52 protein-coding genes and 1 riboswitch are annotated in these 53,314 nt (G+C 55.3%); of the genes, 5 read left to right on the top strand and 47 right to left on the bottom strand.

Annotated elements, in window-relative coordinates; genetic code table 11:
* Positions 1–432 precede the first annotated feature (432 nt).
* Complete coding sequence (locus HOP44_RS22340) at positions 433–975, bottom strand: hypothetical protein (protein ID WP_172257541.1); 543 nt, start codon at positions 973–975, stop codon at positions 433–435.
* 102 nt (positions 976–1,077) lie between these two features.
* On the opposite strand from HOP44_RS22340, the gene HOP44_RS22335 reads away from it, so the two are divergent.
* Complete coding sequence (locus HOP44_RS22335; RefSeq protein ID WP_246370028.1) at positions 1,078–1,677, top strand: TetR/AcrR family transcriptional regulator; 600 nt, start codon at positions 1,078–1,080, stop codon at positions 1,675–1,677.
* A gap of 83 nt (positions 1,678–1,760) precedes the next feature.
* On the opposite strand, the gene lysS is transcribed toward HOP44_RS22335, so the two are convergent.
* From lysS to cysK, 10 genes are all read right to left on the bottom strand, one after another.
* A complete protein-coding gene (gene lysS / locus HOP44_RS22330; protein WP_172199191.1) occupies positions 1,761–3,272 on the bottom strand; it encodes a lysine--tRNA ligase in 1,512 nt (503 codons plus the stop codon).
* A 251-nt stretch (positions 3,273–3,523) separates the two neighbouring features.
* On the bottom strand, positions 3,524–4,000 hold the full coding sequence (gene greA / locus HOP44_RS22325; RefSeq protein ID WP_172257537.1) for a transcription elongation factor GreA: 477 nt from the start codon (positions 3,998–4,000) through the stop codon (positions 3,524–3,526).
* 485 nt (positions 4,001–4,485) lie between these two features.
* Positions 4,486–5,478 (bottom strand): tRNA dihydrouridine synthase DusB, encoded by a 993-nt coding sequence (gene dusB / locus HOP44_RS22320; protein WP_172257535.1) that lies wholly within the window; start codon positions 5,476–5,478, stop codon positions 4,486–4,488.
* Between the two features lie 185 nt (positions 5,479–5,663).
* Positions 5,664–6,200, bottom strand: a complete 537-nt coding sequence (folK, locus tag HOP44_RS22315; protein WP_172257533.1) for a 2-amino-4-hydroxy-6-hydroxymethyldihydropteridine diphosphokinase — start codon at positions 6,198–6,200, stop codon at positions 5,664–5,666.
* The gene (gene folB, locus HOP44_RS22310) at positions 6,197–6,571 is read right to left on the bottom strand and encodes a dihydroneopterin aldolase (protein ID WP_172257531.1); all 375 of its coding nucleotides are present in this window, start codon (positions 6,569–6,571) and stop codon (positions 6,197–6,199) included. Before folB ends, folK begins: the two co-directional genes overlap by 4 nt.
* 92 nt (positions 6,572–6,663) lie before the next feature.
* Complete coding sequence (folP, locus tag HOP44_RS22305) at positions 6,664–7,530, bottom strand: dihydropteroate synthase (protein ID WP_425501911.1); 867 nt, start codon at positions 7,528–7,530, stop codon at positions 6,664–6,666.
* 2 nt (positions 7,531–7,532) lie between these two features.
* Entirely contained in the window at positions 7,533–8,423 is an 891-nt protein-coding gene (locus HOP44_RS22300; protein ID WP_343060015.1) for an aminotransferase class IV, read from the bottom strand.
* A complete protein-coding gene (locus HOP44_RS22295; protein ID WP_172257529.1) occupies positions 8,420–9,007 on the bottom strand; it encodes an anthranilate synthase component II in 588 nt (195 codons plus the stop codon). The genes HOP44_RS22300 and HOP44_RS22295 overlap by 4 nt, the downstream gene beginning before the upstream one ends.
* Positions 9,004–10,632: an anthranilate synthase component I family protein gene (locus HOP44_RS22290; RefSeq protein WP_172257549.1), complete on the bottom strand. Its 1,629-nt coding sequence runs from the start codon at positions 10,630–10,632 to the stop codon at positions 9,004–9,006. Before HOP44_RS22290 ends, HOP44_RS22295 begins: the two co-directional genes overlap by 4 nt.
* Positions 10,633–10,904: 272 nt before the next feature.
* Positions 10,905–11,843, bottom strand: a complete 939-nt coding sequence (gene cysK / locus HOP44_RS22285; RefSeq protein WP_172257527.1) for a cysteine synthase A — start codon at positions 11,841–11,843, stop codon at positions 10,905–10,907.
* A 299-nt stretch (positions 11,844–12,142) separates the two neighbouring features.
* On the opposite strand from cysK, the gene HOP44_RS22280 reads away from it, so the two are divergent.
* On the top strand, positions 12,143–12,292 hold the full coding sequence (locus HOP44_RS22280; RefSeq protein WP_172199212.1) for a hypothetical protein: 150 nt from the start codon (positions 12,143–12,145) through the stop codon (positions 12,290–12,292).
* A gap of 144 nt (positions 12,293–12,436) precedes the next feature.
* Here HOP44_RS22280 and hslO read toward each other — a convergent pair whose 3' ends face one another.
* The 15 genes from hslO to pth all read right to left on the bottom strand — a co-directional run bounded on the left by hslO (position 12,437) and on the right by pth (position 30,796).
* Entirely contained in the window at positions 12,437–13,360 is a 924-nt protein-coding gene (hslO, locus tag HOP44_RS22275) for an Hsp33 family molecular chaperone HslO (RefSeq protein WP_172257525.1), read from the bottom strand.
* A 54-nt stretch (positions 13,361–13,414) separates the two neighbouring features.
* Positions 13,415–14,191 (bottom strand): type III pantothenate kinase, encoded by a 777-nt coding sequence (locus HOP44_RS22270; RefSeq protein WP_172257523.1) that lies wholly within the window; start codon positions 14,189–14,191, stop codon positions 13,415–13,417.
* 125 nt (positions 14,192–14,316) lie between these two features.
* The gene (gene ftsH / locus HOP44_RS22265; RefSeq protein ID WP_172257521.1) at positions 14,317–16,341 is read right to left on the bottom strand and encodes an ATP-dependent zinc metalloprotease FtsH; all 2,025 of its coding nucleotides are present in this window, start codon (positions 16,339–16,341) and stop codon (positions 14,317–14,319) included.
* A gap of 168 nt (positions 16,342–16,509) precedes the next feature.
* Positions 16,510–17,049: a hypoxanthine phosphoribosyltransferase gene (hpt, locus tag HOP44_RS22260; RefSeq protein WP_172199224.1), complete on the bottom strand. Its 540-nt coding sequence runs from the start codon at positions 17,047–17,049 to the stop codon at positions 16,510–16,512.
* Positions 17,050–17,120: 71 nt separating this feature from the next.
* Complete coding sequence (tilS, locus tag HOP44_RS22255; RefSeq protein WP_343060014.1) at positions 17,121–18,551, bottom strand: tRNA lysidine(34) synthetase TilS; 1,431 nt, start codon at positions 18,549–18,551, stop codon at positions 17,121–17,123.
* Between the two features lie 55 nt (positions 18,552–18,606).
* Positions 18,607–19,530, bottom strand: a complete 924-nt coding sequence (locus HOP44_RS22250) for a protein kinase domain-containing protein (RefSeq protein WP_172257508.1) — start codon at positions 19,528–19,530, stop codon at positions 18,607–18,609.
* Positions 19,531–19,771: 241 nt separating this feature from the next.
* Positions 19,772–20,329, bottom strand: a complete 558-nt coding sequence (locus HOP44_RS22245) for a S1 domain-containing RNA-binding protein (RefSeq protein ID WP_172257506.1) — start codon at positions 20,327–20,329, stop codon at positions 19,772–19,774.
* A 126-nt stretch (positions 20,330–20,455) separates the two neighbouring features.
* Positions 20,456–20,848 carry an FtsB family cell division protein gene (locus tag HOP44_RS22240; protein WP_172257504.1) on the bottom strand — a complete coding sequence of 131 codons (393 nt, stop codon included), beginning with the start codon at positions 20,846–20,848 and terminating at the stop codon, positions 20,456–20,458.
* Positions 20,849–21,165: 317 nt separating this feature from the next.
* Complete coding sequence (locus HOP44_RS22235) at positions 21,166–21,444, bottom strand: RNA-binding S4 domain-containing protein (RefSeq protein WP_172199239.1); 279 nt, start codon at positions 21,442–21,444, stop codon at positions 21,166–21,168.
* A gap of 2 nt (positions 21,445–21,446) precedes the next feature.
* The gene (locus HOP44_RS22230; RefSeq protein WP_172199242.1) at positions 21,447–21,719 is read right to left on the bottom strand and encodes an HU family DNA-binding protein; all 273 of its coding nucleotides are present in this window, start codon (positions 21,717–21,719) and stop codon (positions 21,447–21,449) included.
* A gap of 253 nt (positions 21,720–21,972) precedes the next feature.
* Positions 21,973–23,451, bottom strand: coding sequence for a bifunctional methyltransferase/pyrophosphohydrolase YabN (gene yabN, locus HOP44_RS22225; protein ID WP_172257502.1), 1,479 nt, complete (start codon positions 23,449–23,451; stop codon positions 21,973–21,975).
* Positions 23,452–23,598: 147 nt separating this feature from the next.
* Entirely contained in the window at positions 23,599–25,284 is a 1,686-nt protein-coding gene (locus HOP44_RS22220; protein WP_343060013.1) for a putative polysaccharide biosynthesis protein, read from the bottom strand.
* A gap of 130 nt (positions 25,285–25,414) precedes the next feature.
* On the bottom strand, positions 25,415–26,632 hold the full coding sequence (locus HOP44_RS22215) for a peptidylprolyl isomerase (protein ID WP_172257500.1): 1,218 nt from the start codon (positions 26,630–26,632) through the stop codon (positions 25,415–25,417).
* Positions 26,613–30,146 carry a transcription-repair coupling factor gene (gene mfd / locus HOP44_RS22210; protein WP_172257498.1) on the bottom strand — a complete coding sequence of 1,178 codons (3,534 nt, stop codon included), beginning with the start codon at positions 30,144–30,146 and terminating at the stop codon, positions 26,613–26,615. The genes HOP44_RS22215 and mfd overlap by 20 nt, the downstream gene beginning before the upstream one ends.
* An 89-nt stretch (positions 30,147–30,235) precedes the next feature.
* A complete protein-coding gene (pth, locus tag HOP44_RS22205; RefSeq protein WP_172257496.1) occupies positions 30,236–30,796 on the bottom strand; it encodes an aminoacyl-tRNA hydrolase in 561 nt (186 codons plus the stop codon).
* Positions 30,797–30,950: 154 nt separating this feature from the next.
* Here pth and HOP44_RS22200 point away from each other — a divergent pair, with 154 nt between their 5' ends.
* A complete protein-coding gene (locus HOP44_RS22200) occupies positions 30,951–31,151 on the top strand; it encodes a hypothetical protein (protein ID WP_172257494.1) in 201 nt (66 codons plus the stop codon).
* A 113-nt stretch (positions 31,152–31,264) separates the two neighbouring features.
* Here HOP44_RS22200 and HOP44_RS22195 read toward each other — a convergent pair whose 3' ends face one another.
* The 11 genes from HOP44_RS22195 to HOP44_RS22145 form a co-directional block, all read right to left on the bottom strand.
* Positions 31,265–32,215 carry a ribose-phosphate diphosphokinase gene (locus HOP44_RS22195; RefSeq protein ID WP_172199263.1) on the bottom strand — a complete coding sequence of 317 codons (951 nt, stop codon included), beginning with the start codon at positions 32,213–32,215 and terminating at the stop codon, positions 31,265–31,267.
* 193 nt (positions 32,216–32,408) lie between these two features.
* Complete coding sequence (glmU, locus tag HOP44_RS22190) at positions 32,409–33,800, bottom strand: bifunctional UDP-N-acetylglucosamine diphosphorylase/glucosamine-1-phosphate N-acetyltransferase GlmU (RefSeq protein ID WP_172257545.1); 1,392 nt, start codon at positions 33,798–33,800, stop codon at positions 32,409–32,411.
* Between the two features lie 262 nt (positions 33,801–34,062).
* Complete coding sequence (gene spoVG, locus HOP44_RS22185) at positions 34,063–34,359, bottom strand: septation regulator SpoVG (RefSeq protein WP_172257475.1); 297 nt, start codon at positions 34,357–34,359, stop codon at positions 34,063–34,065.
* A gap of 313 nt (positions 34,360–34,672) precedes the next feature.
* Positions 34,673–35,500 (bottom strand): pur operon repressor, encoded by an 828-nt coding sequence (gene purR / locus HOP44_RS22180; RefSeq protein ID WP_172257473.1) that lies wholly within the window; start codon positions 35,498–35,500, stop codon positions 34,673–34,675.
* Between the two features lie 149 nt (positions 35,501–35,649).
* Entirely contained in the window at positions 35,650–36,504 is an 855-nt protein-coding gene (gene ispE, locus HOP44_RS22175; protein ID WP_172257471.1) for a 4-(cytidine 5'-diphospho)-2-C-methyl-D-erythritol kinase, read from the bottom strand.
* 179 nt (positions 36,505–36,683) lie between these two features.
* Positions 36,684–36,962, bottom strand: a complete 279-nt coding sequence (locus HOP44_RS22170; RefSeq protein WP_150235547.1) for a Veg family protein — start codon at positions 36,960–36,962, stop codon at positions 36,684–36,686.
* Between the two features lie 141 nt (positions 36,963–37,103).
* Positions 37,104–37,988: a 16S rRNA (adenine(1518)-N(6)/adenine(1519)-N(6))-dimethyltransferase RsmA gene (gene rsmA, locus HOP44_RS22165; RefSeq protein ID WP_172257469.1), complete on the bottom strand. Its 885-nt coding sequence runs from the start codon at positions 37,986–37,988 to the stop codon at positions 37,104–37,106.
* Positions 37,989–37,992: 4 nt separating this feature from the next.
* Positions 37,993–38,538 (bottom strand): ribonuclease M5, encoded by a 546-nt coding sequence (gene rnmV, locus HOP44_RS22160; protein WP_172257467.1) that lies wholly within the window; start codon positions 38,536–38,538, stop codon positions 37,993–37,995.
* A 139-nt stretch (positions 38,539–38,677) separates the two neighbouring features.
* Entirely contained in the window at positions 38,678–40,129 is a 1,452-nt protein-coding gene (locus tag HOP44_RS22155; RefSeq protein WP_172257465.1) for a ubiquitin-like domain-containing protein, read from the bottom strand.
* A 390-nt stretch (positions 40,130–40,519) separates the two neighbouring features.
* A riboswitch (cyclic di-AMP (ydaO/yuaA leader) is annotated at positions 40,520–40,757 on the bottom strand.
* Between the two features lie 189 nt (positions 40,758–40,946).
* Complete coding sequence (locus tag HOP44_RS22150; RefSeq protein WP_172257455.1) at positions 40,947–41,726, bottom strand: TatD family hydrolase; 780 nt, start codon at positions 41,724–41,726, stop codon at positions 40,947–40,949.
* Between the two features lie 130 nt (positions 41,727–41,856).
* Positions 41,857–43,158, bottom strand: a complete 1,302-nt coding sequence (locus HOP44_RS22145; RefSeq protein WP_172257453.1) for an HD domain-containing protein — start codon at positions 43,156–43,158, stop codon at positions 41,857–41,859.
* 373 nt (positions 43,159–43,531) lie between these two features.
* On the opposite strand from HOP44_RS22145, the gene HOP44_RS22140 reads away from it, so the two are divergent.
* Positions 43,532–43,786, top strand: a complete 255-nt coding sequence (locus tag HOP44_RS22140) for an AbrB/MazE/SpoVT family DNA-binding domain-containing protein (protein WP_172199290.1) — start codon at positions 43,532–43,534, stop codon at positions 43,784–43,786.
* A 125-nt stretch (positions 43,787–43,911) separates the two neighbouring features.
* Here HOP44_RS22140 and rsmI read toward each other — a convergent pair whose 3' ends face one another.
* The 9 genes from rsmI to HOP44_RS22095 all read right to left on the bottom strand — a co-directional run bounded on the left by rsmI (position 43,912) and on the right by HOP44_RS22095 (position 51,699).
* The gene (gene rsmI, locus HOP44_RS22135) at positions 43,912–44,793 is read right to left on the bottom strand and encodes a 16S rRNA (cytidine(1402)-2'-O)-methyltransferase (protein ID WP_172257543.1); all 882 of its coding nucleotides are present in this window, start codon (positions 44,791–44,793) and stop codon (positions 43,912–43,914) included.
* Between the two features lie 67 nt (positions 44,794–44,860).
* Positions 44,861–45,622, bottom strand: a complete 762-nt coding sequence (locus tag HOP44_RS22130; protein WP_172257451.1) for a tRNA1(Val) (adenine(37)-N6)-methyltransferase — start codon at positions 45,620–45,622, stop codon at positions 44,861–44,863.
* A gap of 70 nt (positions 45,623–45,692) precedes the next feature.
* Positions 45,693–46,073, bottom strand: coding sequence for an initiation-control protein YabA (locus tag HOP44_RS22125; protein WP_172199296.1), 381 nt, complete (start codon positions 46,071–46,073; stop codon positions 45,693–45,695).
* Between the two features lie 32 nt (positions 46,074–46,105).
* The gene (locus tag HOP44_RS22120; RefSeq protein WP_172257449.1) at positions 46,106–46,906 is read right to left on the bottom strand and encodes a PSP1 domain-containing protein; all 801 of its coding nucleotides are present in this window, start codon (positions 46,904–46,906) and stop codon (positions 46,106–46,108) included.
* A gap of 167 nt (positions 46,907–47,073) precedes the next feature.
* Positions 47,074–48,054 carry a DNA polymerase III subunit delta' gene (holB, locus tag HOP44_RS22115; protein ID WP_172199302.1) on the bottom strand — a complete coding sequence of 327 codons (981 nt, stop codon included), beginning with the start codon at positions 48,052–48,054 and terminating at the stop codon, positions 47,074–47,076.
* A 186-nt stretch (positions 48,055–48,240) separates the two neighbouring features.
* Positions 48,241–48,684 (bottom strand): YaaR family protein, encoded by a 444-nt coding sequence (locus tag HOP44_RS22110; protein ID WP_172257447.1) that lies wholly within the window; start codon positions 48,682–48,684, stop codon positions 48,241–48,243.
* Positions 48,685–48,858: 174 nt separating this feature from the next.
* Positions 48,859–49,188, bottom strand: coding sequence for a cyclic-di-AMP receptor (locus HOP44_RS22105; protein WP_172257445.1), 330 nt, complete (start codon positions 49,186–49,188; stop codon positions 48,859–48,861).
* A gap of 144 nt (positions 49,189–49,332) precedes the next feature.
* Positions 49,333–49,974: a dTMP kinase gene (tmk, locus tag HOP44_RS22100; protein WP_172257443.1), complete on the bottom strand. Its 642-nt coding sequence runs from the start codon at positions 49,972–49,974 to the stop codon at positions 49,333–49,335.
* A 156-nt stretch (positions 49,975–50,130) separates the two neighbouring features.
* Positions 50,131–51,699 carry an aminotransferase class I/II-fold pyridoxal phosphate-dependent enzyme gene (locus HOP44_RS22095; RefSeq protein ID WP_172257441.1) on the bottom strand — a complete coding sequence of 523 codons (1,569 nt, stop codon included), beginning with the start codon at positions 51,697–51,699 and terminating at the stop codon, positions 50,131–50,133.
* A gap of 197 nt (positions 51,700–51,896) precedes the next feature.
* Here HOP44_RS22095 and HOP44_RS22090 point away from each other — a divergent pair, with 197 nt between their 5' ends.
* Complete coding sequence (locus tag HOP44_RS22090) at positions 51,897–52,427, top strand: hypothetical protein (protein ID WP_172257439.1); 531 nt, start codon at positions 51,897–51,899, stop codon at positions 52,425–52,427.
* A gap of 107 nt (positions 52,428–52,534) precedes the next feature.
* Here HOP44_RS22090 and HOP44_RS22085 read toward each other — a convergent pair whose 3' ends face one another.
* Entirely contained in the window at positions 52,535–52,933 is a 399-nt protein-coding gene (locus HOP44_RS22085) for a hypothetical protein (protein WP_172257437.1), read from the bottom strand.
* Positions 52,934–53,314 lie beyond the last annotated feature (381 nt).

The raw sequence follows: 53,314 nt of genomic DNA, 5'->3' as shown, positions 1-53,314 counted from the left end.
AAACTCTCCATTAAGGTGGCGACCGAAGTCGCCGTTTAAAAGAAAGCACCATGTGCTCGTTAAAACGTGGCGATTCTTGATTGCTCAAGAACCTTTATTCTCACGACGATCTTCATCGTCGCGACTCACTTACTGTTCAGTTTTCAAGGAACAAACTCGTTGTTTTTGTTTCCGCCGTTTGTGTTTCTCTCGCAGCAGCAACTCTTATATATTAGCATGTTCGTTTTCGTTTTGCAAGTCTTTTTTTGAAATCTTTTTGTCAGCTTCTTGCGAAGCGTCTTGTCCGATTCCGGTTGGGACTCGCTCACTTGTTCGAACCGCACGGTCACTCTCTCAAGGCCGTTCCTAGAATATATCATGCTGGGCTTAAGAAGGCAAGCACTTTTTTCAAAAAGAAAAAACCGTTGTGCTTGCCTTCTGTCCGATAAGAAATCACACTTTCTTGCTCTCCGGTCTTGGCCAAGCCGTATAGCTGAAACTGATAAGAAAATCGATGCCCAATATGATAGCCCAACGTATGATCCACAGCTGCAGCGCTTCGGATTTTTCCGCATCGTTGATCAGCAGGATCATTCCTACCAACAAGGCGCACCCTACTACCCAGGCAAGAAGATGCCGATACCAGCCTTGTCTCTCCCTCGCGGCATGGGCAGGACCTCTTTTGGGTTTGGCTTCCGGCTTGGGGCCGTTCGCAAAGCGATAAGCAAACCGTTCATCCGCCCATTGGATCATTCGGTGTCCGAAAGCCACGGTTCCTCCGAGGTAAACGGCTGCCAATCCATGCACGAACCCCGCTTCGGCTCCCTGCCGAATATCGATAATCGTTGCGGCAAGCAGAATAAGATCCACAATGGGTGCCAGCAGAAGCAGCAGAGCGCCCGCCTTCTTTTGCTTAAATAGGTAACGGGTAATTAATCCGCCCAGAACAAACACCCAGAATCCGATCTCGCATCCGATAATCAACCATCCAATCATTGTCTTCCCTCCTTTTTCAACCTGTCGATTCCTTCAAATTCATTATAACACAAGTGTATTAAAAAGTGAATCCTTGACGTTTGCTTGTGTTATAATTGGAACATGCCAAAAATCGTCGATCATGAACAACAAAAAATCAAAGTCGCTGAAGCGGCATGGAGAGTCATTCGCCGATCGGGTATCGAAAATGCTTCGGTGCGAAACATTGCCCAGGAAGCGGGCGTGTCGCCGGGATCGATGCGCCATTACTTCTCCACGCAGGCCGAACTCTTTTCCTTTTCCATGAATCTGGTGTCCGAAAGGGTAGCCAAAAGAATCTCGGCGTACTCTTTCGATCGGCCTGTGCCGGAAGTAGCCCGGGACGTCCTGCGCGAGCTGGTTCCTTTCCATGAAGAGAGCCGTTCCGAAATGGAGGTCTGGCTTGCTTTTGTATCGAAGACAATGTCCGAGCCTTTGCTTCGGGATCATGCCGATCGGGTCTATGAGGAGATGCGGCGTACCATGACGGTGATCATGCAGGCGCTCGTCGATTACGAATTCGCCCCGCGGCACCTAAACGTCGAAGAAGAAGCCTTGAAGCTGCTGTCATTCGTCGACGGGGTTGCACTGCACGGATTATTGTACCCCGAGCGGATGCCTCCTCCTTTAATGGAGAAGATGTTGGATCAGTATCTCGATTCTTTATGCAAGAAAAGCGATTAAATCCGTAAAGGAGGCAAAAAAAAGGAGAAAGCGCCTGGGCGCTTTCTCCTTTTTGGTATAGACCTTGATGCCGAATCTGTCGACTACAGGTTCCGCATGTGCGGGAACAGAAGGACGTCGCGAATCGACGGAGCATCGGTCAGCAGCATGATCAGACGATCGATGCCGATTCCGAGGCCGCCGGTAGGCGGCATGCCGTACTCCAGCGCGCGGATGAAATCTTCATCCATCTCATGCGCTTCGTCGTTCCCGTGTTCCTTCTCGACCAGCTGCGCTTCGAAACGCTGACGCTGATCGATCGGATCGTTCAGTTCGCTAAATGCGTTTGCGTGCTCGCGCGCCACGACGAACAGTTCGAAACGGTCGGTAAAGCGCGGATCTTCGTCGTTCTTTTTCGCCAGCGGCGAAATTTCGAGCGGGTGTCCCGTAACGAAGGTTGGCTGAATCAGTGTTTCTTCGACGAACTGCTCGAAGAACGCATTGAGGATATGGCCGAACTTCATGTGCTTTTCAACCGGCACCTTGTGTTCTTTGGCCAGCGCATGCGCTTCTTCGTCCGTCATATGCACGCCGAAGTCTACACCGGTTACTTCCTTGACCGCATCGACCATCGATACCCGGCGCCACTGCGGCTTGAGGTCGATCTCCTGGCCCTGGTACTGGATCGTTGTCGTACCGAGCACTTCCTGGGCGATATGCGCGATCATATTTTCTACCAGGCTCATGATATCTTTGTAGTCGGCGTAAGCTTCGTACAGCTCGATCATCGTGAATTCCGGATTGTGACGGGTCGACGTGCCTTCGTTGCGGTAGACGCGTCCGATTTCGTACACTTTTTCCAGACCGCCCACGATCAGACGCTTCAGGTGCAGCTCGATCGCGATCCGCATGTACAGTTCCATGTCAAGCGCGTTATGGTGCGTAATAAACGGACGTGCGGCCGCGCCGCCTGCGATGGAATGCAGGGTTGGCGTCTCCACTTCGAGATAGCCGAGCGAATCCAGATAACGGCGCATCGACTGGATAATCCGCGAACGCAAAATAAACGTCTGCTGCACTTCCGGGTTGACGATCATATCGACGTAACGCTGACGGTAGCGCAGTTCCACGTCTTTGAGTCCGTGGTATTTATCCGGCAGCGGCTGCAGCGACTTGGTCAGAACGGTCAGTTCCGATACTTTGACCGTCGTCTCGCCCGTCTTCGTCTTGAATACCGTTCCGCGGATGCCGACGATATCGCCGAGATCGAGGATCGAGAACGCGCCGTACTGCTCTTCGGGCACGCTGTCTTTACGTACATATAATTGAATACGGCCGGTCAGGTCCTGGATATGGGCGAAACTGGCTTTGCCCATTGCACGCTTGGCCATGATACGGCCGGCCAGACGCACTTCGATCGCTTTTTCTTCCAGCTCGTCTTTGTCTAAGGTATCGTATTTGGCTATGATGCCAGCCGCCGTCTCGTCGCGTTCGAACTTGGCGCCGAACGGATCGATGCCGAGCTCTTTCAGTTCCCCCAGTTTCTCGCGGCGTACCTTAAGCAGTTCGCTCAATTCGACTTCCTGGTTTTCCTGGTTTGTGTTTTCTTCAGACACTTGTGTTTCAGCTCCTGTCCTTAGCGGCGGCCCGCATTGAGAAGACTCTGCCGACCTCGCTTATCGTCAACCTATATTATCGTTCCAAATCGTCTCGTTCGTCAACCGCGAAAGCCGTACGGCAGACAGCCAAATCCAAGCTCGGCGCAAAAGGGTACAAAAAAGGCTCCCGCGTACGCTTGGACAAATGCCAAAACGGTCACAGGGAGCCCTGGATGCCGAATCCGCGCAAAGGCTTCTCCGGAATCGGATTATTTTTTGATGTCGATAATCTCGTATTGAAATACGCCCGCAGGAACGCTGACGTCGACGGTCGCTCCTTTGCTGTTGCCAAGCAGAGCCATACCCACCGGACTTTCATTGGAAATGCGGTTCTCGAGCGGATTGGATTCCGCGGAACCGACAATCGTATATTCCATCTCGTCTCCGAATTCCAGATCTTTGACCAGCACGGTCGATCCTACCGTTACGACATCCGTTCCGATATCGTCGCTGTTGATGATTCGGGCGTTGCGCAGCATTTTTTCCAGTGTGATCACGCGTCCTTCGATGAAAGCCTGTTCGTTCTTGGCATCTTCATACTCGGAGTTTTCACTGATATCCCCGTAGCCGATCGCAACTTTGATCCGTTCCGCAACCTCGCGGCGCTTTACGGATTTCAGGTTTTCCAACTCTTCTTCCAGCTTCTTCAGCCCGTCCTGGGTGAGAATGACCTCTTTATCGCTCATCTGTACCGATTCTCCTGTCATGTGAATAGTAGATTTTCGCACTCTCACATCCGGTTAATTACGAAATCCCTGTAAAGACGGCGACGGCAAAATAGAAACGATCACGCCCGTAAAGCAATAGACGTGTTCCGCTTCTCGCTTAAGAAATATAGTGACGGGCAGCCAGGGCCAAAGCCGTTATATCTCCAGGAACGTCGGTGCCTGCTACGTCGACCGCGCAATCAAACCCGGTCGGTCAACGTGCGGAATACCGTTCGCGTCTATCAAGTGCCGTATCCAGGCAAAGCGTGCATATTCCGCATTTTGGAATTTATGTTGCTGAGGCGAATTTTATACTGACAAATTATATGGGAACAACTACGAAAAGTCAATGCGCTTCCTTGCCCAATTGTAAACGTTTTATTTCGACGGAAAAGAAGCGAAGATCCTGTCCCTTTTCATCGAATCTACGCTCATTTTGACTAAAAATGTTCCACGGGGATCAATCAGGCCTGGGCGGCAGCAAGCTGAGGCAGATTGGCCAAGTATCCTTCAAGGATTCCTACCATCTGATCGCGGGTCGTACCTTCCATAATCGTGTCCTTGATACTCGCGGAACCTTTCAATCCTTTGAGGTACCACGACAGATGCTTGCGCATTTCCCGTACGGCGACGCTCTCGCCCTTGAGCGCGATTAGACGGTCCATATGGAGAACGGCAATACGCACTTTGTCTTCCGGCGGCGGATCGGTCAGCAGCTCGCCCGTCTCCAGGTAATGAATGGTGCTGTACAGCATCCACGGATTGCCAAGCGCGCCCCGGCCGATCATGACCCCGTCGCAGCCCGTCGTATCCAGCATGCGTTTGGCGTCTTCCGGCGTCAGGACGTCCCCGTTGCCGATAACCGGTATGCCAACCGACTCTTTGGCCAGCTTGATCCAGCTCCAGTCCGCGCTGCCGGTATAGAGCTGCTCGCGCGTGCGGCCGTGAACGCTGATGGCGCTGGCACCGGCCGCTTCGGCCGCTTTGGCGTTCTGCTCGATAAAAATATGCTCGCTGTCCCAGCCGATACGCATTTTGACCGTAACCGGCTTCTGCACGGCGGCGGTGACGGCGGTGACCATCTCGTAAATTTTCTCGGGATTGAGCAGCCAGCGGGCGCCGGCATCGCATTTGGTTACTTTGGGAACCGGGCAGCCCATATTGATATCGATGATATCGGCATTCGTCTCCTGGTCGACAACCTTGGCCGCTTCAACGAGAGACGCGCGATCGCCGCCGAAAATTTGCAGGCTGAGCGGTTTTTCGCGTTCGTCGACAAACAGCATTTCGCGGGTCCGTTTGTTGCCGTTGAGAATCGCTTTGTCGCTGACCATCTCCGCGCAGACGAGTCCCGTGCCGAATTCTTTGGCGATCAGGCGGAAAGCGGGGTTGCAAACGCCGGCCATCGGGGCCAGCACGACACGGTTTTTCAGTTCGATATCGCCTATCTTCAGCATTGCGAATCACCTCATGGATAACAAAAATAGAAAACGTCAATCGGAAAAAGGTAAAAGACACCGGAAGCGGCAGGCAGAACGGCAAATTCGAGGACAAGCATCCTTATGCCGGAAACGTCAAAGGCCGATAAACGGCTTCGCCCGCCGCTCTGCCGCAGGAAGGCGGCAAAACGGCGGGAAGCGGGTCAGGGAAACAGCGGTCCGCCGAAATGGACGATACCCGATGCTGCGCCCAGTTCGATCAACGAACGGTCGATCAGTGTGCGCAGACCCGAAGGTTCGTCCTCCGGCACGATATCGTCCAGCGGAACCAATACGAAGAAGCGTTCATGCATCCGCGGATGCGGCAGCGTAAGGTCGGTACTTTCGACGGCCAGGCCATTCATCCAGAGCAGATCCAGATCGGCGGTACGCGGTCCAAAGCGGATATCGCGTACGCGGCCCAGCCGGTCTTCAACGGTCTGCATGACTTCCAGCAGCCGGTGGGGAGACATCGAAGTCCCCAGAGCGGCGGCCATATTCAGAAAAGCCGGCTGGTCGGCATAACCGACCGGGTCGGTCTCGTAGACATCGGAGACGCGCAGCACATCGATCTCCGGGTGTTCGCTCAACATCCGAAGCGCTTCGCTCAGCGTTTCTTCGCGGCGGCCAAGATTGGCCCCCAAAGCAATATAAGCCTCCGATTGCTCAGAGGTAGGATTTTGGATAGGATCGTTCTTCATCGCGTGTCTCTCTTTCGGCTCCGGCGAATCTCCACGGTTACGCCTTCAAAATGAATATCGAACGGAGGATGCGGTTTGGTTACCTTTACGGTCGCCGCTTCCACCCTAGTATACGTACGAAGCACCTCGGATGCAATACGTTCCGCGAGCGCTTCGATCAATTTGACGGACTCTCCTTCAACCACGCCTTTGACCGTCTCGTGTACTTCGGCATAATTGACGGCTTGTTCCAGATCATCGGTCAATCCGGCGGCGGACAAGTCCATTTCCAGTTCCAGCCCGACATAAAAGCGCTGCCCGAGCCGGCGTTCTTCCTCGAACACGCCGTGGCGTCCGTAATATTCCATGCGGGAGATAATCATTTTGTCCATGAGAAGTTCCGCCTTCCGTAAAAAAGATACACGCTGCGGAACCGGAAGGCTCGAAAATGCGCGCTTCCGGTTCCGCAGCGTGTTCAGCGTCATTAAGTTCTGGCTTCGTAAGAGCGTCCCGACTCCGCATACAGCATGGCATCGCACATGGCGACCGTCCGTTTGATCGAAGCCACATCGTGCACGCGAACAATCTGGCAGCCTTCCGCAATACCGAACGCAACCGTGGCCGCCGTCCCTTCGATGACATCGGTTACCGGAAGGTCGAGTACTTCGCGAATGAACCTTTTTCGGGAAGTGCCCAGAAGAACCGGAAAACCCAGTTCAACCAATCGTCCGAGCTGGGTCATGATGCGCAGATTTTCTTCGCCGTTCTTGGCGAAGCCGATGCCGGGGTCAAGAATGATATTCTCGTCCAGCACTCCAGCCGCGCGGGCGATTTGAACGCTTTCCATCAAGTCCGCGGCTACATCGGCAAACAGATCCGTGTAGTTGGGCTCCGGGCGATTATGCGTCAGGATGATCGGACAGCCCGATTCCGCGGCGACCTGGGCCATTCGCGTATCGGCTTTGGCTCCCCATACATCGTTGATGATATGTACGCCGGCGGCCAGCGACTGCCGGGCAACTTCGGCTTTGTAAGTATCCACCGAGAGCGGAACACGGGGCAGCTCCCGGCGCAGCGCTTCGATCACGGGAAGAATACGCGAAAGCTCTTCATCCAGAGAAACCGGATCGGCTCCGGGGCGCGTCGATTCTCCTCCGATATCGATCAGGTCCGCTCCGGCCAGCACCATCTCGCGGGCATGGCGTACGGCGGCTTGTACATCGACATAACTTCCCCCATCGGAGAAAGAATCAGGCGTTGTATTCAAAATCCCCATAATTCGGGTAGCGCGGCCCAGGTCCAGACGAGCGTCGTTCCAGGCATAGTGCCGGATATGAAGGATAGGCTTCATGTTCAGTTCTCCGTTTCTTTCGTGTAATGTCGATAAGCCTTCATAAGCCGTTCCGTCAGCGGGCCCGGAAGTCCACGGCCCACCCTCTTCTCTGTCCCGTCCGGCAGCCTAAGGCTGCGCACCGGAACGATGCCCTGCACGGATCCCGTCAAAAAGATTTCTTCGGCCCGGTCCAACTGGTCGATTCCGTAAAAGCCTTCTTCTGCGCACATGCCGAGCTTCTCTGTCAACTCCAGTACGAAGGCACGCGTGATACCGGGCAGAATCCCGGTATCGATAGACGGCGTACAGAGCTTTCCTTCCGCGGCAAAAAACAGATTGGAAACAATGCCTTCTGCGGCGTGACCTTCCCGGGTGAGCATCAACCCTTCGGCCCCTTGGGCGCCGGGAATCTCCGCCAGTTCGCGGCGGCCGAGCAGACTGTTCATATAATGGAGCGATTTCAACCGTTCCGCCCCTTCGGGCGTGTTGCGGCGTGTACGCAGCACCTGCAGCACCCGTCCCTCCGTATACCATTCGGCCGGCGGTTCCGGCAGCGCTTTGACGTAAATGATCCGGTTCGGCCGTTCATAGAACCGTGACGTCGGCAGTCCGATTCCGTCTTCGCCGGCAATCAGCGTCAAGCGAACATAAGCGTCCGCAAGACGATTCGCCGCCAACAAGGAAGCGATCTCTTCCCGCAGCCTCAACGGCTTGATTTCCCATCGTATGCCCAGTTCCGTGCAGCCGCGGCGCATTCTCTCCAGATGGCGTTCAAGCAGAAACGGTTCGCCGCCATAGGTACGGAAAGTCTCGAACACTCCCATCCCGTACATCAAACCGTGATCCAACACGGATACCGAAGCGTTTGCCGCTTCGACGACAGCGCCATTCAAGCCCACGTAGCCGCTCACGGATTCACTCCGACTTGAAGGGTCCGGCCGAGAAAACGGGCCAGCATCCGATGTCCATGCTCGGTCACGATGGACTCCGGATGAAACTGTACGCCTTCAACCGGATACTCCCGGTGCCGCAGTCCCATAATCTCTCCTTCGGCTGTCCATGCGGTGACTTCCAGGCAGTCGGGCAGGCTGCTTCGCTCGACGATAAGCGAATGATAGCGCGCTGCCGTCAGAGGGGAAGGCAGCCCTTCGAACACGGAGGCTCCGTGATGCAGCACCGGCGAAGTCTTGCCGTGCATCAAACGTTCCGCCCGGATAACCCGTCCGCCGAAAGCCTGACCGATCGCCTGATGGCCCAGACAGACTCCCAATATCGGAATCTCCCGCTTGAATTGTCGAATGACTTCAAGCGTAATGCCCGCTTCATCCGGTGTACACGGTCCCGGAGACAGCAGAATATGATCCGGTGCCAGTGTCCGGATGCCTGCGGGATCGATCTCGTCATTGCGGCGAACCACAACCTTCTCGCCGAGTTCCCCCAGATACTGTACCAGGTTATAGGTAAACGAATCGTAGTTGTCGATGACCAGGATCAATGGGATTCCCCTCTCCCCGCTCCGGCGGCCGCACGTTCGGCACACCATACGGCGCGGCCTACGGATCTAGCTTTGTTATGACATTCCCGATATTCCCGGTACGGGTCGGAATCGATCACGATTCCCGCTCCGGCCTGCATATGGCCTGTCCCGCCCTGAACGACGAGAGTCCGAATAATAATATTTAATTCCATATTCCCGCCATAGTCAATCCAGCCCATGGAGCCGGTATACGGCCCGCGGCGGACCGGTTCCAGTTCTTCGACGATCTGCATGGTGCGCACTTTGGGTGCGCCGGTAATCGTACCGCCGGGAAAAACGCCGGCAATCACATCGTAAGGCGTTCTGCCCGGGGCCAAATCCGCTTCGACCTGCGAGACCAGATGCATGACATGCGCATACCGCTCGATGGTCATCAGTTCCGGCACATGTACGGACCCGTAAGCGGCGACCCGGCCCAGATCGTTTCGCTGCAGATCGACGAGCATGATATGCTCGGCCCGCTCTTTGTCGCTTCCGGCCAGTTCCTCGGCCATACGCCGATCTTCTTCTTCGGTAGCGCCGCGCCGGCGTGTTCCGGCGATCGGCCTAGCCGCAAGCCGGCCGTCTTCCAGCCGAACCAGAAGCTCGGGCGAGCCCGATACCAGCTGGAAATCCGGGAAGCGCAGAAAGCCCATATACGGGGAAGGGTTCACAAGCCGCATCCACTCATAGACCTGTTCGGGAGAAGCCTCAATTTTCCGCTGTTTGCGCAGCGAAAGATTGACCTGGAACACGTCTCCGCTGCGAATATATTCCTGAATACGCAGTACCGCGTCCTCGAAAGCCTCCTGGCCAAACCCTGTATCGAATCCGTCCACGTCGCTTCGCCCATCCATATGCCGCTCCGCTTCCGCAGCAATCGCGCTTCGCTGCTCCGGACTCCAAGGAAGCCGTTCGTTTTCGAAGATACGCCAGCGTGCCAGCATTTGTTCCGCATCCCGGGCAGCCTGTCCATAGGCGGTTTCGAGATCATACGCCGCCTCTTCGGCTGTGCGTACAGCCTCCCCGCTCCCGGCGACCTCTTCGGCCGGAACGGACACCGAGACGCAGACCGTCTGCTCTTCGTGATCCACGGTCCACAGCTGCCGCAGTCTCATAAATGCGTAATCCGGCAGTCCTTCCTGCGCCAGGTCGTCGTCCGCCAAGACCGGCAGACGTTCCAGAGAACGCGCTACGTCGTAAGCCAGAAACCCGACCGCGCCTCCGCAGAACTTCGGTGCCCGGGACACCTGCGGAGCACGATGCGGAGCCATCCAGTCCCGGATGACTTCAAGCGGATCGCCCCCGACTCTTCGTGCTGCGCCGTCGGACTCCCCTCGCGGTTCTCCGCCGGACTTTTTCTCCGGTCGATATTCGGTTACGGAAGCTTCCGATCCCCGTCCCCGAAGAACCGATTCCGCTTCGAGTCCAAGAAACGTATACCGCCCTTCTTTTCCGCTTTCCAATACAAAAGCATACGGCGAAGCTTCGCTCCAGGCTTTCAGCCATGATTCCGGCCGCTTCTCCAGCTTGGCGCGCAGCAGATAGGGAAAACGGGTATACCCTTGCTCTGCCCATTCTGCCCACTGCGCAAGGGTTGTCATGATCTCTCTCAAACGCTCTGCCCTCCCCCGAATTGCATCCCACGATCGAATTCGATTTTTGTCCATTATACGACGAAGGCACAAGGCTCCGATAGCCGCAAAACAAAACAACCTATGTTTTATCGTTATTCGAACCTCACCGTGCAGCCGGTCTATCCGGAGCGCAGCAAAATGAAGGGTCTTACGCAGAAAGTCCCCGACCGGTGCGAATGCACGGACAGGGACTTTTCATTCACAAAAACCAAACCTTCGGCGAAATCCGCAGTTTGGGTTTACGCTTCGAAATTGTACAGCGGCGTGCTGAGGTAACGTTCGCCGTTGCTCGGTACGATCACCACGACTCTTTTGCCTGCGCCCAGTTCTTTGGCCACTTTGAGTGCGGCGAAGATTGCGGCGCCCGAAGAAATACCGGACAAAATGCCTTCTTCTTTGGCAACCTTTCGAGCCGTCTCGAACGCCTCGTCATTTTCCACGTGAAGAATCTCGTCGTAGATCTTCTGGTTGAGAATATCCGGCACGAAGTTGGCTCCGATCCCCTGAATCTTGTGCGGACCCGGCTTGCCGCCGGCAAGAATCGGAGAAGCCGCAGGCTCGACCGCATAAATCTTCACTTCGGGGAAGTTCGTCTTCAGCACTTCTCCGGCTCCCGAGATCGTACCGCCCGTTCCGATTCCGGCGATAAAGGCATCCAGCGTTCCGCCGATCGACTGAATCGCTTCCACAATCTCCGGTCCTGTCGTCTCGCGGTGAATTTTCACGTTCGCTTCATTCTTGAACTGCTCGGCCATAAAGTAATCCGGGTTGGTCTGCAGCAGCTCTTCGGCTTTGCGTACGGCGCCGTTCATGCCTTCCGCTCCCGGTGTCAGTACCAGTTCAGCCCCATAAGCGCGCAGCAGGTTGCGGCGTTCCAAGCTCATCGTTTCCGGCATGACGATAACGGACTTGTATCCTTTTGCCGCCGCTACCATGGCCAATCCGATTCCGGTATTGCCGCTTGTCGCTTCAATGATCGTACCGCCCGGTTTCAGGCGTCCGTCGGCTTCGGCCGCTTCGACCATACTGATGGCGATCCGGTCCTTGACGCTTGCGCCCGGGTTCTGGTATTCCAGTTTCACATAAATTTCCGCGCTGCCTTCCGGTACGATGCGATTCAGGCGGACAAGCGGCGTATCTCCGATCAGATCCGTAATACTGTTAACGACTTTGGCCATGGTAAATCCTCCTTCGGAAGTGGGTAAACTGATAAACGATTTGTAGAGAAAAGGCTTCGCCGTCTCATGCCGGAGCTGCGACGTCGCCCGCTTAATCCGAGTGAAAAAGTAGGCTTTTAACTTCCTTTATCTTAGCAAATAGCCGTACAAGCTGTCAACGAACACTGCGCATGTCGATTTAACGGCTTTGGACAGCTGCCGACCGGAATCGTCAGACTGACGTTTCGCCTTTGGATCAAGGGGTAATTTGTGATAAGTGCAATCCAAATCAACGATCCGTACACAAGGAGGATGACAACATGAAACGGAAAAACACACTGCTTGGTGTCGCTGTCGGTCTGGGAGCCGCTTACCTGCTCCGCAATAAGGATTCCAGAAGCAAATTGATGAACCAGCTCCAATCGATGGGCCGCAAAGAAGACAAAATCAGCAGCAGCACGGTCATCTGACGGAGAAACGGGTTTCTCCCTACATCATCCTAACCGATCCGAACGAAAACCCATCAAAAAGCCGCTTCCCTCAGGGGAAGCGGCTTTTTTTGAGCCTTTTTGCGGCTTTTGGGCTCTGCGGACAGATCTGCCTATCTTCCAAAATTAACGCTTGGTTTGTTCCAAGATCTGCTGCAGGTCTTCTTTCTCGAACTGATAAGCCTCGTTGCAGAAATGGCAGACCACTTCGGCTACTCCCTGCTCTTCGATAATGGCTCGGATCTCTTCCGAACCCAGGCTGATCAGTGTACGTTCAACGCGCTCCCGCGTGCATTCGCAGTGGAAATCGATATTCAGCGACTCCTGGATCTGCACATCCGGCAGTACCCATTTGATGACTTCTTCCGGCGACAGGCCCTGATCGATCAACGCGGATACCGGCGGAAGCGACGAGATCGCACCTTCGATCGCATCGATTTCTTCGTCGGACAGACCCGGCAGCAGCTGCACGATCAGTCCGCCCGCACTAAGCACATGGCCTTCAGGCGCAACCAACACTCCGATTCCGACCGCGGAAGGCGTCTGTTCGGAAGCTGCAAAATAATACGTAAAGTCTTCGCCCAGCTCGCCCGATACGATCGGTACGCTGCCCCGGTAAGGTTCTTTGAGCCCGAGATCTTTGATGACATAGAGGAAACCTTCGGTTCCGACAGCGCCGGCCACATCAAGTTTGCCCATGGCATTGCTCGGCAGGTGGACGTGCGGATGATCGACATAGCCCCGCACTTCGCCTCTGGCATTGGCATCGGCCACGATCTGACCGAGCGGACCGTTTCCTTTTACCTGAATCGTCAGCTTTTCTTCGCCTTTCAACATGGCGCCCATCATGGCAGCCGTCGTCAGTGTGCGTCCCAATGCCGCCGTTGCCGTAGGGAACGTATCGTGGCGCCGGCGCAGCTCCTCCACCAGGTTGGTGCTGCGTACCGCAAAAGCCCGTACTTTGCCTCCCAGTGCGGTTCCCCGAACCAGATAATCGCGTTTTTCCGAAGGTTCGGAACCGTCGTTATTCATGGGATTCAAATTTTCCATTCGTCGTCTCCTCCGTTTCGGCTGCTCCAACGCAGCCTGTATGTGATGTAATTGTTAAGACTTTGCCAAAACGTTGCGTTCATAGATCAGTCTCAGTCCTTCAAGCGTCAGCATCGGATTTACTTCCCGAACGGCCTCCGTCTCGGCACAAATCAGCGGAGCCAATCCTCCGGTTGCCACAATCTTGGGTTCCGCATCCATTTCCTGCCGGATCCGTTTGATAATGCCGTCGACCTGTCCCGCATACCCGTAAATGATTCCGGACTGCATCGCATGTACGGTATTTCTTCCGATCACTTTTTTGGGTTTTTCCAGCTCGATTCTCGGAAGTTTCGAAGCCTGCTGGTAGAGCGCCTCGGTCGAGATGCCGATACCGGGCACAATCGCGCCGCCCAAGTAATTGCCCTGCGCGTCGATGCAGTCGAAGGTAGTTGCCGTGCCGAAATCGACGACCACCACAGGACCGCCGTACAGTTCGACAGCGGCCACGGCGTTGACGATACGGTCCGCCCCGATCTCCCGCGGATTTTCGTAGCGCAGATTCAGTCCGGTTTTGATACCGGGCCCCACAACCAACGGCGTTCTTTTGAGATAAATCCGGCACATCTGCTCGATCACTCCGACGATGGGCGGAACGACGGAGGAAATCATCACGCCTTCGATCTTGTCCGCATCCACTCCGGACAGCTGGAACAGATTATAAATCATTACCCCGTATTCATCGCTTGTCGCCTGCCTGCTGGTACTGATCCGGAAATGGTGCAGCAGTTCGCGGCCTTCATACATACCGAGCCCGATATTGGTATTGCCGATATCCACTACAAGAATCACGCGGTTCTTATCCTCCTTTGGGGTCGCACAAATCCGGCTGCCTACATACGAAAAGACCGGAAAACGAGGATTCGTTTTCCGGTCTCGCTTGTATCGAACTTAGCTTGAGAAGAGGGGGTCCCGGATCAGGACTCGGTTGTTCCGCCGCCGGAATCGCCGCGTTTGTTCATCGGATCATTTGGAATATCGCCGGTTTTGCCCAGACCCACAGGATCGGACTCGTCCAGACGAACATTCGTATCTCCAATGCTGTCAAACGTCGGTTCTGCCTTAGGTTCGGAGACTTCCGTACGAACTGCAGTTTCTCCATCTCCTTCGAGTGTGCCGGTCTCGATCAGATTGCGGATCTGATCCAGTTCCAGTGTCTCGACTTCGAGCAGCGTATTTGCGATCAAGTGGACTTCTTTGGCATGATCGGTCAGCACTTGACGCGCTCTTTCGTACGACTCGTTGATGAAGCGCTGCATTTCCTGATCGATCTCATGCGCTACGGCGTCGCTGTAATTCGGCTCGTGTCCCAGGTCGCGGCCCAGGAAGACTTGTCCCTGTCCCGTGCCGAACTGCATCGGACCGAGCTTCTCGCTCATGCCGTATTCCATAATCATGCTGCGCACGATACCGGTCGCCTGCTGGAAGTCGCTGTATGCGCCCGTACCGATCTCGCCGATAAACAGTTCCTCGGATACGCGTCCGCCCAGAAGGCCGGTTACGCGGTCGAGCAGTTCCTGCTTGGTGACGAGCATGCGGTCTTCCTTCGGCATCATGATCACGTATCCGCCCGCGCGACCGCGCGGAATGATCGTAACCTTATGCACCGTATCGGCGTGTTCGAGGAAGTAACCCACGATGGTGTGGCCCGCTTCGTGGTAAGCCACGATGCGTTTCTCTCGATCGCTGATCACACGGCTCTTCTTCTCGGTACCGACGATGACGCGGTCGATCGCTTCGTCGATTTCTTTCATCGAGATATCTTTGCGGTCGCGGCGAGCCGCGATCAGAGCCGCTTCGTTCAGCAGGTTCTGAAGATCCGCACCCGAGAAGCCCGTCGTGCGCTTCGCGATCTTGTCGAGCTGCACGTCTTTGGTGAGCGGCTTGTTGCGTGCATGAACGTGCAGTACCGCTTCGCGTCCTTTGACGTCCGGACGATCGACCATGATCTGACGGTCGAAACGACCCGGACGCAGCAGGGCAGGGTCAAGGATGTCCGCACGGTTTGTAGCCGCGATAATGATGATGCCTTCGTTTTCGCCGAAACCGTCCATCTCGACAAGCAGCTGGTTGAGGGTCTGCTCGCGTTCGTCGTGTCCGCCGCCGAGGCCTGCGCCCCGCTGACGTCCGACTGCGTCGATTTCGTCGATGAAGATGATACAAGGTGCATTTTTCTTGGCGTTTTCGAACAAATCGCGAACCCGAGATGCGCCGACGCCGACGAACATTTCGACGAAGTCGGAACCGGAGATACTGAAGAATGCAACGCCTGCTTCACCGGCTACCGCGCGGGCAAGCAGGGTTTTACCGGTACCCGGAGGGCCTACAAGCAGAACGCCCTTCGGAATTCTTGCGCCAAGCGCGGAGAATTTGCGCGAATCCTTGAGGAACTCGACGACTTCGACCAGTTCCTGTTTCTCTTCGTCCGCGCCCGCAACGTCGTTGAACGTCACTTTCTTCTTTTCTTCATTGTAAAGTTTGGCCCGGCTTTTGCCGAAGTTCATCACTTTACCGCCGCCCCCTTGGGCTTGGTTGAAGAGGAAGAAGAAGAGTACGAACATCAGAATGAGCGGAATGAACGAAGTGAGGAGCGTAACCCAGATGCTTTGACCCCGCATCGGCTTCCACGATACCTCTACGTCATTTGCTTCCATTTCCGCCGTAAGATCGTTAACCACCGTTTCGGTGGAGGGAATATACGTCGAGAACGTTTTTGGCGCGCCCTCTTTCAACGGCGCCTTGTACGTGCCGGTCACCAAATAAGCGTAGTTTTCGAATTGGAACGTGGCATTTTCCACGTTGTCCTTCTGAACCTGCTCGACCAGTTCGTCGTATCTTGGAGCTTGGGCCGTATCCCGACCGCCGTTCAAAAATTGAATAATGCCTACCACGACAAGAAAAAGGATTAAATAAAATCCAGAATTCCGGATGAACCGATTCATCCCCAACCTCCTCTCAAGACACTGTAGTTATTTTAACATAGTCGGTTCACACATCACAAATTCAGACGCGGAGCGGACTTCAAAGCAAAAATCCTACGGCTTCCGGTCCATGGATCGGATCAAAGGCCTGCCGGTCGTCCGGCCCGCCCTTCGAACGCGATCCGCGGCTTATTTCGTGTAAACCTCGGGTTTGAGAACGCCGATATAAGGCAGGTTGCGGTAGTGTTCCGCGTAGTCCAGGCCGTATCCGACAACGAAAGCGTCCGGCAGAACGAAGCCTGTGTAATCGGCCTCCATATTCACCGAGCGGCCCGACGGCTTGTCGAACAGCGTAACGACTTTGACGCTTTTGGCATTGCGGTTCTTCAACAGTTCGATCAGATGGCTGAGTGTCAGTCCGCTGTCGATGATGTCTTCCACGATCAGCACGTCGCGTCCTTCGACCGTCGTATCCAGATCCTTGATGATTTTGACGACGCCGGACGATTTGGTTGCCGCCCCATAGCTTGATACGGCCATAAAGTCCAGTTCGATCGGCACGGTGATCCGTTTGACCAGATCCGCCATGAAGATGAACGCGCCTTTCAGCACGCAGATAACGAGCGGATTGCGGTCTGCGTACTCGCCGCTGAGCTGCTCGCCCAGTTCCTTGATTTTGGTCTGAAGCTCTTCTTCGCTGATAAGCACTTCCTGAATGTCATTTTGCAACGTGCGTGACCCTCCCACAATTGTGATCTGATTGAAACTCGATCTTCTTTCTATCTTATAAACCAAAACCGTCAACAAAGAGCCCGATCTATCCGAATATATAGAATCTTCTCGCTCCGCTGGTCGATCCAGGCATGCTTGGAGCGCCGCAAGCCCGCCAGCCAGACAATGCGGCCCTGCGCGTCGCACACGACCGGAATCAAACTGCGGCCGGACGGAGCGATCTTTTCGTCGATCAGCAGATCTTTGACTTTTTTCGTGCCGGCATCACCCGGAAGCTCGATCCGGTCTCCCGGAAGACGCGAGCGCACGGTCAACGGGTACTCCAGACGATCCGCATCAAAAACGGCTTCTTCCCGGCCCAGGTTCTTCAGCACCCCGGCAGCGGGAACTTCCCGTTCTTCCCTGAAAATCATGTCGAGATCGCCCAGCCGCAGGGTACGGATAGCCGGCCCCCTGTCGAAAGTCTCGGTTTCAAGGACGGCAAGCTCCGGTCGGCCGAGACGGAAAAAAGCACGATCGTATTCGCGCGTACAAGTCCGGCCGTATCCGAGGTCCAGTGTCCAGGTCGAGTCGTCGGGAGAAAGCAGGCGCCGGCGGACAAGATCCACCTTTGCAAAATCGGTTTCCATTCCCGGTTCCGACAGGTAATTTAATATTAATTTAACGAGCCTGCGTTGTAAAGCGAAGGGCAGCAGGGAAAAGGCCTTTGTATCCAGTTCCGTCCGCTCTTTTTCTCTCCGGCAGACCCGTTCGAACGCGGAAGCGGTCTGTTCGTTCAAATAATCGTCCTCGAGGCCCATCGTATCGGCCAGCCGGTTCAATGCCGAAGACAGCTGTGCATTGTAGCTTTCCAGATGCGGAAAAGTCTCCAGCCGCAGCCGGTTGCGCGTATAATCCGTGTGGGCATTGCTGCTGTCCGTCGCATATTCGATCCCGTTCCGCCGGCAAAAACCGACCAGCTCTTCCTTGTCGAAACGCAGCAGCGGCCGGATCAGGCGAACGCCTTCCCACTCGCGCACGCGGCGCATCCCGGCCAGGCCTCCGGCTCCGCTGCCGCGCAGCAGATGCAGCATCACCGTCTCTGCCTGATCGCCGGCATGATGGGCGAGCGCAATCGCGGATGCCCCGTACCGGCGAGCCGTTTCCCGCAGAAAGCGATATCGAAGTTCGCGCGCCGCCGCCTGGGTACCGAGCCCGGCTTCCTTCTTATACCTGCGGACATCGGGCTCGCCCAGTTCAAAAGGAATGCCGAGCCGCCCGGCTGCCTGCCGCACCAGGTCGGCTTCCGCCGCCGATTCTTCCGGCCGGAGGCCGTGATTCACGTGGGCGCAGACCAAGCCAATCCCATGCGCGGCCGACAAGCCGTGCAGCAGGTGAAGAAGCGCGAGCGAATCGGGGCCTCCCGAAACGGCTGCCACGATCCGGTCCCCGCTGCTCCACATGCCGTATTGGCCGGCTTCTTCCTCGATGCCCCTGTTCAAGGCGTTCTCCTCTTTCACCGTCCGGACCTCCATTTATATCGCTGCGCACCGTATCGGGCCCTGAAAAGCCCGGTTACAGCGACAGCGCCGTATACATTACAATACCGAGCAGCAGCAGCGAACCGCAGAACGCAAGTGTGAGCAGCTTGGAAGAGCTTCGGCGGCCTTTGGCGGGATACAGCCGGTACAGGGCTTTCCAATGGGCCGATGCTTCGCGCGAACTGCCGAATCCGCCGCGCAGCGCCCGGTCAAACCAGGGTTCAAACGGCCGCAGGGGCGGGATTCTTTCCGCCAGCTGGACCAGGTCTTCCGCGCTGCGGGTCTGCGGCAGCAGGGCCGCATCCAGACGGCGCAGTCCGCGTTCGTCGAATACATGCAGGCACAGGACGGCGAACGCAAACAGATCGTATCCCGGATCGGCTTTGTGGCTGCCCGCATTCCAGTATTTCCGATCGTACCAGCCGCTGTACTGCTTCACGTTTTCTCCGATCGGACTGGCTCCGCCGTAATCGACGAGTTCGACCTCCCCGCTTTCTTCGACCAGCACATGACAAGGTTTGAGATCCCCGAAGATAAAGCCGGCCTGATGCAGTTCCGACAGCCGATCCAGCAGCCCCAGCCCGGCCGCACCAATCTGGCGGTACCCGTACTTGCGTATATAAGCATCGATCGCAACTCCGCGGACGAATTTCATCACATAAAAAGGAATGAATCGCCCTTCGGTCTCGAACCGGTCGGCATCAAGCAGAAAGGAGCGGCGGCTGCCGTTCTCAAACTCCCTTTTCTTCAGCTCGGCCAGCACTTCGACCTCGGTCTTCAACTCCGGCCTCTCCGGGCCGGCTTTCAGTGCGGCCTGCTGCCCACCGGCTGTTCGAACCAGGTAAACGTTGCCGTTGGCCCCGCGTCCGATCAGCGATTGTATCGTATATTGTCCGCCGTGGGACGCGCCGGTTACGACCGTCCCCGGTGTAAATCCCGGCAAATCTGGTGCAGCCACTTGGCATCCCATCCTTTCCGGTACGAGCCCGCCGAATTACGGTTCTACCCGACCTTAGGCATTCACAGCCTGTACCCCTATACACTCTCCGTACTATTATCGGACAGCGCGCCTTGTTCGTTGAACGCCGGGAGAAACAAAGCAAAAAACCGCGAGCGGCTGTGCCATTCGCGGTGTTCGCAGTTATAAACTTCCAATAGATCGGCTTAACCCGAGCGGGTTGTATCACCCGGCTTCGAATTTAGGATCTTTTGGCTCCACGGCCTCCACGCTTGGATTCCGTGTTTTTTTTGATGGAGGAGATTCTTTCTTCGCTGTCCTTAAGGAAACGGGTCAATTTATCATCAAACGAAGGCTTACCGAATGCGGGCTTGCCGAATGCAGGTTTACCGCCGCCAGGAGGCCTCGAAGGTCTTCCGCCGCCGCTTCCGCCGCCACGGTTGAAGCCGCCGCCACCACCGCCACCGCCGCTGAAGCGTTCGCCGCCACCGCTTCCGCCGCTGCTTGGACCACGATCTTGTCTAGGCGGACGGGAAGAAGGAGCGGGTGCAGAACCGGCAGGTCTGTCCACGGTTTGCTTGATGGACAAGCCGATTTTGCCGTCTTTGTCGACATTGATGACTTTAACCGTCACCATATCGCCAATCTTCAGGTGATCGTTCACATCTTTTACGTAATTGTCGGCGATTTCCGAGATGTGAACAAGACCTGTGACACCTCCGGACAAATCCACGAATGCTCCAAAATGCGTGATGCCTGTCACTTTGCCCTCTAATTTGGTGCCTACTTCAATTGCCATAGAATGAAATGATCCTCCCTTAAAAATATACAGCCGAATCTGTCAAATTCCGGGCTGCGGTGATTTGATTATAACGGAAGCGGAATCGGCGGTCAACAAACAAAACCGCATAAAACCGCGGAAAAACTACTCTCCTCCGCCTTCTCCGGTAACCCGGATCGGGATCTCTTCCGGTTTGTACATATTGTATTCTTTGCGGGCGATTTGCGCGACGTACTCCGGATCCTGCAGCCGCTTAATCTCCGTTTTGATCTCATTCAGCGCCGTTTCGTTTTCCAACCGGGCCGTTTTGCGTTCTTCCAACTGCGAGGCTTTGTCCGCAATGACGGAAGACTGGTCAATCAGCGTGTAACTTGCCCAACCCAACAGAACCAGCATCAAGACGGCCCACAAGCGAAGACGCTTCTTGCCGCTCTGCTGCCGATTCGATGAAGTGCGTCGGACCTCGGTCCGGGTTTTTTTGGGCGTTCGTTCGGACTGTTGTCTGTTGGGATTGGATGCTGCGGAAGTCGCTCTCATGCTTATGGAACCCTCCTTCACCGGGCTGATGCCGGCTGTTATGTAAAATTACTGCAGCGGACCGATGTTCTTTTGAAAAAAAGGACTTCGGCACACAGCGCTACTTCTTTATCGGCAAGCAGGTTGGCAAGCTGGATAGAGCAAGGGAACTATTCTTGCCGGATTTGAATGCGGTCAATAGTCTGTACTGCCTAACTTCGTCACTTACCTTACACATTAACACAATAAAAGGCGCAATGACGCGAAAATCCGCAAAATTAGACGAAAAAGGCGTTCCCGCGTCAGCGGAAACGCCTTTTTCGGTTGTCAAACATCAATCAGAAGGGAAAGCCTTCTTCTCTGGGAATAGGCTCTTCTTTGACTACGGTATACATGCCTGCCGCTTCGTCTTTACGGGTCGTGTCGGCAATGCGTTCGACGCGAACGGTAACGAGCTTCTGGCCGAACTGCACGGTAATTTCATCGCCGACTTTCACCGAAGCGCTGGGCTTGGCCTCGCGGCCGTTGATCAGGACGCGTCCCTGTTCGGACACGTCTTTGGCTACGGTACGACGCTTAATGAGCCTGGACACTTTCAGGAATTTATCGACACGCATAATTACTTAACCGCGTCTTTGAGTTTGTTGCCCGCTTTGAATGCAGGAACACTGGATTCGGCGATCGTAATCGGTTCGCCGGTTTGCGGGTTGCGGCCCGTACGGCCTGCACGTTTGCGGGTTTCGAACGTGCCGAAACCGATCAATTGAACTTTGTCGCCGCCTGCGAGTGCTTCGGTTACGCCGTCCATAAAGCCGTTAAGTACCGCTTCGACTTCTTTTTTGCCTACGCCGCTTTTTTCCGCGATGCTGTTGATCAGTTCTGTTTTATTCATTGGTTTCATTCCTCCCGGGATTTTAAAGTCGCGTCCGAGCTTCTTCGCATCGGCCGCCGGACCGGGGTCCGGACAGACCGGGGCGGGAAACGTAACGCTCAAAATGATAAGCGGAGCGCGGGAATGAGCCGCACCGCCGCGGTTATCTGTGGGTCGGACCGCTCGCTTGAGTAGACCTCATCCTCATATTCTGGATAAAAAGGCTTATTCCTCTTTTCGCGGGCGGACGCTGTAAAAATATTGCCTCTTCGCCTTATTCCGACCGTTTCGCTTCGTTCCACAGCGCATCCATTTCTTCAAGCGTGCTGCTCTGCGGGGAACTGCCGCGCTCGCGCAGCTTGTCCTCGATATAGCGGAAACGGCGGCGGAACTTGTTGTTGACGAGAGAAAGCGCTTCTTCGGGATCGGCATCCAGAAAACGGGACGCGTTGACCGCGGAAAAGAGCAGATCGCCCAATTCAAGCTTAAGCGATTCCGGATCGGCCCCCTCGGCCAATCCGCTTCTGAGCTCGGCGAGCTCTTCTTCGATCTTGGACAATGCGCCTTCGATCGTTTCCCAGTCGAAACCGGCTTTTGCCGCTTTCTTCTGGAGCTTGTACGCCTTCATCAGCGCGGGAAGGTCTCTCGGAACACCGTCGAGCAGAGAAGCTTCCGGCGCGTCTTCGCCCCGCATTTGCTTCTCCTGCGCCTTCATGGCATCCCAGTTTTTCAACGCTTCCTCGGCGCTTCCGGCAGCTTTGTCGCCGAACACGTGCGGATGGCGGAAGATCAACTTCTCGTTTAACCCCCGAATCACGTCGTAAACGTTGAACGTGCCGATCTCCTCTTCCATGCGGGAATGCAGCAGGATCTGCAGCAGCAGATCGCCAAGCTCTTCCCGCATGTGGTCCGGATCGTCGTCGTCGATCGTCTCCAGCACTTCGTAGGTCTCTTCGATCAGATTCTTGCGAATCGAAGCATGGGTCTGCTCGATATCCCAGGGACAGCCGCCGGGGCTGCGAAGGATACCGACGATTTCGTGCAATCTTCCGAAGCTTGCGGCCCGAAGCGATTCGTCTTCGCTGCGCGGTATGTAGACAAGCGACAGGTTGCCGTACCCTTCCAGGCGATCCAGCTCGTAGAGAGGGACGCGAACGATTCGCTCTTCCCCTTCCACGCCAAGCGCATGTCCCACCACAACCGGATAATCGTCGGGATACACATCCATCAATCCGAGTTTAACCTCCGAAGCGGTCAGCGAATCGTAGACCTGGCCGATCAGCGTATGCAGGGAAGGGCGGATCAGTTCTACCGTCACGTTCGAAGAGTCCAGCAACTGGAATCCTTCGATCGGATCGAAACCGAGCCGGACAAAGGCTTGATCGAGAAAACTTTCTCCGCCGAGTACGGTCAGGGGGATTCCCGCCTGCTCCGCATATCCGCGCAGCAGCAGAACGGTCTTCTCGGCCACCATCGGGTGCCCGGGTACCGCGTAGACAATCTCCGCTTCTTCCGCCTGTTCGATCAACTTCCGGGCGATCGTCTCGTAGACGTCCCCGAACGATTCGTTCGACTCGTAGACCCCGTCGAACGAATCGAACACGATGCCTTCGGCCGCAATCCGGCTCATGACCGGATGCTCCTTCGTCCGCACATAAATCGAGCCTGCGCTCTGAAGAATCTTCCATATGCCCAATGTGAGTTGATTCGGATCGCCGGACCCCAGTCCGACGACCGTAATTCCTTTACCCATTGCCGCTTCCTCCCTTTCCGCTGCACCTCGCATTTTACCACTATAGCACGGGTTCCGGCGAATTGCGAATCCTAAATACGTACAGGCGTTCCCCATTCCGGCAAAAGGCTTTGTTCGCCAAAACGGTCCGGGACGCCTTGCGCAGACTCACTTTTCGCGGCGCAGCTTCCGCGCCAGGGCGGCGAGTTTCGCGCCGCCGGGCAGTGCGGACAGCTCCGCGTCCGATACCGCACGGGTATAGACGAGCGCGGCGGCAAAAGCGAGAAGGCCCGCGGAGACGCCGGCGGCGCTCGTCAGCAGCGCTCCCGTGCGGCCGCCGAGACCCGCGGCGGTCAGGAGGCCGTCCGTCAGCAGGCGGGCGGCATAAGCGGCCAGCGCCGTCAGCCCCGCCAGCAGCAGGGGCTGAAGGAGCGTCCGGCGGCCGTTGGCGCGCAGCCCGGTCAGACGGGCGAGCATCAGGACGCCGAGCAGCGCGGCGACCATGTAGGAGACGGCGCCGGCGAGAGCCGCGCCGGCGATGCCCATCTGCGGCACCAGCAGCAGATTGAGCACAAGCTTGAGCGCAGCCGAGACGAGCAGGAACAGCGCGGGGGCACGGACGGCGCCCATGCCCTGCAGCAGCGCGGCGGATACGATGCCAAGCGTGCCGCCCGCGGCGGACAGGGCGGTCCAGCGCAGCGCGTCCGTCCCTTGGGCATCGGCGTACAGCATGACGTTGACCGGCCCGGCCAGCACGGCAAGGCCTCCCGCAGCCGTCAGGCCGAGCAGCCATAACCAGCGCAGCGCGACCGAAGCCGACACCGCGATTCGGCCTTCTTCGCCCCGGGCTTTGGCTTCGGCGATTGCCGGCAGCAGCAGCGTCGACAGCGAAGTCGACAGCATGAAGACAAGCTGGACGATCGGAATGCCGCGGTTGTAGATGCCGAACTGCTCCATGGCGGCGAGGTCTCCCCAGCCTCCGTTTTGAAGCATGCGCGGCACGGTCAGCGTATCGACCAGTCCGAGCAGCGGCTGGGACAGGGAACCGATAAATACCGGTACGGCATAGATCATCAGCGTCTTGATCCAGCGGCCGACAGAGCCGCCTTCCGGATCGGCGGAAGGCTCGAGCCGATAGGCCGGATTGGCCGTCAGACCGCCGGAAGGCGGCACTTCGGCAATCCCTGTCGGCCTGCCCGCCTTCCGGTTTCGCCGATAACGCTGCCAGAACACCAGCATGACGACCAGACCGGCCAGGCCGCCCGCAAAGGAGCCCAGAGCGGCTCCTGCGGCGATCCGCTCGTCGGACGCTCCTGCGGCGCTGAGCGTCAGCAGCAGCGCAATCATCACGCCTACGCGGACAATCTGCTCCGACACCTGCGATACGGCAGTCGGCAGCGCCTGCTGCTGTCCCTGGAAGAAGCCGCGCAGCGCGGCCATGGGAGGAACGACAAGCAGCGCTATCGCTATGGCGCGCAGCGGAACCAACGTATGCTCGCTCCCGATCCAACCGGAGAGCAGCGGCGCCAGGCTCCACATCCCCAATGCCATCACAAACCCGGCGAAGCAGCCGGCGAGCAGACCCGCGCGCAGCACGTTTCGAACGCCGTTCTCGTCCGCGCCGGCCAGCCTCTCGGCCACGTGTTTGGAGATCGCCGCCGGCAGGGCGGCCGTCACGAAGACGGCCAGAAACGCATAAAACGAATAAACGGTCGTATAGATGCCGAATACGCCGTCGCCGCCGATATTTTGCAGCGGGATCTTCTGAAGCGTACCGATCAGTTTGGACAGGATCGCCGCGGCGCCAAGAATAAAGGCGCCTCTGAGCAGACCCGACGAGGTGGATGTCTTCACGCCGCGACCTCCTTTCTTGCCGGAAGCCGTTTGGCTTCCGGCCATTTTTCGGCTCAAAAAAATAGCGCGTGAACCGCGCTATTTTTGAGTTTGACTATGAACGTTAGAGACTGCCTGCAGGCGGATCGGATTACTTGCCGTCCGTCTTCGTGTCGGTACCCGTATCCGTCTTGGTGCCGGCATCGCCCGATTCGGTTTTCGGGGCATCTTCGGTCTTCGTTCCGTCGACGGCCGCGTCACCTTCGGTGCCTTCCGTTACCGCTCCGTCTGTTCCCGCGGCCGGAGTCTCGCCCGTACCTTCGGCTGCCGGCGCTTCTTCCTTGAACTCTTCCTTGCTCTTCGTAATGCCCGCAAGGTCGTTATCGAGGAAGTCCTGCATCTTGGTGGACGCGAGGGTGCTGCGAATTGTTTCTTTTACTTCGTCGGTCAAGGTTTCCGTTCTTTTTTCTACTTTGATGACATGGTAGCCGTATTCCGTTTTGACCGGATCGCCCACTACCCCGATTTTTTGTTCCAATGCGGCTTTTTTGAATGCTTCGACCCAGTCGTTGACCGCGGCATTTTCGTACAATCCGCCGTTCGAAGCCGAACCCGGATCTTCCGACAGTTCTTCGGCAACTTTGGCAAAGTCTTCGCCGCCGTCAACTCTGGCTTTGGCTTCTTTGGCCAGCTTCAGCGTCTCGGCATCCGTACGTTCCTTTTCTTCGGCGTCTTTGAAATTGATCAGGATATGACGGACGTTGGCCGTGATATAAGCCTCTTTGTTCGCATCGTATTCTTTTTGCACATCGGCGTCCTTCACTTGGTTGGACATATGCTGAACGGCCGTCATCACCTGGGTCATATAGGCGGTGAGGTCCGCTTCCGTAATACTTTGATCCTTGAGGAGCGTATCAAACTGCGCTTGATCGACCTGGGTCTTGAACTGGTCGACCTGCGCTTTGGCCATCTCCGTGCCTTTTTTCTTTTCTTCGTCGCTTGCTTTGCCTTCGAGATAGCTGTAAGCGATCTGCTGGTCCAGCATGTAGTTCTTGATTTCGCTCGAATCCATCATCGACGCATAGGTCGGCTGCAGGAATTTCATGACGTTCAGTTCGGTGTTAAACTGGTCTTCCGTTACCGTTCCCCCGTCGTAAGTAGCCAGGACTTTGCTGTCGTCGGCCGGCTTGGTATCCGTTGCCGCCGTATCGGCCGGTTTGGCCGTTTCGGTTCCGCTGTTGGTCTCCGCGGCCGGCTTGGCCTCGTTATCGGCTTTGTCGCCGCATGCGGCCAGTACGGAAAAAGACAATACCGCAACGGCTCCGAGCGACGCCAATTTTCCCCATTTTTTATGACTTAACTGCATCATGAAGTTCTCCCTTCGATTTGAACGCTTCTTGGAGGGCATCCAGAACCCGTTCCAGCGTCTCGAGACGCCCGGATTCCGGCAGGTTCCTGCCTTTGACGTGGAACGCAAGAGGTGTGCCCTGCTTAAATTGTACACTGCTTTCGAATCGATTTCCAATTTGCGCAAGTTTGGACGGCTCGGCGGCTTTCTCCTGTCCTTCGTAGAAAGTAACCGCAAGATCGTCTCCTTTTCTCGCGATGCTTTCGATACCGTACGCACGGCCGTAAATTTTGAAGCGGGCGACCTGCATCAGGCGTACGACGGCTTCCGGCAGTTCGCCGAACCGGTCGAGCAGTTCGTCTTCCAGTTCAAGCACGTCTTCGAATGTCGTTGCCGCCGCGACTTTTTTGTAAATTTCGATCTTCTGGATACTGTCGTAGATATAATCCGCCGGGAGATAAGCATCGATCGACAGGTCGATCATCGTGCTCCAGTGCTTGTCTTCCGCCGGCGCTTCGCCGAGCATCGAGATTTTGCGCTTCTGGATCTCTTCGGCCAGCATCTGCGAGTACAGGTCGAAACCGACCGACGCGATAAAGCCGGACTGTTCCGCGCCGAGCAGGTTGCCCGCGCCGCGGATCGACAGATCGCGCATGGCAATCTTGAAACCGGAACCAAGTTCGGTGAATTCCTTGATCGACTGCAGACGTTTCTCGGCGACTTCGGTCAGCACCTTGTCTTTTTGATAAGAGAAATAGGCATAGGCGATCCGGTTGGAACGGCCTACGCGCCCGCGCATCTGGTACAGCTGCGACAGCCCCATCTTGTCCGCGTCGTGCACAATCAGCGTGTTGACGTTCGGAATATCCACGCCCGTCTCGATGATGCTCGTGCTGACCAGAACGTCCGATTCGCCTTCGAGGAAGTCCAGGATCGTACGTTCCAACTCCTGCTCGCTCATCTGTCCGTGACCCACGCTGACGCGGGCGTCCGGCACGAGTTCGGAAATTTCCGCCGCTTTCTCATGGATGCCCTGCACACGGTTGTACAGGTAGTAGACCTGTCCGCCGCGTGCGAGCTCCCGCTCGATCGCTTCGCGAACGAGCGTCGGGCTGTATTCGACCACATACGTCTGCACCGGGAAACGGTTCTCCGGCGGCGTCTCGATGACCGACAGATCGCGGACGCCCAGCATGGACATATGGAGCGTACGCGGAATCGGGGTTGCCGTCAGCGTGAGCACGTCCACGTTGGTCTTGAGCCGCTTCAGCTTTTCTTTGTGCGTCACGCCGAACCGCTGTTCTTCGTCGACGATCAGCAGGCCGAGATCCTTGAATACGAGGTCCTGCGACAGAATGCGGTGCGTGCCGATAATGACGTCGATCGTTCCCTGCTTGACGCCCTTGATCGTCTCGTTCTGTTCTTTGCGCGAGCGGAAACGGCTGAGCACGCCGATGTTGAACGGATACCCTTCGAAGCGTTCCCGGAACGTCTCGTAATGCTGCTGGGCCAAAATGGTCGTCGGTACGAGAATCGCCACCTGCTTGCCTTCGATCGCCGCTTTGAACGCGGCGCGGATCGCGACTTCCGTTTTGCCGTAGCCCACGTCCCCGCACAGCAGCCGGTCCATCGGACGGGTCATTTCCATGTCGCCCTTGATCTCTTCGATCGCCCGCAGTTGGTCGCGCGTCTCCTCGTAAGGGAACGTGTTCTCGAAATCGTTCTGGTCCGGCGTGTCCTTGTCGAAACTGTAGCCGGCCGATGCCTGGCGTTCCGCATACAGTTTGATGAGATCGTCGGCAATGTCCTGCACGGACGAACGGACTTTGGTCTTGACTCTTGTCCATTCGTTGCCGCCAAGTTTGTAGACTTTCGGTTCTTTGTCTTCGGCGCCGACGTATTTCTGGATCAGGTCGATCTGTTCGATCGGTACCGACAGTTTGTCTCCGCCGGCATACATGATATGCATATAATCTTTGTGGATGCCGGCAACTTCAAGCGTGCCGATGCCGAGATATTTGCCGATACCGTGATTCTGGTGCACCACGTAATCGCCTACCTTCAGCTCGGTATAGCTTTTGATCCGCTCGGCATTGTCGATCTGCTTGGTACTGGTGCTTTTGCGTACTTTACGCTGCTTCTGCGCAAACAGTTCGCCTTCCGTGACGACAACGAGATGCGCGGAAGGCAGCTCGAAGCCGCCCTGCAGATGGCCGCGCATGATTTCCGGCGTTTCGATCTCGTAGTCTTCCAGCACCTGACGGATCCGCGCGGCGCGCTCGTCGTCGCCGGCCAGCATGATAACGCGCATATTGGACTTTTTCCAACGCCCCATCTCGGCCTTCAGCACGTTCATCTGTCCGTGGAAGTCCTGCATGGTCCGGCTGACCACATTGACGACCTGTCCGGGATGGGTACGCGGAATCTGGCGGACGAACAAGGAGAGGAACAGCGTCTGGAACGGCCGCTGATAGATCGAGCTGTCGCCTTCCAGCGCCAGCGGCAGATCCGGGAGGCTTTTCCCGCTTTGCAGCAGATGCAAGTTCCACTCGGCTTCGTCCCGTTCGAGCTGCGCGGCCGTATCGAGCAGACGCGAAGGCTCGTCCATCAGCAGCAGCGTGTTTTCCGGCATATAATCGTAAAGCGTCCGTCGTTCCGGATAGATCAGGGACACGTATTTGTACATTTCCGGGAAATGGATCTGCTGGCGCAGCAGGTCGATTTCCCGGCCGATTTCCTGCTGCAGAGCCGTCTTGGCTTTGCGGTCGGTCATACGCTCCAGCTGTTTCTCCAGCAGGGCGGCAGCCGCATCGGCTCCCTGCTTCATCCGTTCCCCGCTCGCCACAAGTTCGCGGCTCGGGAGAATACGGACGCGTTTGACCTTATCGATCGAACGCTGGTCTTCCGGATCGAATGTACGGATCGAATCGACTTCGTCGTCGAACAATTCGACCCGGTAAGCAAGCGTGGATGTCGTCGGGAAAAAGTCGACGATTCCGCCGCGGACGCTCATCTCTCCCCGGGTCTCCACGCGTTCCACACGCGAATAGCCAAGTTCGACCATTCGCATCAGGAAAGCTTCCAGATCGAGAGTCGAACCTTCTTCAATCGTCAGTTGGGCGGAGCGAATAGCGTCCGGATCCGGGACAAAACGCCGCAGACCGGAAAACGGTACGACAAGCACTCCTTTGAATCCGTCCGCACAGCGAGTCAGCACTTCAATACGCTGGGCGATGGTCTCCGGACTTGAGATCGCGGATTCCGCCGCAACCAATTCGTTGGCCGGATAGAACAGTACGCTGCCTTCGGGAAGCGCTTCCTGAAGATCATCCGCGATTTTTTGAGCCGAGAAAATATTGTGCGTGACGATCAGCAGCGGTCGTTCCAGCTCCTGATGCAGACCCGCCATCATCAGCTGGCGAGCCGAACCCGACAAGCCCGCGACCAGCTGTTCCTTCATCCCTGCCGAAACGGCATCTTTGATCGAGACGAAGTCGTGATCCCGGGCAACTTCTTTGATAAGCGCGTTTAACAAGGGGGGCACCTCTCTTATGCTTATGGAGTAAAAAGATACGGCACGAAGGCTTTGCGATGCGGCTGGGCGCACGACGCCAAAGCCTTTCTTTATCCGTTGAACCGGGCCATCGTTTGTTCGAACGTATGGTCCAGACTGTGTTCGAGCGCCTCGCATGTCTTTTCGATCATTTCGTCCAGCAAAGGCTGCTCCGCTTTTGAAAAAGGGGCCAGCACATAATCGACAATGGCCATGCCGTTTTGCGGGCGGGAAATGCCCATACGCACACGATCGAAAGTCTGCGTGCCGGTATGCTGAATAATCGACTTGATGCCGTTATGGCCGCCGGCGCTGCCCTGGTAGCGCAGCCGGACGCGGCCGACTTCGGTGTCGAGGTCGTCATAGACGACAATCAAATCTTTGAGTTCGACTTTATAATAGTCCATATAGGCGCGAACCGATTCGCCCGACAGATTCATGAAGGTCATCGGTTTGATCAATACGATTTTCTCGCGGCCGACCGTGCCTTCTCCGATCAGCGCTTTGCATTTGCTCTGATTGATGGAAATGCCGTGTTTCTGCGCCAGACGGTCCAAAGCCATGAACCCGACGTTATGACGCGTTTTTTCATAATTTTTCCCGGGATTCCCCAGACCTACGATCCATTTCATCCGCTACGACTCCTCGCCTGCAATCGTTATGGTTCTGATGCGTATTTTTGTTACAATATACGGATAAAGCATAGTAGAGACAAAAGCACGGAACGCTGCAGCCTGGCTGCAGTGCGCCGTGCCAGTCCCTTCAACAAAGGAGCTGTAAAGCGGCATGTACAAATTCGGAGCCTTGCTCAAAGACAACCGTCACTTTCACGATCATATGAACGCCGGCGTACCTGTCGAAGTCTATCACCACGACGTCCCTGTGGATATCGGAATGATCACCGGCATTCACGAAAGCTTTATCGAAATCGGCCGTTCGCTTTACCACCGCGGCCGCTATGTGTTTCTCTCGCGTCCGGGATACTGAGGACCCGGCCTGCAAGCTTCCCGGTCAACCCGGGAACGGGTCACGCCGAGAAGGGTTACGTTCCTTCGGAGAAGGGGACGTAACCCGCATAGGTCTTATGGCGATCGGAAGAATCAGATTTCAAACAGCTTGCTGATCGACAGCTCTTCGTGCACGCGAATGATCGCTTCGCCCAGCAGCGGAGCCACGGACAGCACTTTGAGTTTGTTTGTCGGATTAGGGTGGGTGATCGGAATCGTATCGGTCACGATCACTTCTTTTAAAGGCGAGTTCTCGAGACGTTCCATTGCCGGTCCGGACAGGACCGGATGCGTGCAGCAGGCGTAGACTTCTTTGGCTCCGCCTTCGACCAATGCGTTCGCACCGAGTACGATCGTGCCGGCCGTGTCGATGATGTCATCGATCAGGATCGCCGTTTTGCCTTCGATGTTCCCGATAATGTTCATGACTTCGCTGACGTTCGGTTCCGGACGGCGTTTGTCGATGATTGCCAGCGGAGCGTTAAGCAGGTCCGCAAGTTTGCGTGCGCGCACAACGCCGCCGTGGTCCGGCGAGACCACGATCGGATTCTCGATTTGTTTCGACCGGAAATACTGCGCCAGAATCGGCACGCCCAGAAGGTGGTCGACCGGGATATCGAAGAAGCCCTGAATCTGCATGGCATGCAGGTCCATCGCGATAACGCGATGAGCACCGGCCTTCTCGATCAGATCCGCGACCAGTTTGGCCGTAATCGGATCGCGCGAGCGTGCCTTGCGGTCTTGACGGGCATAGCCGTAATACGGAATGACAACATTAATGCTTTTTGCGGAAGCGCGTTTCAGCGCGTCGACCATGACCAGCAGTTCCATCAGATTGTCGTTGACGGGCAAACAAGTCGACTGAATGATGTACACGTGGCTTCCGCGCACGCTTTCGGACAATTTGACCTGGATCTCTCCGTCACTAAAGCTCGTCGTGTGCGATTCTCCCATCGGAATTCCGATATAGTCGGCGATCTGGTTCGCCAGCTTGGGGTTCGAATTGCACGTGAATATTTTCAGCTTTGAATCGCAATAAGTCATAGTAGTGTAAACCCTCCGTGCTGGTCATTAGTGGACCGGGCAGCCTAAGGCCGTACGGTCTCCGGTAAAACAATACCGCTTGCGCGGATGGCGGAGCTTCAGCTTTCCCGACTGTCTCGAACTCCCGAAGCGCGGCGCCGTTCCTGAACCGACTATCCAAATCGGTAGGGAAACGGCGCTGTGTTTTGCCGTTTTAGTTGCTTTTGCCCGCTTCCTTTTTTGCTTTGGCGCGAGCCTTGATCTTATCGGCATAACCCGGCTTGTTCTCCTGGCGCGCTCTTCCGATGGCCAGGTCTCCTGCCGGTACCTGCTTGGTGATCGTCGAACCGGCCACCACGTAGGCTCCTTGTCCGACGCGAACCGGTGCGATCAGGTTCACGTTGCTGCCGACAAAAGCATCGTCTTCGATCTCGGTCAGCGACTTGTTGAATCCGTCGTAATTGACGGTGATGGCTCCGCAGCCGATATTGACCCGGCTGCCGACTTTGGCGTCACCCACATAGCTCAGGTGGGAGACTTTGGAATCCTGCCCGATCTCGGCATTTTTCACTTCGACGAAGTTGCCGACTTTCACGCCCTCCGCCAGGCTTGAACCCGGGCGCAGGTGGGCGAACGGTCCGACAGACACGTGGTCGCCGACTTTGGAATCGCGGATCACGGAATGGGATACGCTGGTTCCGTCGCCGATTTCCGCATTTTCGATCTCGCTGTTCGGACCGATCGTGCATTCTTCCCCGATTACGGTTTGTCCCTTAATCACGGTACCCGGATAGAGGAGGGTATCGGAACCGATTTGGACATCGGCGCCGATATAGGTCGAAGCCGGATCGATCACGGTGACGCCGCCCAGCATATGCCCGCGTACGATGCGCTCGCGCATCGCCGCTTCAGCCTGGGACAGCACGACGCGGTCGTTGACACCGATCGACTCGGTCAGGTCCTGCGTGGCGTAGGCGGCAATCTTCTCCCCTTCGCCCTGTAAAATCCCGATTACGTCCGTAATATAGTATTCGCCCTGGGCATTCTCGTTCGTTACTTTGGCCAGCGCTTCGAACAGCTTGCGGTTGTCGAAACAGTAGGTGCCCGTATTGATTTCTTTTACGGCATCTTCTTCCGGCGAGCAGTCTTTCTGTTCGACGATACGCAGTACGCCGCCGTCTTCCCCGCGGATAATGCGTCCGAGACCGGTCGGATCCTCGGGAACCGCCGTCAAAATGGTCGCTGCCGCTCCTTCGCCTTCGTGCAGGGCGATCATCGCTTCGATCGTTTCCGCACGGACGAGCGGCGTATCGCCGCAGATCAGAATCGTCGTTCCTTCTTCCTTGCCCAGAAGTTCCTCCGCCTGGCGTACGGCGTGGCCCGTACCGAGCTGATCGGCTTGAAGCGCATAATCCACCTGATCGCCAAGGTAGGACTTTACCTCTTCCGCTCCGTGGCCCACGATGACTACCGTACGCTCGCTGTTCGTGCGGCGGACCGTGTCTACCACGTGTCCCACCATCGGCTTGCCGCATACCGGATGCAGCACCTTATACAGCTTCGACTTCATTCGTTTGCCCTTGCCGGCGGCAAGAACAATCGCCATCCTCTTCAATGCTCCGCCTCCTCTTTGTTTACCCGGAAATAACCGTTGCCTCTGGAGGCGACGGTTATTAAGGATTCGACCCTTCGGCCGCTATTTCTGCGTCTTCTGCTGCGTCTATGTCATTCATCCGCACGCGAAATGCGTCCGCGCTTGGCACAGATGCGAATTTGATCTTTTTACTATACTGAATATATCGCATTCCCGGCAAAAAGAAAAGGGAACCGAATCCCCCGGCTCCCCGTTCTATCTGATTATGTGTGGCTTACGCGCCTTCCTCGATAACTTCTTCGATTTCCGCGCCTTCCACGCCTGCACGCTCGTATTCGTCCAGAACGGCAGCTTGGATCTTCTCGCGGGTGCCCGAAGAGATCGGATGGGCGATATCCCGGAATTCTCCGTCCGGTGTACGCTTGCTTGGCATTGCAACGAACATTCCGTTATTTCCGTCGATCACCCGAATGTCGTGAACGACAAACTCGTCGTCGATGGTAATCGAAGCGATTGCCTTCATTCTACCTTCGGAGTTGACGCGGCGGAGTCTAACAGCCGTAATTTCCATTTAGGTTCACCACCTTTATCATTAGAAGACTTGGTGTATTATTCCACACCGGTATCCGAAATCCTTCTTTTTGCGGACAAAAATTCAAGAATTTCGGATTTTTTTTCGTTTTCTTCACGAAATCGACAGATACCGCCATTTTCCGTTGAAACTCGTTATCAATACGTTAGGTTCGCGAAATGGTTTCAGCCTTTTGGAAGCCATTTCGAAACATTTGCCTTCATTTTGAAGGAAAAGGGTTTTTTGAACAAAAAAAGCATTTCCCGAAGAGGAAATGCTTTTGAAGCCGATTTTTTGAAAGAGGCAGCCGCCGTTATTTTTCGAAATAGTTGCCCGGCTTAACGCCTACCGTACGTGTCTTCGAGTCGACCGTCTCCAGCGTCACCAACGAGACATAATCCTCGAACAGACGCTCTTCCGAATCCACCGAACCCGAATCGAGCAGAACGCCCACTCCGGCAACTTCCGCATTGAACTCGGCCAGCAGGTCGATCATGCCGCGTACGGTTCCGCCCGCTTTCATGAAGTCGTCCACGATCAGCACACGGGACTTCTCCTTCATCGCCCGCCGCGACAGCGTCATCGTATGAATGCTCTTGTGCGAACCCGATACGTAGTTGATGCTCACCGCCGAGCCTTCCGTCACCTGATGGTCACGGCGAACGAGGACGACCGGCAGATTCAGTTTGGCACCCGTGGCGTAAGCGATCGGAATGCCTTTCGTTTCGACCGTCATCACCACGTCGATATTCTTCCCGCCAAAAATGGTCGCAAAAATATCGCCGATTTCGTTCACGAGATGCGGCTGCCCGAGCAGATCCGACATGTAGAGATAACCGCCCGGCAGAATGCGTCCCGGTTCTTCCAGCTTGCGGCAGACCTTGTCGATGATGCCGAGCGCCCGCTCTTCCGATACCCGCGGGATGTATTTGACGCCGCCTGCGGCTCCGGCCAGCGTCTGCAGCTCGCCCATGCCTTCTTCCTCGAACACTTCCTTGATAATCGCCAGATCTTCACTGATCGACGACTTTGCCGCTCCGTATCTTTCCGCAAAGGTCGTGAGCGGAATCAAGGTGTGCGGTCTTGCCAGCAGGAACTGGGTCAACTCTACCAATCGTGCACTTCGTTTTAATTTTTTCACTGGGGTTTCCTCGCTAAATCCGAATATTTTATAAAAAATATAACATCTTTGTACGTGTCTGTACAAGTGAGTCTTTTATGAAATTCCGAAAATAGCGAGTTTCGGTTAACAAATTCGGCCAAAAAGATTCGGATTGAATCCGGCTTGGGTTATCCCAGGGTTCTTACGGCGTACACTTCTTCGCAGAAACCCCGAAGCCCGTTGCAGATCCGCTTGGCTTTCTCTTCCTTGGCTGCCAGACCGAATACCGTCGGTCCGCTGCCGGACATCAGCACGCCGTCGGCTCCCAGATTCTCCATGACCTTTTTCAAACGGCCTACACCGGGATACAGCTTCAGCGTCACATCTTCCAGCACGTTGCCAAGACCGCCGCACACATCCCCGAACGAGCCCCGCTCCAGGGCATCCTTCATTCCCGAAGCCGAAGGATGGTTCTCGATCTGCGCCGCTTTGAGATTGCCGTAGACATCCGCCGTCGATACATTGATCGGAGGCTTCGCCAGAACGACCCAGCAGCGCGGGGGATTCGGGAGCCTTTCAAGCTTCTCTCCCCGGCCCGTAGCCAGCGCAGTGCCGCCGCGTACGCAAAAAGGCACATCCGAGCCCAGTTCGGCGCCCAGTTCTTCCAGTTCGGCCATGGACAGGCCAAGTTCCCACAGCCGGTTCAGTCCGCGCAGCGCGGCAGCGGCATCGCTGCTTCCGCCGGCCAGCCCGGCGGCTACCGGAATACGCTTCTCCAGATGCATATGCACGCCGCGGTTTATGCCGAAGCGCTGCCGCAGCAGGCGTGCCGCCTTGACCGCGAGGTTCTTGTCGTCCAGCGGAATATAACCCGACTGGCTCGACAGCGATATTCGGCTGCTGCCCGGATCGCTAAGCGTCAAACGATCGGCCAGATCGACCATCGTCATCACCATTTCCACTTCGTGAAACCCATCCTGCCTTTTATGTAAAACGTCCAGCATCAGATTGATCTTCGCCGGCGCTTTTTCGTAAATGTACAAGCTCTCCACCGCCCCTGCATTCTGACCGGAATCCCGGCTTCCCTCTCAAATTGAACTTTAGCTATTATATGCAAAATCGGACACGAAGTCTATTTCCCGAACCTGCCGCCGGTGTTCTTGAGACGAACAAAGGCGGCTTCCGCGTGAGCGAAAACCGCCTTTCTAAAAACCCGGGCGAATCAGACGCTGGCGTAAGCGATCGGCGTAGCCGAATCGTCTTTCATCAGCGAAAGTTCAACCGTCTCGGTCAAAACGTCAGCATAACTATAAGAAACGCGGCCCGAAGCATGTTCGGCTTCTTCTTCAAGCATAACTGTAAATACCGCCGGATAAGTTCCTTCAAGGACTCCGGTTTGCTCAACCGTCTTGCGTCGTCCGCCATTGGCGCGAAGCATGATACGGTGTCCTACGTGAGCGTCGAGACTGCGTTTGATATCCGATAGCGTTTGATGTGCCATTCTTCTCAACCACCTCTCTCAATACACTCAATTGTAACATTTTGAGAGTATCATGTCAAGGTAAATTAATCATTATAGCAGTATCATTTCTACCTTGTCAACGGGGGTTTTTGTCAATTCAGGCCGCCTTTTTGCAGCCGTTCAGCGCAGCCCTTCTCTGAGGAAAATCCCGCTCAACCGTGCGTATTCTTCGATGGATACGGTCTCTGCCCGGCGTGTAGGCGCGATGTCCGCCTCCTGCAGCAGCTGCTCCATCCGTTCACGCCCTTCTCCCGGGAAGTAGCGGGCGCGCAGGTTGTTGGCGATCGTCTTGCGCCGCTGTGTAAACGAAGCTTGGACCAGCGTAAAGAAATGCTCTTCGTCTTCCAGCTCGACCGGCGGCTTCTCGCGCACTTTCAAACGAATGACGGCGGACTCGACGTTGGGCTGCGGAATAAATACCGTGCGCGGCACGATGCACACCAGCTCCGGCTCGCTGTAATACTGCACGGCGATGCTGAGGCTGCCGTATTCCTTGCCTCCCGGCGAAGCAGACATCCGCTCGGCGACTTCCTTTTGGATCATGACGACGATATTCTCGAGCGGCAGTTTCTCTTCGAGCAGCTTCATGAGGATCGGAGTCGTCACGTAATAGGGCAGGTTGGCGACGACACTGACCTTCTCGCTGCATGCGAACGATTCCTCGAACAGCGCCTTCAGGTCCACCTTGAGTACGTCTGCCTGGCGGATCGTTACGTTGCCGTACGGGCTCAGTACGTCCTGGAGAATCGGAATGAGCCGACGGTCGATCTCGACGGCCGTCACTTCTCCCGCGTTCAGGGCAAGCTTCTCGGTCAAGGCGCCGATGCCGGGTCCGATCTCAAGCGCGCCTTTGGTCGTATCCAGATCGGCGGCAGCCACAATTTTACCCAGAATATTTTGATCGATCAGAAAGTTCTGACCGAGACTTTTTTTGAAAGAGAATCGGTGCTTGTCGATAATTTCCTTGGTTCGCTTCGGTGAAGCGATGCCTTCGTTTTCGTTCATGAACTCACGATCCTTCGTTTTCGATTTGGGACAGCGCATCGACGAACTCCCGGCGGGAGATCTGGAACATGCGCAGCCGATTGTGAAACTGTTTGCCGTTGCAGTAGCCGATGCCGAGCAGATTGCCCATGGCCATCCGTCTTGCAGCCGCTTGTTGGTGGACGATCAGTCCCGCTTCGATCAGGTCCTGCCAGTCGATCTGGCTCTCGCCGCCCGGCATCTCCGTGTGTACCCGTTCCAGCGCAAGGCGGATCGACTCCGGCGAAGCGTTCTCTACCCCGATGTCTCCTTTGCGGGTAGCATCGGCTTCGGGGATAAAAGCATGCTTGCAGCCGGGAACTTTCTGCGCCACGATTTTGCGGATCCGTTCGCCCGCAAAATCGGGGTCCGTCAAAATGATGACGCCCCTGCGCTCCATCGCAAGTTTGACGCGCCGAATGACCGCGGCTCCGATTGCCGATCCTCCGGTCTCGATCGTGTCCGCCTCGACCGCCCGCTTAACCGCGACCGTATCGTCGCGCCCTTCCACGACAATCACTTCTTTGATCATGTTCCCTCTCCTTCGTCTTTCATAACAAAAAGAAGAGGAGAACCTCCTCTTCTTCGGTTTCGTTCCTATACGGTTGAGTATAACACCCTGCGGACGTCAGCGTAAACGCCCGCGCCGGATTCCTTATCGGGAAAACGATTTACGGCTTGTTCGGTCCGATCACGTAAATCGTCAGACCGGACTTGCGGCCGAAGTTAAGCGCCGCTCCGAGACTGTCGTAATACATGTCGATCTTCTTGCCTTTGATTGCACTTCCCGTGTCTTCCGCTTTGCGGTAACCGTAGCCTTCGATGTAGACCCACCATCCCAGCGGGATCACGTTCGGATCCACGGCGATCGTGCGGCCTTCCGCTACGGTCGTGCCTGTTGCGGTACGCGTACCGATTCCAGGTTGTTCCGAGGAATAGGCAGTCGCGGCTACACCGGTCAGCACGGTTTTATATTCGAATCCTTTGGAAGAAGAGGACGTTGTTTTCGCGGCAGCTGCCGGAGCAAACGTCTTCTCGACGACCGGCTCTTTGGTACCGACGGCGATAATCTCATTCTTCGTTTCGGTTTTGACTTTTTTGTCGACGACGTACTTCGTAACAAATTCCCCGTCTTGGTAGACTTTCTCGAGGGTATGGATCACAACGCCTTCAACGCCGGCTTGAACCGTTTTGGTCTTGCCTTTGAGCAGCGAGGAGTCTTCCTTCTCGATCGTCTTGTAAGGAACTTTGATTTCCTGTTCGGCCGTAAACTTGTTGATCCGGTAGACCGATACGTTCGCGTTCTCCGTCAGCGGAGTCGTGGCGCCCGGATATACCTTGTCGTTCTCGTCGAGTTTGACTTCCAGAGCCGACAAAGCCGATTCTACGGTTCTTTCGGTCGTATAAGTCGTTTTGGACTCGCCGCCTACCGTAACCTGGATCGGAATAGCGGTCGTGATCTCGATCTTGCTGTCTTTTTCAACAGCCGAACTGAGCGGAACCGAAATCTTGTCGTGGGTTCCGAACCCGACTTTCCAGTCTGCGAGTGCAGCTTCAACCGTCTTCTCGGCGGTATAAGCCTGTTTGCTCTTGCCGTCGACCGACAGGGTCACCGGAACGGCCGAAGTGATTGCGACTTCCGCGCCGCTTTGCAGTTCCGAGCTGACCGGAACCGAAATCTTGTCAAATTGGCCCAGCTTCACATTCCAGCCTTCCAGCGCGGCCGAAACGGTTCTGCTGGTCGTATACCGCTGTTCGCTTTTGCCGTCGATCGTCAGGGTAACCGGCAGAGCCGTTGTCACGGAAATTTGGTCTCCGTCCTGAATCGAAGCGCCAAGCGACATCGATACGTCGTCTTGCGGTTTGAGGCTGAGCGAATGCTCGTCCAGCACTTCCTGCAAACTGCCTTTGTGCGTGGACAGCGTTTGTTCTTTTCCGTCTACAATCAGCACGATCTGCTTTTCGGCCTGCGCATACAGTCCGAGCAGCACCATCGTTACGAGCGCAACGACGAATAATGCGACACCCAAAATCTGAAGCCCGTTCTGGCGTTTCCAACGCCAAGCGTAAGTCATGCTGGATGATCGTGAACCATGGGTGTCTTCTTTCGTGAAAATGCCCACTCTTCCGTCCTCCTCCATAGCCCCGCCGTCAAGTATATACATGAGAAAAATTGACGTGACTACTTGCTATTTTTTCGTAGAAACGTCCAGGACCAAAACCGGGGGTTCCCGATTTCTTCCGCTCCCTGCTCCCGATTGCCGTTCCGCTTCAACAAAGCGGCCCGGTTTCGGCCAAGACGGCCGGCCGGCCGTTTCTACGTTCATCCCGTTCTAAAAGCCCAGCCATTACTTCCACACTTATGTACGCTGATCCCTCGGCAGAAACTGCCATAAAACAAAAGAAGCCTGGAGAAGAGCACTTAAGAAGTCTTAAGAGGACTCTTCCGCGGGCTTCCCTCTTATAAAATCGACGAGTTGACGATCTGAGGAAAACATAAGGCGCGTGGCTGCCTCTCTCTTATTTTACGCTTACGAGGTTAGCTGTCGGGTTCGGACGAAGAGAGTCATCCTATGGAGGTTGTTCCGCTCATGGCGAGAAGTTCTCCAATTCACCCCGTAGACCCAGTTGAAAAAGGAATCGACCACGGCTGCTTGATCCGGACGCAGAGCGTCGGGTTTTACTCGGGCAGGCCGCTTCGGGTTCCCCCGTTCTTCGTTATGTTTGACGAAGATTCAGCGAGACGGTACATGAATTTATCGGATTAACCGAACATACGGCCGGATTAATCACTGACAAGATAATAGCTTTTTTCGCAGTCGTTTGTAAAGGCGGCCGTTTTGACGTTTTTGAGACTAAAAGGTTAAAAAATTGTAATCTTCTGTCCTTTTTCGGGCCAAAGAGATTAATATCTCGTAAATACTCCCGTTTTTACCCGTTTTACTCTCTTTCTTGTCCGATACCAAAAAGCTTATTGGCATTTTTCGTTGTGCAATCGGCAATTTCTTCCAGAGAAACGCCTTTTAAGAGAGCAGCGGTCTCGGCGACCAGACGAACATAGGCGGTTTCGTTTCGCTTCCCCCGATACGGATGCGGAGTCAAATAAGGAGAATCGGTTTCGATTAGCAGACGGTCCATCGGCGTCTTCTCAAGCACCTCTTTGGGCTGCTTGGCATTCTTGAAAGTGACCGGTCCGCCGAACGAAAGATGGAAGCCCATATCCAGGCAGATCTTGGCCGTTTCCCAGCTGCCGGAGAACGCGTGCATGATCCCTCCGACTTCCGACGCGTTTTCTTCTTTCAGGATCCGGATCGTATCTTCGTGAGCTTCTCGATTATGGATGACGATCGGCAGTTTAACCCGTTTGGCCAGCGCGATCTGCTCCCGCAGTACCCGATGCTGGACATCCTTCGGCGATTTGTCCCAATGGTAATCAAGTCCGATCTCGCCGATTGCGACCACTTTCTCATGACTGCACAGCGATTCGATCCATTCCAGGTCTCCTTCCTGCATATCGATCGCATCAACCGGGTGCCAGCCGATGGCCGCATAGACGAACGGATACTTTTCGGCCAGAGCCAACGTGGTCGGAATCGTCTCCCGGTTGAACCCGATATTGACCATCCGGCCGACTCCGGCTTCGACGGCACGGGCAATCGCCTCGTCGCGGTCTTCCTCAAATTCGGGTGCATCCATATGGGTATGAGTATCGAATAACATGATCAGATCCCCTTTTCATAAAAATGGGCAGCCGGGTAAGGGCCGCCTGATTCGTTTTCACAGACTTTTGCCTGTTTTGCAAAATGCTGAAACTTCTAAACAGCAAGCCTATTTTTCTTCAAAATCGCTCTTAATCCGGCGAAATCGGGAAAATTGACGCAATTTCCGAAGGAAGCTGCCCGATGACTTCGGCCAGTTTGTGGTGCGGATAATAGAGATGGTATTTTCCACGATGCAAGCCGCTGATCGATCTGATGATATCGGAAACTTCGGAAATTTCTCTCAATTCATCCTGTTTATTGAGCAATAAAATCTGGCTTCCGCGTTTCGAATCGTCCGGACGGAATACATCGTAGGGCAGGTCGGTTGGAAAATCGATTTCGAAGTCGTAATTCGGGTTCAGACCGGCTTGCTCGAAGCTGCTTCGAATCCGGTGAATCGTCTCCATGTCGATCGAATCGACTTCTACATATTTATACAGCCTGCGGTGGAGGAACCGGCAGCACAATTCGCTCAAGATCGAATCGGACTCATCGCTCCACTGCATAAAGGTCGTTTGAATAAGCGCTTCATCCAATTTCAGATATTCTTTGACCGTCAACCTGTCTTCAAATAAACCGGGAAGCGGTTGGGGCAGGAAAGCGAAGGCGTATTCCTCTTGATACAATTCTCTCGCCCGGCGGAAAATCTGGCGCAAAATGATTTCCGAACTTCGCGTTACCGGGTGGAAATAAACCTGCCAATACATCTGGTAGCGCGCCATCAGATAGTCTTCGACAGCGTGCATCCCCGATTCTTTGACCACGATTCTTCCATTATAGGGACGCAGCATGCGCAGAATCCGATCGATATCGATGGTCCCGTAATTGACTCCGGTGAAATAGGCATCCCGAAGCAGATAATCCATCCGGTCCGCATCGAGCGGGCTGGTAATCAGGTTCACGACAATCTCTTGTTCGTAGTCTTTGCGGATGACCGAAGCGACCCGTTCGGGCAGGTCTTCCGACACCTCGCGCAGCACCCGGTTAACGTCCGTGTCGCCCAGAATGATTTTGCAGGTCCAGTCTTCATGATGCATATGGAAGGCTTCTTCGATCGAGTGGGAAAAAGGCCCGTGTCCCAGGTCATGCAGCAGGGCGGCACACATGGCGACCATGTTTTCTTCGACCGGCCAATCCGGATAGTTGTTGCGCTCGAACTGGGAGATAATACGCCGGGTGATCTCGTAGACGCCGAGCGAATGCGAGAAACGGCTGTGTTCGGCCCCATGAAAAGTCAGATAAGTCGCTCCCAACTGGCGGATCCGGCGCAGTCTTTGGAATTCCGAGGTATTGATGAGCGACCAGATGGTCCGGTCCTGCACATGCACGTAATTGTGCACGGGATCTTTGAATACTTTTTCTTCACGCAGAGGTTTGATATAGTTCGGCATTTTTCTCACTCCTTTAAGCGGAACTCATAAATACCCTATTTTTTGTCGTATATTGTCTTAAAGACGGCATCCTTTTCCCAGTTCTGTCATTTGAGCTTCTGAAGGCCTATTTTTTGATTTTAAGCGAATTTCCAAGAATTTTCTCAGGTAAATTTTATTTTTTATCAAATTTTAAGGAAAGATTCGATATTTTTGGGTTGACTGTTCTGGGAAACATTGTTATTATGAGGAGCATAAAAGCTAGAACATTGTCGAATAATGGCATTGGGTGAATGCACAAGCCAAAACGCCTTCTTTTCAAGACGGATCGATTCGCCGCTTGCGTCATCTCCGCTAACCTTTTAAATTTACATTTTCCGGGGGGCAACCTATTATGATGAAATCGACTGGCATTGTAAGAAAAGTAGACGAATTGGGCCGTGTCGTAATTCCGATCGAACTGCGCCGTACTCTGAGCATCGGCGAGAAGGACGCGCTCGAAATCTACGTCGACGGAGAACGCATTATGCTGAAAAAGTACGAACCGGCCTGCATCTTCTGCGGAAATGCCGATAACGTCACTTATTTCAAAGGCAAAATCGTTTGTTACGACTGCGTATCGGAAATTCCCGCTCCGGTGACCAAGTAAACTTTTTGTACCCAACCGATTCAAGGTAACAAGTTTCATCCAATTCCGTTAATTCTAAACTTTTTGATATCTCCTTGCACCTCTGGGCATCCGGCTTTGGCTCCCAGGGGTTCTTTTTGTGTCAATCAATCCAGCAGCGCGTTATAGATATCCCGTTTGGAAAGTCCCCTATCTGCTGCCGTTTTCTTCATGGCGTCTTTGCGCGAAAGGCCTTCCTGTTTCTCGTAGTGGGCCACATGATCTTCAAGCTCCAGAGTCTGCCACCAGGCGTCGCGTCGCTCCTGGGCCTGCTGATGGCTTTCTCCTTCGACCGCGATGCAGTATTCGCCGAGCGGCGGATACTCGTTCATCCGCTGAAGCAGCTCGTCCAGCGTGCCTCGGGCCACCTCTTCGTGCCGCTTGGTCAGCTCCCGCGCCAGTACGGCTTTTCGGGGGCCCCAGGCTTCGAGCATCGCTTCCACGGTCTTGATGACCCGGTGCGGCGATTCGTAGAACAGCAGTGTTCCTTCAAGTCCGCCCAGCGACTCCAGCGCTTCGCGCCGGTCTTTGTTGTCGCGCGGCAGAAATCCGGCAAAGGTAAACCGTTCCGTCGACAGACCCGAGACAATCAGCGCGGACAGCGCGGCGTTGGCTCCCGGTACCGGAACGATGGCGATTCCCGCCTCGATGGCAAGCTTGACCAGGTCCGATCCGGGGTCGGAAACGGCCGGCAGACCGGCATCGCTCACCAGGGCCAGATTTTTTCCTTCTATTATATAGCGTATCAGTTCGGGCCCGCTGGCCGCCTTGTTGTGCTCATGATAGCTGAACAATTTCTGCGGCACAATTTCGAAATGCGTCAGCAGTTTGCGTGTCTGCCGGGTGTCTTCCGCCGCGATCAGTTCGCATTCTTTAAGCGTCCGCACCGCCCGGTATGTCATATCTTCCAGATTGCCGATCGGCGTTGCCACGAGGTACAGCGTACCGGCACCGTTTCCGTTCGGTTCGAAGCTTTTTTGCACCTGCATCATAAACCTCCTTCTGACCGGCGCATCGCCCCGACCTGCTGCTCTTTATGCGAATAAACAGGTTGGATCAGCGTGCACTTTTTCCGTAATAAATCGTCATAATTTCTTCACAGTATTCGCCCTGTTCGTTGTATACGATCAGCGGCGGCAGAATACGCATCTCGGGCTTGCCGTCGCGCAGGCCTTCGACCAATACCATATTGGCTTCCATCCCCGCCCGCGGATGCACGAAACGTACCCGTTTCGGCTCAATCTTGTACTGCCGCATCAGAGTCAGGATATCCGCCAAGCGATGCGGCCGGTGAACCATCGACACTTTGCCGCCCTGTTTGACGAGCCGGCCGCAGGCTTGGACCACATCTTCAAGCGTGCAGTGAATCTCATGCCGGGCAATCGCTTCGTGCCGGTTCGCTTTGATCTCGCTGCCGGTCAGCGCCGTATACGGGGGGTTGACCGTTACCGCGTCATACATGCCGTGTCCCGCCGTTTCATGGAAAGTCTTAAGATCTGCCGTATGGATCTTGATCCGATCCTGCAGACGGTTCATCGTGATACTGCGCTGCGCCATATCCGCCAGACGCTCCTGAATTTCCACACCCTCGATCGAAGCCTTTGTCCGTGCCGACAGCAGCAGCGGAATCACTCCGTTGCCCGTACAGAGATCAAGCACGCGCCCTCGTGCCGGGATCGAAGCAAACCGCCCCAACAGCACGGCATCCATCGAAAAACTGAATACCTCGGGACTTTGAATGATATGCAAATTCTGCGTCAGCAGATCATCGACGCGCTCCCCTTCATGCAGGGGAACATTTTCATATTGTTTTTCCATCTTTCAAACGCTCCTCTTTCAAAAAAAAGCCGCTGGCAAAAAACGCCGCGGCTTTCAGGCTGATTCCGGTTTATTTATTTAAAAAAGACAGGCAGAACAAGCAATCGCCCTCCGTACGCAGATGGCCGTAGTACACGTTGCAGATATGGAATCCTTCGTGATACAAGCGGGCCAGGTTGTCGTACCCTTCGCCGACCGTGTCGCTCGCTTCCTCATCTTTCTTGATCGGTTCGCTGAGGACGTTGAACGGTTCAAGGCGGGCACCGGAGATCGATTCTACCGGGGCTTCCCTTTTCAAGATCTTCCGCAGACGTTCATTTTCGGTAAGCAGCCGATGATTATCTTCCATCAGTTCCTTGACCGCCTGCTTCATTGTGCCAAGTTCGTCCTTAAAGCTTTCCACTTGTGTTTCCATCTCGTGTATTTGCGCGAAGACATTTTTCTTCTCCAAGTAAACTCCACCCCAGAGCGGTTCCGATTGACTTACTTGACGACGATGTCGTCCATGGACAATTCTCTCACCTTGCTGACCTCGAACAACTGCACATGCACCATCCGTTTACCGGCATTGATGCCGACGACCTTGCCTTCTCCGAGCGAAGTGACGACCAGCTTGCCGACGGCAGGCATTTCTTCCTTCGTTGCCTCGTAGTTATCGTGCTCAAACTTCAGACAGCACATCAATCTTCCGCACAGACCCGAGATTTTGGTCGGGTTCAGCGACAGATTCTGATCTTTGGCCATCTTGATCGATACCGGTTCAAAATCGCCCAGCCAGGAAGAACAGCACAGCACTCTTCCGCACGGTCCGATTCCTCCGAGCATCTTGGCTTCGTCGCGAACCCCGATCTGCCGAAGCTCGATCCGGGTCCGGAAAATACTGGCCAAATCCTTGACAAGTTCACGGAAGTCGACACGGCCTTCGGCCGTAAAGTAGAAAATGATCTTGTTGCGGTCGAATGTGTATTCCACATCCACCAGCTTCATTTTCAATCCGTGATCCTTGATTTTATTTATACAGGTGGAAAAAGCTTTGCGGGCGGCTTCCTTGTTCTCTTCCACCACGCGCGCGTCCGGTTCGCCGGCAATACGAATCACCCGCTTAAGCGGAAGCACGACATCGCTCTCCTGCACCTGTTTCTTTCCGACGACAACCTTGCCGTACTCGACACCCCGTGCCGTTTCCACGATCACGCATTGTTCCTGCTCGATCGGAAACTCCAGGGGGTCGAAATAATACACTTTGCCCGCCTTCTTGAAGCGGACTCCGACTACACTGTACAAAGCTAAACCTCCCTTGCGCGCATTCAAAACGTTCGGCTTCGGGCTTGTTCGCCCGGACCTCTTGCTCAACGTCCTGGCTGCTCCGGTTCCTTGACCGCGCCGCGGCTTCGTCTACCGAACCAAAAAACCGACTCCGGCCAAGGGTCCCGTTTCTTGACCGATGCCGGTCAGGAAACCAGATTAACCAAAAACTGCTCAAGACAAAGCTGGTTGTTCATGTTGGATTTGAGCTTTTTTTTGCTGTCTGCGGTCATGGACATACTCGATATCCAGTATTCCGCACTGCGGGAACCTGCCACTTGGGAGATAAACTCCAGCTGATCTATGAAAACGATGTGCTCGCGCCGTTCCGATTGAACGTAAATCATATCTCTAAACCACAAATGGAAAAGATCGAACAGGCTGTCGAGATGCTCGCCGAGCCCCGCCTTGAACACCTGCTGTTGGGCGGTAACGAGACTTGCGCCATTTCGGCCGATCGAATCCTTCCCTAATTGTATCACTACATTTCTTATTTCTGCAAACCAATTCTCTGCCGCAAGCGCTTTGCATTCTTCGGGTCCGGGAGTCAGGTAAGCCGCGCAGCGCGCGGCCGGAGTCGCCAGCCCTTCGGCGGCCAGTTCACCGAGAATAAACTCCGCTCCCATAGCCGTAAAAGGAACCAGCTGTACCCGCGAGCGGATAGTGGGCAGCAGCGTTTGGGCATTTTCCGCCAACAGGATCGCCACGGCCGGAGCCGGAGGCTCTTCCAGAAATTTAAGCAGACTGTTCGATGCCTGCACGGTCATCTTGTCGGCTTCATCGATGATATACACTTTGCGGCCGTTCGAACCGGAGCGATAAGAGAACATCTTCTGCAGCTCGCGAATCTGTTCGATCTTGATCGAGGCTCCATCGGGGCCGATGGCCTGCAGATCCGGATGATTGCCATGCTCTACCTTGCGGCAGCTGAGGCATTCGCCGCAGGCGTCGCCGAGTTCCGGCCCCCGTTCGCACAGCAGCGCCTGGGCAAACGCATCCGCTGCCCGCCGCCGCGCGCTTCCGCCCGGACCGCTGAACAAATAGGCATGCGAGATCCGCCCGCTGCGCAGGCTGCTGCCGAGCATAAGCTTGGCGGTCTCCTGACCGCCGATTTTTTGTAAAGACATCAGGGTGGGTCTCCTTTATAGGAGCTCGCCTTATTCGAATTCGCCCGGGTTGTTTTCCTACGGAAAGCCAAAAGTCGCTCATTCGAATAAGGCTCGCTTGGTGGTTTGAATAAGTACAAAACAAACGGATAAAAGAATGACGCCGCATAGCGGCGTCATTTCATCGAACACAATCAAGTAGCTGCTTTAGAACAGTAAATTCATGAGCAGTCCGCGTACTTCACCGATCTGCTCCAGCAGACCGATACGGCCTTCTTCGCTTGCGAGCAGTTCGTCGGCCATCGCCAACAGCTTGCCGTCGATTTCGTCGATCAGCTTGTATCGCTTGGTTCGGCCCAAACGGTCCCAACCTTTGGTGTCTTTCATGCCGACTCCGCGGCGAACGGTATCTTCGAGGAATCTTTTTACCATCGTCCGGTACGCTTTAAGCTCGCGAATCGTCATGGACCGGGCCAAACGGTCTCCCTGCCGGTTAATTTCCTGCATGCGGCGGCCAAGCTCATCCTGCGTAGCCTGCGCTTCCTGATGACGAACGGCGTCGGCAAAGCTGCGCTGTTCGACCGGACGTACATTCGTTTCCGGCGTAATCGGCGTATTGTTTAGGGGACGAAATCCCGGGTTGATTTTCATCGCTTATCCCTACCTTTTTTATCCGTGAAGACGAGCGGTCTCCTTCAGGAGAACCGACTTCGCTCCAGGGCCGGCTGTCCGCCGGTGAAATGGTCGTTCCAACAGTCGGGCTTGTTTTTGGACGGCCGGCAGGACAGCCCTTGCTCCATACATTCCCCTACGGGGATGTACGGCTTAGAAATGTTCGAAACGGTCGACCGGAAGCACGAATACCGTCGCACCGCCGACCTGCACTTCGACCGGAAGCGGCAGATACGAATCTGTCGTCCCGCTCATCGGCGTAACCGGTGTCACGAGCTGCTCACGCACTTTACAGCTGTTGCGAATAACGCCCATCACGGCTTCGACCTGGCTGTCATCCACCCCGATGAGAAAAGTCGTATTTCCCGCTCGCAGGAAACCGCCCGTACTGGCCAGCTTCGTTGCCCGGAAATTCGATTTGACCAACTCGCCCGACAGACGGTTGCTGTCTTTATCCTGCACGATCGCGATAATCAGTTTCATCCGTGATCCCTCCCTTTCGATTGGACTTTCCGCTTGTAGACGGAAAAAGTCGTATGTTCCATATTCGACACCGCTGCGGCAAAATCCTGCCTGACGGATTCGGAAAGGTACGTTTTTTCAAAAAAATCACGTGTGCGTCCAAGGTTAGAAAAGAAGATCGTCCAATACTCTTTTTATATCGGCAAAAACGGCCTTTTCGTTTTGCGAAGCGTCCACAGGGGTGAACTGCCCCTCATATTCGCGGATTAACTGCAAATAACCGTCGCGAACCTTGCGGTGAAAATCTTCCGCTTCCAGATCGAGGCGATTGATCTCTCGCCCGTCGTTCTTCTCGTGAATGCGCTGCAGACCGATTTCCGGCGGCACATCGAGGTAGATGTTCATATCCGGCCAATATTCGAACCCGTCCACATTGATCGCCAGCTTGTTGATATCCAACACGGCCGCTCCCAGCTCCCGGCCATAGCCTTGGTAGCTGAGCGAAGACATGACATAACGGTCGCAGATCACGATCTTGCCCGCCTCAAGTGCAGGAATGACTTTCTGCAGCAGATGTTCCCGGCGTGCCGACGCGTACAGCATACACTCGGTCAAACCGCTCATGGCATTGTCCACGTCCAGAATCACGCTGCGGATCTTCTCCGCTACACTGACGCCGCCCGGCTCCCGCGTAGAGATAAAGTCGGCTCCGCGCTCGCGCATATACCTTTCAATATTGCCGATCTGCGTCGTTTTGCCGCTTCCATCCGGCCCTTCCAACACTATAAACTTACCCGAATGCTTCATGTTTGGTTACCGCCTTCTGTCATTTTGTGCTGATTCTTGGGGCAAATCTCTGAAAAAGAATCCGCCGTCTTCCTTGACTGCCGAAGGCAGCCGAACTTTGCGGGAAAACGGAGGGATTTGACGCTGAACGCTGGGCTCGTTTGCAGAGCCTTTGCTTTATCGTTTCGTGACCCGCAGTCGCTTCAGCGATCCGTCCGCCGCTCCCTGAAAACGTGCCCCGGCCTCGCGCAGCCGCAGCAGATGCGCGGCTACCTCTTCCGAGATGCGTTCCCCCGCATATACCAGCGGAATACCCGGCGGATAAGGGACAATCATCTCCGCGGCCGTTCGTCCTGCCGCGTCTTCCAGCACTACGGCTTCCGAAGCTCCTGCAGGCCGCAGGTCAAAAAGAACCGGTTCCGAGATCGCAGAAACCGTCGGCTGCGGCAGATTGGCCGCCGCTTCGGACCTGCTGGCGCGGGGTTCCTGCGCGGAAACCTCCGGCTGCGCCTGAAGTTCGCGCTGCAGTTCCTGCAGCGCCGCGACAAGCCTCCCGGCATCGTCCATGCCGGAGCCGGCTCCAAGCGCCAGCACCGTGCGGCGCTCGTCGCTCATTTCCGCTATGCAGCCCGCGGCCGCCAGCCGCTGCTGCAGCGCGTAGCCGCTCAAGACTCGCCGTTTGTCATAGACGGCGATCTTGAGCGGGTCCTGTTCGGCGTAGGCGTGCTTCGCGCCGCCGCCGAACGGATTGCCGCGCCGCCGCGAAGCCGGCGCGCCCTCTCCGGAATCGTCCGGCGCCTCCGGCCGGACGATTCCGAACCGCTCCAGCCGCCCGAGCTCGCGGCGGATAAAAACGGCCGCTTCCAGGGCTTCGGCGAATGCCCCTGCGCCCCGGCGCTGGGTCTCGCTGCGCGCCAGATCCAGCGAAGCCATGATCGGATACGACGGACTGGAACTCTGAATCATCGCCAGGCGTTTGCGAAGCAGCCCCCGATCCAGCAGATCTCCCTGTACATGCAGCATCGCGCCCATCGTCAGTGCGGCAAGCATCTTGTGCGTCGACTGCACGACGCCGTCCGCTCCTTCCTCAAGAGCGGAAGCCGGAAAAGCGGGATGCAGCCCGTAATGGGCCCCGTGCGCTTCGTCCACGAGCAGCGGGACACCCTGCTTATGACAAATTTCGGCGGTTTCGCGCAGAGACCGGCCCATACCGTAATAATTCGGCCGGGTAACCAGCACGCCTCGCGCCTGGGGATACCGGACTAACGCTTCTTCCAGTGTCCGGTCCTCCGGCAGTATGGCCAGCCCGCTGTGGGGATCGCTGTCGGGAGCTGCGAATACCGCCCGTGCCCCCGCCAGCATGAGTCCGTTCAGTACCGACTTGTGCACATTTCGCTGAACAATCAGCACATCTCCCGGTTCTCGGCATACGGTCAGAATCAGAGCGAGATTGCCTACCGTACTTCCCCCCACCAAAAAGAACGTCTCCTCCGCCCCCCAAAAATCCGCCGCTTTTTGCTGCGCTTCACGGATCACGCCTTCCGGGTCGTGCAGATCGTCCGTTCCTTCGATTTCCGTTGCATCCATCTTCCATATATCCGAGAAGCCTGCCGGCACGCCGCCTGACCGGTCCCGGTAAAAATGTCCGTCCTTATGGCCCGGCACATGAAAAGAAACTTCTTCACGCGCAGCGTAACGGAGCAGCTCCGCATACAGCGGGGCATCCTGGCTGTCGAACCCGTTCATGCCACGCCTCCTGTCTTTTCGTTTCCACTCTTTCCATTGTACCCGATTTGAACCTTCCCCTGCACCGGATTTTCCGCTCTTCCCATACAGCGAAAGCAATTTTCAATCTTCCGATTGCCGCTTCGATGCGTTATGATAAGAAGAGCCAAATTTCCATTTTGGAAACGTGTGATGAGAAAGAGGAAGGAAGGTCGGACATGCTCGAGCAACAGCGCGAGAACGGGAACGCCACGATCTATCAATATCAGCTTATCAAAAAGTCTCATATCCCACGGCCGCTTATGCTGCTGTATTTATTGTTTCCTATTCCCGCCCTGCTTGCCGGAACGTTCTGGTTTTCCTGGCATGCCGTCGTTTATATGCCGATCGCTTTTTTCCTTGTGCTCTGGATCCATTTTGTCGTATCGAATTCGGTACTTCTGATTCGCGGTCCGGTCTATCGCAAAAAGTGGCGCCTGCGCTTCTCCGGCGTCTGGTTCGGCTTCCTGCCCGATCAGCATACCGGTTCTTCGGTAATCCAACAGGTGCTGATGCAAAGTTTATGGATCGGATTTGTGTTCATCGGAGTTCTGGCCGCCTGGATTCCGCTTGCATTGACTCTGGCTCTGCTGTTCTGGCATTTATGGTTTATGGCGCCGCGGATTTCGGTACTCCTCGGTATGCGCGGACAGCGCAAAGACATCATGGTCAAACTCAACGCTCAAGACATCTCTTATTACGTTCAATAATCGCTTTTGCATACAATCAAAGAAAGACCGGGCCCGACTATTGAGTCGGAAGCACCGGTCTTTTTATTCAGCTTCTATTTCTGTCTCGCTTCCATCTTCTGCGGCTCTTAATTTTCTTTGGGAACCAGCACCGTCAAGTAGCTGCCTTCAAGCGATAAATGTACGGTCGTATTGCCTTTCGAAAAAATCAGGATCGGATTCGCTTCTTCCCTGTTTTCTTGATCTGTCTCTTCTGTCCATCCCCAGGCTTTGATTGCGTTCAGATAAGCCGGCGGGATCTGATCCAGGCTATCCAACCCGGGTACCGAATATCGTACGTAACTCATTTTTGTATTATCGGCCGTTACATCTGTTTTACTCGCTTCTTTTGGCACGGGAAAGCTTTCTTCAATCGTTGCACCGTTGTAAACCGCCCAGGACGAAGGCTCTTCCGAGGTGCATCCCGCTAGAAGAAGAAGTGAACTGCAGAATAGGCAAAAGGCAAACGCAGACACCTTTCGCTTCATATTCAATTCCCCCTTACATCGCTCTGCGCAATTCTTTGCGAATCCCCATATAGTTCTTCTCTCCCGGTTCTAAATTCCCTGCTTGTAACCGTGAGTCCCCCAGAAAAACCGGCGATTCTTATGCAGATTTTGACTTTCGTCCGGATTAAAAGACGTTAAAAGACTTTTAATCCATTTCACCATTATACCTACTATCTAAAAGTGAACGGTTACAAATCTGTCATCGGCCTGCTGAAGCCTCCTATAAGCTAAGCGAAGTTACCCAGACAGCGTCTTTGGACCTATGCCTCATTGCTTTTCTTATACAAAAAAGCCTTTACCGCGATCACGGTAAAGGCTTTTTCTTTTCGGCTTGGCAGCTTCCTACTCTCCCGGGACCCT

This window comes from Saccharibacillus deserti, from assembly GCF_013618475.1.
Lineage (GTDB): Bacteria > Bacillota > Bacilli > Paenibacillales > Paenibacillaceae > Saccharibacillus > Saccharibacillus deserti.
This window is presented reverse-complemented; position numbering and strand designations above follow the sequence as displayed.

What these genes read in the sequence shown, in the direction of transcription:
- spoVG (WP_172257475.1), bottom strand. Translation starts at nt 34,359, where the DNA reads ATGGAAATTACGGCTGTTAGACTCCGCCGCGTCAACTCCGAAGGTAGA.
- HOP44_RS22110 (WP_172257447.1), bottom strand. Translation starts at nt 48,684, where the DNA reads ATGAAAATCAACCCGGGATTTCGTCCCCTAAACAATACGCCGATTACG.
- HOP44_RS22145 (WP_172257453.1), bottom strand. Translation starts at nt 43,158, where the DNA reads ATGCCGAACTATATCAAACCTCTGCGTGAAGAAAAAGTATTCAAAGAT.
- HOP44_RS22085 (WP_172257437.1), bottom strand. Translation starts at nt 52,933, where the DNA reads ATGAAGCGAAAGGTGTCTGCGTTTGCCTTTTGCCTATTCTGCAGTTCA.
- HOP44_RS22130 (WP_172257451.1), bottom strand. Translation starts at nt 45,622, where the DNA reads ATGGAAAAACAATATGAAAATGTTCCCCTGCATGAAGGGGAGCGCGTC.
- tmk (WP_172257443.1), bottom strand. Translation starts at nt 49,974, where the DNA reads ATGAAGCATTCGGGTAAGTTTATAGTGTTGGAAGGGCCGGATGGAAGC.
- HOP44_RS22340 (WP_172257541.1), bottom strand. Translation starts at nt 975, where the DNA reads ATGATTGGATGGTTGATTATCGGATGCGAGATCGGATTCTGGGTGTTT.
- holB (WP_172199302.1), bottom strand. Translation starts at nt 48,054, where the DNA reads ATGTCTTTACAAAAAATCGGCGGTCAGGAGACCGCCAAGCTTATGCTC.
- yabN (WP_172257502.1), bottom strand. Translation starts at nt 23,451, where the DNA reads ATGGGTAAAGGAATTACGGTCGTCGGACTGGGGTCCGGCGATCCGAAT.
- greA (WP_172257537.1), bottom strand. Translation starts at nt 4,000, where the DNA reads ATGAGCGATAAAGAGGTCATTCTCACCCAGGACGGGCTGAAGAAGCTG.
- HOP44_RS22240 (WP_172257504.1), bottom strand. Translation starts at nt 20,848, where the DNA reads ATGAGAGCGACTTCCGCAGCATCCAATCCCAACAGACAACAGTCCGAA.
- HOP44_RS22200 (WP_172257494.1), top strand. Translation starts at nt 30,951, where the DNA reads ATGTACAAATTCGGAGCCTTGCTCAAAGACAACCGTCACTTTCACGAT.
- hslO (WP_172257525.1), bottom strand. Translation starts at nt 13,360, where the DNA reads ATGGAAAATTTGAATCCCATGAATAACGACGGTTCCGAACCTTCGGAA.
- folK (WP_172257533.1), bottom strand. Translation starts at nt 6,200, where the DNA reads ATGAAGAACGATCCTATCCAAAATCCTACCTCTGAGCAATCGGAGGCT.
- dusB (WP_172257535.1), bottom strand. Translation starts at nt 5,478, where the DNA reads ATGCTGAAGATAGGCGATATCGAACTGAAAAACCGTGTCGTGCTGGCC.
- HOP44_RS22245 (WP_172257506.1), bottom strand. Translation starts at nt 20,329, where the DNA reads ATGGCAATTGAAGTAGGCACCAAATTAGAGGGCAAAGTGACAGGCATC.
- cysK (WP_172257527.1), bottom strand. Translation starts at nt 11,843, where the DNA reads ATGGCCAAAGTCGTTAACAGTATTACGGATCTGATCGGAGATACGCCG.
- glmU (WP_172257545.1), bottom strand. Translation starts at nt 33,800, where the DNA reads ATGGCGATTGTTCTTGCCGCCGGCAAGGGCAAACGAATGAAGTCGAAG.
- HOP44_RS22140 (WP_172199290.1), top strand. Translation starts at nt 43,532, where the DNA reads ATGATGAAATCGACTGGCATTGTAAGAAAAGTAGACGAATTGGGCCGT.
- HOP44_RS22215 (WP_172257500.1), bottom strand. Translation starts at nt 26,632, where the DNA reads ATGATGCAGTTAAGTCATAAAAAATGGGGAAAATTGGCGTCGCTCGGA.
- HOP44_RS22105 (WP_172257445.1), bottom strand. Translation starts at nt 49,188, where the DNA reads ATGAAACTGATTATCGCGATCGTGCAGGATAAAGACAGCAACCGTCTG.
- pth (WP_172257496.1), bottom strand. Translation starts at nt 30,796, where the DNA reads ATGAAATGGATCGTAGGTCTGGGGAATCCCGGGAAAAATTATGAAAAA.
- HOP44_RS22095 (WP_172257441.1), bottom strand. Translation starts at nt 51,699, where the DNA reads ATGAACGGGTTCGACAGCCAGGATGCCCCGCTGTATGCGGAGCTGCTC.
- rnmV (WP_172257467.1), bottom strand. Translation starts at nt 38,538, where the DNA reads ATGATCAAAGAAGTGATTGTCGTGGAAGGGCGCGACGATACGGTCGCG.
- HOP44_RS22235 (WP_172199239.1), bottom strand. Translation starts at nt 21,444, where the DNA reads ATGCGTGTCGATAAATTCCTGAAAGTGTCCAGGCTCATTAAGCGTCGT.
- HOP44_RS22335 (WP_246370028.1), top strand. Translation starts at nt 1,078, where the DNA reads ATGCCAAAAATCGTCGATCATGAACAACAAAAAATCAAAGTCGCTGAA.
- folP (WP_425501911.1), bottom strand. Translation starts at nt 7,530, where the DNA reads ATGAAGCCTATCCTTCATATCCGGCACTATGCCTGGAACGACGCTCGT.
- folB (WP_172257531.1), bottom strand. Translation starts at nt 6,571, where the DNA reads ATGGACAAAATGATTATCTCCCGCATGGAATATTACGGACGCCACGGC.
- rsmA (WP_172257469.1), bottom strand. Translation starts at nt 37,988, where the DNA reads ATGAACGAAAACGAAGGCATCGCTTCACCGAAGCGAACCAAGGAAATT.
- rsmI (WP_172257543.1), bottom strand. Translation starts at nt 44,793, where the DNA reads ATGCAGGTGCAAAAAAGCTTCGAACCGAACGGAAACGGTGCCGGTACG.
- ftsH (WP_172257521.1), bottom strand. Translation starts at nt 16,341, where the DNA reads ATGAATCGGTTCATCCGGAATTCTGGATTTTATTTAATCCTTTTTCTT.
- HOP44_RS22090 (WP_172257439.1), top strand. Translation starts at nt 51,897, where the DNA reads ATGCTCGAGCAACAGCGCGAGAACGGGAACGCCACGATCTATCAATAT.
- HOP44_RS22230 (WP_172199242.1), bottom strand. Translation starts at nt 21,719, where the DNA reads ATGAATAAAACAGAACTGATCAACAGCATCGCGGAAAAAAGCGGCGTA.
- HOP44_RS22280 (WP_172199212.1), top strand. Translation starts at nt 12,143, where the DNA reads ATGAAACGGAAAAACACACTGCTTGGTGTCGCTGTCGGTCTGGGAGCC.
- HOP44_RS22195 (WP_172199263.1), bottom strand. Translation starts at nt 32,215, where the DNA reads ATGACTTATTGCGATTCAAAGCTGAAAATATTCACGTGCAATTCGAAC.
- HOP44_RS22290 (WP_172257549.1), bottom strand. Translation starts at nt 10,632, where the DNA reads ATGACAACCCTTGCGCAGTGGGCAGAATGGGCAGAGCAAGGGTATACC.
- HOP44_RS22150 (WP_172257455.1), bottom strand. Translation starts at nt 41,726, where the DNA reads ATGTTATTCGATACTCATACCCATATGGATGCACCCGAATTTGAGGAA.
- HOP44_RS22170 (WP_150235547.1), bottom strand. Translation starts at nt 36,962, where the DNA reads ATGGCACATCAAACGCTATCGGATATCAAACGCAGTCTCGACGCTCAC.